The organism is Mycolicibacter sinensis, from assembly GCF_001667945.1.
Classification (GTDB): Bacteria; Actinomycetota; Actinomycetes; order Mycobacteriales; family Mycobacteriaceae; genus Mycobacterium; species Mycobacterium sinense_B.
The window spans coordinates 1-56,296 of the sequence record NZ_LZJK01000166.1 but is presented as its reverse complement, the minus strand read 5'-3'; the positions used below and the strand labels follow the sequence as shown (position 1 = coordinate 56,296).

The following is a 56,296-nucleotide window of genomic DNA, read 5'->3' as shown; positions in this document are numbered from 1 at the left end:
CCGCAGGCCAGCGGCGCCAGCGCGCAACCGCAGCTGTCCCGCGAATCGCTGGCCGCGATCACCGTCGCCCAGCAGCTGGCCACCGAAATGGACGACGAGTACGTCTCCACCGAGCACCTGATGGTCGGTCTGGCCACCGGCGACTCCGACGTCGCCAAGCTGCTCACCGGCCACGGCGCCTCGCCGCAGGCATTGCGCGAAGCGTTCACCAAGGTGCGCGGTAGCGCCCGGGTCACCAACCCCGACCCGGAGGCCAGTTACCAGGCGTTGGAGAAGTACTCCACCGACCTGACCGCGCGCGCCCGCGAAGGCAAGCTCGACCCGGTGATCGGGCGCGACACCGAGATCCGGCGCGTCGTACAGGTTTTGAGCCGGCGCACCAAGAACAACCCGGTGCTCATCGGTGAGCCCGGCGTCGGCAAGACCGCGATCGTGGAGGGCTTGGCCCAGCGCGTCGTCGCCGGCGACGTCCCGGACAGCCTGCGCGACAAGACCGTTGTCGCCCTGGATTTGGGTTCGATGGTGGCCGGTGCCAAGTACCGCGGCGAGTTCGAGGAACGCCTCAAGGCCGTCCTCGACGAGATCAAGAACTCTGCCGGGCAGATCATCACCTTCATCGACGAGCTGCACACCATCGTCGGCGCCGGCGCCACCGGCGAGGGCGCGATGGACGCCGGCAACATGATCAAGCCGATGCTGGCCCGCGGTGAACTGCGGCTGGTCGGCGCCACCACGCTCGAGGAGTACCGCAAGTACATCGAGAAGGACGCCGCGCTGGAGCGTCGTTTCCAGCAGGTCTACGTCGGCGAACCCTCAGCCGAGGACACCATCGGCATCCTGCGGGGCCTGAAGGACCGCTACGAGGTGCACCACGGGGTGCGGATCACCGACTCCGCGCTGGTCGCGGCGGCCACCTTGAGCGACCGCTACATCACCGCCCGGTTCCTGCCGGACAAGGCCATCGACCTGGTCGACGAGGCCGCCTCGCGCTTGAGGATGGAGATCGACTCCCGGCCCGTCGAGATCGACGAGGTGGAACGGCTGGTGCGCCGGCTGGAGATCGAAGAGATGGCGCTGAGCAAGGAAGAGGACCCGGCGTCGAAGGACCGGCTGGAGAAGCTGCGCGCCGAGCTGGCCGACCACAAGGAGAAGCTGGCGGAGCTGACGGCCCGGTGGCAGAACGAGAAGAACGCCATCGACATCGTGCGGGAACTCAAGGAACAGCTGGAAACCCTGCGTGGGGAATCCGACCGGGCCGAGCGTGACGGCGACCTGGCCAAGGCCGCCGAGCTGCGCTACGGGCGCATCCCCGAGGTGGAGAAGAAGCTCGAGGCGGCGCTGCCCAAGGCCGAGGCCCGCGAGCAGGTCATGCTCAAGGAAGAGGTCGGCCCCGACGACATCGCCGACGTGGTGAGCGCCTGGACCGGCATCCCCGCCGGGCGGCTGCTGGAAGGTGAGACCGCCAAGCTGCTGCGCATGGAGGACGAGCTCGGCAAGCGTGTGGTCGGGCAGCGCAAGCCGGTGCAGGCGGTCTCCGATGCAGTGCGCCGGTCGCGGGCCGGGGTCGCCGACCCCAACCGGCCGACCGGGTCGTTCCTGTTCCTCGGGCCCACCGGTGTGGGCAAGACCGAGCTGGCCAAGGCGCTGGCCGACTTCCTGTTCGACGACGAACGGGCAATGGTGCGCATCGACATGAGCGAGTACGGCGAGAAGCACTCGGTGGCCCGGCTGGTCGGGGCGCCCCCCGGCTACATCGGCTACGACCAGGGCGGTCAGCTGACCGAGGCGGTGCGCCGCCGGCCCTACACGGTGGTGCTCTTCGACGAGGTCGAAAAGGCGCACCCGGACGTGTTCGACGTGCTGCTGCAGGTGCTCGACGAAGGCCGGCTCACCGACGGCCAGGGCCGCACCGTCGACTTCCGCAACACCATCTTGATCCTGACCTCCAACCTGGGATCGGGGGGCAGCGACGAGCAGGTGATGGCCGCGGTGCGCGCGGCGTTCAAGCCGGAGTTCATCAACCGGCTCGACGACGTGCTGATCTTCGAAGGCCTCAACCCCGAGGAGCTGGTGCAGATCGTCGACATCCAGTTGGCGCAGCTGGGCAAGCGCCTGGCGCAGCGCCGGCTGCAGCTGGAAGTGTCGCTGCCGGCCAAGAAGTGGCTGGCGCATCGCGGGTTCGACCCGATTTACGGGGCGCGGCCGCTGCGCCGGCTGATCCAGCAGGCCATCGGTGACCAGTTGGCCAAGCTGCTGCTGGCCGGTGAGGTGCACGACGGTGACACCGTGCCGGTCAACGTCAGCCCGGACGGCGAGTCGCTGATCCTGGGCTGACCGGCCGAGCAACGCAAAGGTTCCCCCGCCCCGGGCGGGGGAACCTTTGCGTCTGCCGAGCTGTGCTTACGGATGCGGTCGCAAACAGGATGAGTTACCCTAACGGTCGCTGAGAAAGTCCGGTTATTTCGAAATCCGTCGCTAATTCGGAGGGGGCCTCATGTCGGGTCGTCGTCATCGCCTGGTCGGGGCCGTCAGTGCGGTAGGGGCATTCCTGGTGGTGGGGACGGCCCCGCTTGCCGCCGCGCCCACCGCGAATGCCGAGTGGGACGACCTGTTCGCGCCCTTCGTGGATGCGTTCAGCATGGTCGATCCCGGCATCGCGGCCGACACCGACCCGGGCGCGGCGCTGGCGTCCCTGGACACCCTGCTCAACGGCTGGTACCAGGACCTCGTCTACACCCCGCTGCACGGGATCGCGCCCTGGTTGTTCGGTCCGGACCTCGCGGGTAGCGCGGTCGCCTACGATGCAGATAGCACCAACCTCCCGGACAGCTTCACCGTCCCGATGGAGGTCAACCTCACTACTCAGCCGGTGGTCAGCGTCTCGGTGGGCGGCGGCGCGCAGACAGACGTTCTGGTCGACACCGGCGCGGCCGGGCTGGTGATCCCGATCTGGAACATCAACCCCTTCGGCATCACCGGCCTGCCGACCGGGTTCAACATCGGCCAGTTCGGTGGTGCACTGAACTACTTCTATATGGAACTGCCCACCACGGTCACCTTCACCGGTGCGAATGGCGACACCCTCACCGCGGACACCACCGTGGATGCGGTGCTCTTCGCGTTCCCGGCGGACCTCAATCCCTTTGGCGCGTGGTCCATTTACGACTACCTGGCCGGCTCCTCCACCGGGGTCTTGGGGATCGGGCCCAACGCGCTCGGGCCCACTCCCGACCACATTCCGACCGCCGACCTGCCGGGCACCCTGGGCCACGGCGTGCTGATCGACCAGGCGAACAAGCAGTTGATCTTCGGGGACAACCCGTTGGAGGGCGGCACCGTGATTCCCGGCGCGCCCTGGTCCGAGCTGAGGGTGCAGCTCAACGACGGGCCGCTCACCAAAGTCGACGCGGTGATCGATTCCGGCGGGGTGTACGGGACGATGCCGTCCTCGGTGCTCAACGCTGCCGGCGTTGCCCCGACCGCCAATGGAACCCTGCCCAACGGGACGGAAATCTCCGTCTATACCGCGGACGGTAAGACGCTGTTGTACCAGTACACGGTGGGTTCCCAGGCGGACGAGGTGCGCAGCCCGACAGTGATCAGTGGCAACAGCATGAACACCGGCAACTGGCTGTTCGGACAGCAGCCGGTCTACATCAACTACCTCGTGAACGGTGGACAGACCATCATCGGTGGCACCCCCATCGAACCGTAAGGGCCATAGCGGCCCAGCGATTTTTGGCCGTTTCTTGGGTAAATCCCCTGGTGCTCTACGCCCATGCGTGGGTTAGCGTGACGCGATCGGCCTGGCGTGGGGAAGGTTCCGGAGATGGCAGTTCGTCGTCGGCAGCTAGTAGGTGCGACTGCGGCGGTCGGGGCGTTCCTCGCGCTGGAAACGCCTGCGCCGGCGGCGCACGCCGACTTCGATGATCTGTTCCAGCCGCTCATCGACACGCTCAGCGCGGTCGATCCCGGCATCGCCGCCGACACCGACCCGGGTTCGGCGCTGGCGTCGCTGGACTCCCTGTTCGACGGCTGGTACCAGAACCTGGTCGCCACCCCGATCAACGACCTCGAGCAGTGGCTGTTCGGCGGGGCCGCCGATGCCGGCACGGTCGGCAGCGCCGTCGCGTCCAGCCCGGACGCCGTCACCCCGGACACCTTCACCGTCCCGCTGACGGTCAACGCCAGCACCGAACCGGTGGTGAACGTTTCGGTGGGCGGCGGGACGGCGGAACCCCTTCTCGTCGACACCGGCGCCGCCGGCCTGGTCATGCCGATCTGGGACATCCCGTGGACCGGCATCACCGGCCTGCCCACCGGCTTCAACATCGGCCAGTTCGGCGGTTCCCTGGACTACTTCTATGTCGAGCTGCCCACCACGGTCACCTTCACCGACGCCGCCGGGGACCATGTCACCGCCGACAGCACGGTCGACGCCGTGCTCTTCGCGTTCCCGGCGAACTTCAACCTCTTCGGCCCGTGGTCCATCCAGGACTACCTCGGGCCGGCCAACGTCGTCGGCGTGCTGGGGGTCGGACCCAACGCGCTCGGCCCGACCCCCGACAGCATCCCCACGGCGGCGCTACCGGGGGATCTGGGTAAGGGTCTGTTGATTGATCAGGCCAATGGTCAGTTGGTGTTCGGGGACAACCCCTTGACCGGTGGAACTGCAGTCCAGGGGTCGCCGTACACGGAGCTCGAGGTCAGCATCAACGGCGCACCCGCCCAGCACGTAACCGCAGTCGTCGACTCGGGTGGTGTGTACGGCACCATGCCGAAGTTAGTGCTTGATCAGGCGGGCGTCGTGCCGACGCTCCAAGGAGCCTTGCCCAACGGAACGACTGTGCAGGTTTATACCGATGACGGTCAGACGCTGCTGTACTCCTACACCGTCAATTCGTCGGATCCGTCGGCCCAGAGTCCGACTGTGGTCGGTGGCGCCGGCGCCTTCATGAACACCGGCAACTTCCCGTTCGCCCAGCAGCCGGTTTACATCTCCTACAGCCCGAGCGGCAACGGGACCACCATCTTCGGCGGTTCCAACGCCGTCGAACTGTGACGTTGACCTCTTGGAATCGTGCTGATGCACGGTTGTGACCAGCAAGGGTTCTCGCTTCCGGCCCGACAGCAGATACGCTAGGCACAATGGTCCCGCTCTGGTTCACGCTGTCCGCGCTGTGTTTCGTCGGCGCGGGCGTGTTGCTGTACGTGGACATCGACCAGCGCCGCCGCCGCAGCCGGCGCCGCAAGTCCTGGGCCCGGTCGCAGGGCTTCGACTTCGAACCGGAATCCACCGAGATCCTGCGGCGCTGGAAACGCGGCGTGATGTCGACGGTGGGCGACGCGCCCGTCCGCAACGTGGTGCTGGGCCAGATCCGCGGCGAGGCGGTCTACATCTTCGACCTGGACGAAGTCGCCACGGTGATCGCGCTGCACCGCAAGGTCAGCACCAACGTCGTCGTCGACGTGCGGCTCAAGGGCCTCAAAGAACCGCGGGAGAACGACATCTGGCTGCTCGGGGCGATCGGCCCGCGGATGGTCTACTCCACCAACCTCGACGCGGCGCGCCGCGCCTGCGACCGCCGGATGGTCACCTTCGCCCACACCGCCCCGGACTGCGCGGAGATCATGTGGAACGAGGCGAACTGGACCCTGGTGAGCATGCCCATCACCAGCACCCGCGCCCAGTGGGACGAGGGCCTGCGCAGCGTTCGGCAATTCAACGACCTGCTGCGGGTGTTGCCGCCGACGCCGCGGCGCCAACCGGCCGAAGCCGCCGCCCCCGCCAAGCCGGCGGCCCGGCGCAATGGGCAGCCCAGCCGCCCGCTGGGTTCGGGCAGTGTGGCGGAATCACCGGAGGACGGTGCAGCCGATCAGGTGCCGTCTCCGTCCCGGGCGGCCGCCCCGCCGATGGGCAACACCGCCGCCGAACCGCGGCGGCGCCGTACGGCCCGCGATGAGGGCATGCTGCACGCCCCGGCCCCGGGCCGCAACGGGCGGCAGACCGCGCACTATCAACGCTGACAACCGACTTCGCTACGCTGTCGGTCATGTCACGACCCACGGCCCTGGTCACCGGACCTAGCTCCGGGTTGGGCGCCGGCTATGCGCGTCGCTACGCCGCCGACGGCTATGACCTGGTCCTGGTGGCCCGCGACGCCGAACGACTCGAAGTGCTGGCCGCCGAACTGCGGGCCGGCCACGGTTGTGAGGTCGAGGTGCTGCCCGCCGACCTGGCCGACGCCGACGGCCGCGCCAAGGTCGCCGACCGGTTGAGCGCCGGCGTGCGGGTGCTGGTGAACAACGCCGGCTTCGGCACCTCCGGGGAATTCTGGACCGCCGACCCCGCCCTGCTGCAGGCCCAGCTGGATGTCAACGTCACCGCGGTGATGCAGCTGACCCGGGCTGCGCTGCCGGCGATGGTCGACGCCGGCACCGGCACCGTCATCAACGTGGCCAGTGTCGCCGGCCTGCTGTCGGGGCGCGGCTCGACGTACTCGGCGTCCAAAGCCTGGGTGGTGTCGTTCACCGAGGGGCTGGCCGGCGGACTCAACGGCACCGGCGTGGGCATCCACGTGGTCTGCCCGGGTTACGTGCACACCGAGTTCCACGAACGCGCCGGCATCGACATGGCCACCCTGCCGTCGTTTCTGTGGATGGAGGTCGACGACGTCGTCGCGGCCAGCCTGGCCGACATCGCCCGCGGCGAGGTCATCAGCGTTCCGGGCTTGCAGTACAAGGCGATCACCACGGTCAGCCGGCTGATTCCGCGTGGCCTGTCGCGGACGCTGACCAACACCTTCGGGCGGGGCCGTGGGCGCACTTGACAACGGCGAACGCGACGAGCTGGCCGCGTTGGTACGCGAGCTGTCGGTCGTGCACGGCCGCGTGACGCTGTCCTCGGGTGCCGAGGCCGACTACTACGTCGACCTGCGCCGCTCCACGTTGCACCATCGGGCCGGGGCCCTGATCGGCCGGCTGGTCCGCCAGCTCACCGACGACTGGGACTACGTCGCCGTCGGCGGCTTGACTCTGGGTGCAGACCCGGTGGCCACGGCCGTCATGCACGCCCCAGGCCGGCCGATCGACGCCTTCGTGGTGCGCAAATCGGTGAAAACCCATGGCATGCAACGCCTTATCGAAGGCGCTGAGGTGGCCGGCCGGCCGGTTCTGGTGGTGGAGGACACCAGCACCACCGGCGGCTCCGCGCTGACCGCGGTGCGGGCGGTGCGGGAAGCCGGCGGCCAGGTCGTCGGCGTGGCCACCGTGGTGGACCGGGCCACCGGAGCGGCCGAAGCCATCGAGGCCGAGGGCGTGCCGTACCGCAGCGTGCTCGGCCTGGCCGAGCTGGGACTGGGCTGAGCGCGGTTGTGCGGACACTGATCGCGGCGTTGCTGGCGCTGGCCGTCGCCGCTGCGACGGCCTGCTCGGGTCCCGGCACGCCCGGCCCCTACGGCGCCCAGGGCGCCCGGATCGGGGAGGCGCTTACCCTGCTGGGCTGGGAGATGACGCTGACCAACCTGCGCTGGGAAGTCGACCACGTGCTGATCGACGTCAAGGGTCGCCTCGCCGACGGTGACGCGCCGCACGCCGCAGCCACAGAGCTGCGGTTCGGGATCTACGGCACCCCGGCGCACCCCGTCGAAGCGACGGGACTGGGCAGCTGCGATGTGCTGGGGCAGCTGACGCCGGCACCGCTGTCGGACCGCGACCCCGAGCGGTTGGACGGAACGGTGTGCCTGGGCCCGTTGAAGGAACGCAGCGCGGTGCGCGGGATCTACGCCTACTCCCCAGCCGACCGGATCAAGGACACCACGGTGGCCTATGCTGCGGCGTTCCCGGTGGGACTGCCGCCGGTGAACCCCTACGACACCGGCCTGGCGCTCACCGTCCAGGGCGTGGCGGCCTATCGCACCGACGGTGTGCCGCTGGCTCCGGCCGCCCTCGGTGATCCGAAAGCGTTCTCCGGCAACGGATATATGGTGCTCAGTCTCACCGCCGACGCGCTCGCCGGGCAGTACCGGGACGACGCGGAGGCCCGCGGTGGGCCGTTGATGCTGATCGCCGGGCCGGCCACGCCGATGTCCGGGCTGGGCCCGGACTGCCTCGCCTACGGCTCGTCGGTGCTGATCCTGCCCGAGGCGTCGCTCAAGGCGGTGCACGTCCCGACGTCGCTGTGCACGCACGGGGAGATCAACGCTGCGCTGCTCTACGCCTCGGTGTCGGTGGTGGGCACCCACGCCGCGGTGTGGACCACCTCGTGACCGAACGTGATTCGTGCGGCGGTCCCAGCTTCGCCTCTCCTTCGTCGAGCCTCGCTGAACCGCCGGGCCCCACCGAGTGGTTCCCGCCGGCCAACGGCGTCGGGCCGTGGCCGGGTGAGCCGCCCGCCGACCCGCGCTACGACCCGGAGCTGCTGCGCGACGGCGACCACCGCAACGTCGTCGACGCCTACCGCTACTGGACCCGTGAGGCGATCATCGCCGACATCGACCGGCGCCGGCACGCGCTGCACGTGGCGATCGAGAACTTCGGGCATGACGCCAACATCGGCTCGGTAGTGCGCACCGCCAACGCGTTTGCGGTACAAACCGTGCACATCGTCGGCCGGCGGCGCTGGAATCGGCGCGGCGCCATGGTCACCGACCGCTACCAGCGGCTGCACCACCACGACGACGTGGCCGGACTGCTGGACTTCGCCGCGCAGCACGGCCTGACCGTCGTCGCGGTGGACAACGTCGCCGGGGCGGCGCGCCTGGAACAGACCGTATTGCCGGCCGACTGCCTACTGGTGTTCGGCCGGGAAGGCCCCGGCATCAGCGACGAGATGCGTGCCGGAGCCGATGTGCTGGTGTCGATCGCCCAGTTCGGTTCGACCCGCAGCATCAACGTCGGCGTCGCCGCCGGGATCGTGATGCACGCCTGGATCACCCAGCATGGGAACCTGGAAAACGCTTGGTAGCGGCGAGCATTGGAGATGTGGTGCATGACAACCAGCTGACCACCCGGCGCATCCGTTTCCGGTTTCAGGCGCCCAGCGGCCGCTATTTCGCCGACGACAACATGGTGCTCAGCCATTTCCTCGCCGAGCTGTCGGGCAGCTTCCCGCCCGGCGAAGAGTCGTTCATCCGGTCGGTGCGCCGGGTCACCGACCAGATCACCGACCCGCGGCTGCGGCGCCGGGCCGCGGGGTTCATCGGCCAGGAGTCCACCCACGGCCAGGAACATCGCCGGCTCAACGCCGAACTCATCAATCGCGGCTACCCGATCGCGTGGCGGGACTCGAAATCCATGCGGGAGCGGCAATGTCGGCGCGAGCAACGCATGTCACCGCGGGTGCACCTGGCCATGACCGCCGGCGCTGAGCACTACACCGCGGTATTGGCCGAACGGATCCTGTCCAGTGCGGAGATCCAGGCCATTCCGGGCACACCGGAGGTGTGGAACCTGCTGAATTGGCATGCGCTGGAGGAACTCGAGCACAAATCGGTGGCGTTCGACGTCTACCGCGCCGTCGGCGGCACCGAGCCCATTCGGATCGTGGTGATGGCATTCCTGATCGCCACCACGGTTCCGGCCACCCTGCTGGCAGTGGCGATCTCGATCGCCCGCGACCCGGTGGCCCGCCGCCATCCGGTTCGCCTGCTGGCCGAAAGCCGTGCGCTGCTGCGTGGCCCGTTCTTCAAGGGGCTGTTACGCGACCTGCTGCGCTACCTCAAGCCCGGCTTTCACCCCGACGACGTGGACACCACAGCGCTGCTGGAACACTGGCAGCGCAAGCTGTTCGGCGACGGCGGCAGCTTGGTCGACCACCTGCGCTGAGCTAGCCCGTAGGGCAGGATCTGGGGCTATGGATCTGCTCTGGGCGAATCGGGCCGCTAGCGCCGAGGCCGCTGTCACCGCCAGACACCTCAAACCGCTCTGGCATCTCCCCGGCACTCAGCTGGGAGTGGTGGCCTGGCCGCCGATCCGGCGCGCCCCGCACTGGCACTACTGGTGGCAGGCGCACCTGCTGGACTGCCTCGTCGACGCGCAACTGCGTGACCCGCAAACCCAACGGGTGACCCGAATCAAGCGCCAGATCCGCACCCACCGGCTGCGCAACATGTTCCGCTGGACCAACGCCTACTACGACGACATGGCGTGGCTGGCGCTGGCGATCCAGCGGGCCTGCGCAGTCACCGGCATCGACCGGCATCGCGCGTTGGGCACCTTGACCCGCGAGCTAACCGACTCCTGGATGCCCCAGGACGGCGGTGGCATCCCGTGGCGCAAGGACGAGCAGTTCACCGAGCCGTTCTTTAATGCCCCCGCCAACGGCCCGGCCGGGATCTTCCTGGCCCGCGAGCCCGGTTGGCTGCAGCGCGCGAGCGAGATGGGCGACTGGATCGACGCCACCTTGATCGACCCGGATACCGGGCTGGTGTTCGACGGCATCCGGTCCGGTTCGCTGGTGCGCGCGGAGTACACCTACTGCCAGGGCGTGGTGCTGGGCCTGGAGACCGAACTGGCGGTGCGTACCCGGGCTGAGCGGCATGCGCACCGGGTGCACCGGCTGGTGGCCGCGGTGCACAAGCAGATGGCGCCCGGCGGGGTGCTCAAGGGCGCCGGCGGCGGTGACGGCGGGCTGTTCGCCGGGATCACCGCGCGGTATCTGGCGTTGGTGGCCACCGAGCTACCGGGGGATTCCGCCGCCGACACCGAGGCGCGCGACACCGCCGCGGAGCTGGTGCTGGGGTCGGCGAAATCGGCGTGGGACTACCGGCAGTCGATCGACGGGCTGCCGCTGTTCGGGGCGTTCTGGGATCGCACCGCCGACCTGCCCCGGGCCGACGGCGCGGTGGCCACCTCGATTGCCGGTGCGGTGTACGAGTCCGAGGTGCCCGAACGCGACCTGTCGGTGCAGCTGTCGGGGTGGATGCTGATGGAGGCGGCGGCCCGTCTGCGGTGAGTCAGCGCCCGGGGTGCGGTCTACTCGGACTTTTGCGCCGTGAGCGCGGACTCAGCGTCACCCGCGGGCGTGCGCCGGCTGCGCCAGGCCTTCCCGGCGGCGATGAACGCGGGAATCATCGAGATGAACAGGATCGCCAGGATGATCTTCTCCAGGTTCTCGTGCACGAACGGCACGTTGCCCAGGAAGTAGCCCAGCGTCGTCACCCCGCCACCCCAGACGATGCCGCCGACGATGTCGAACGCCAGGTAAACCGGGTAGCGCATGTAGGACACGCCGGCGACCACCGGCACGAACGTCCGGACGAACGGCGCGAACCGGGCCAGGATGATCGCCCACGGCCCGTACTTCTCGAAGAAGGCGTGGGACTCGGTGACGTAGTGCTTCTTGAAGAAGCGGGAGTCTTCCTTCTTGAACAACGCCGGCCCGATCCGCCGGCCGATGAAGTACCCGCATTGGTCGCCGAGGATCGCCACGATCGCCACCGCCGGCGCCAGGATCCAGATCTCGGGCGCCAGCCCCTTGGCGGACAACAGACCACCGGTGAACAGCAGCGATTCGCCGGGCAGCAGCGGAAACAGCAGGCCGGTCTCGATGAAGACGACCACCAAGATGGCGGGCAGCACCGCGCCGTGGAAGAGACCGCCGGCGCCCAGCCAGTACATCGGGTCCAGCAGGCCGGGCATCGCGACCGCGGTGGTGCTCATGACGCACCAACATACCGGGGGCCGCGGGGGAAACCGTTCCTGAGATACTCGACGTCAGGTTCGGTCAGCCAGGAGGAGAGAGTTCCATGCCCATCGCCACCCCCGAGGTCTACGCCGAGATGCTGGGCCGCGCCAAGGAGAACTCCTACGCGTTCCCGGCGATCAACTGCACGTCGTCGGAGACGATCAACGCGGCGATCAAGGGCTTCGCCGACGCCGGCAGTGACGGCATCATCCAGTTCTCCACCGGTGGCGCGGAGTTCGGCTCCGGCCTCGGCGTCAAGGACATGGTGACCGGCGCGGTGGCACTGGCCGAGTTCGCCCACGTGATCGCCGCCAAGTACCCGATCAACGTGGCGCTGCACACCGACCACTGCCCCAAGGACAAGCTGGACGGGTTCGTGCGTCCGCTGCTGGCGATCTCGACCGAGCGGGTCAAGGCCGGCAAGAACCCGCTGTTCCAGTCGCACATGTGGGACGGCTCGGCGGTGCCGATCGACGAGAACCTGACCATCGCCAAGGAGCTGCTGGCCAAGGCGGCCGCCGCCAACATCATCCTGGAGATCGAGATCGGCGTCGTCGGCGGCGAAGAGGATGGGGTGGAAGCCGAGATCAACGAGAAGCTCTACACCACCCCGGAGGACTTCGAGAAGACCGTCGACGCGCTCGGCGTCGGCGACCACGGCGAGTACCTGCTGGCTGCCACCTTCGGCAACGTGCACGGCGTCTACAAGCCCGGCAACGTCAAGCTGCGCCCGGACATCCTGGGTGAGGGCCAGAAGGTGGCGGCGGCCAAGCTGGGGCTGGCGGCCGGCTCCAAGCCGTTCAACTTCGTCTTCCACGGCGGCTCCGGATCGCTGAAGTCCGAGATCGAGGAGGCGTTGCAGCACGGCGTGGTGAAGATGAACGTCGACACCGACACCCAGTACGCGTTCACCCGCCCGGTGGCCGCGCACATGTTCACCAACTACGACGGGGTTTTGAAGGTCGACGGCGAGGTCGGCAACAAGAAGACCTACGACCCGCGCAGCTACCTCAAGAAGGCCGAGGCCGCCATGACCGAGCGGGTCATCGAGGCCTGCAACGACCTGCACAGCGCCGGCAAGAGCCTGGCCTAAGTCGTTGACTCTGCGTCCACGGCGGGGAAGTTCGAGTAAGCCCCGCCGTAGGCGCAGAGTCAACGAACGTTTCTAGCCGCCGTGGGACTGGCAGATCTTCCACTGGTCGTCGCGGAACTGCAGGTCGAAACTGCGGGTCGAGCGGACCCGCGGCTCGTAGGCCATGAACGCGGTGACGTTGGCTTCGGCGTGCCCGTCGTTGACGACGACCTCGTCGATGCTGGCGACCACCGGATACTGCTTGGCTGCCGCGATCCGGCGGTAGGTGTCGTCCCAGGCCTTCTGGTCGTAATTGACGTAGCGGTCGCGGATGTCGCCACAGGTCAGGCTGCGCAGCGCCGCGAGGTCGCCGTTCTGCATGGCGATGTCGAAATTCGAGATGGTGCCGCGGACCTGCTCTTCCTGCGAGGCCGCCTGCCGGTCATCGCGGGTCAGCCACAACGTGCCCAGCACCGCGACGGCGGCCAGCGCCAGAATGATCAGGATCAGCGCCATCACCCAGCCCCAGCTGCGTGAGACGGTGCCGGGCAGCTTGCCGCCCAGCCGCGGCGGAATCTGTTGCGGTATGGCCTTTCCGGGCTCAACGCCCGGCCGAGCGATCAACTCGGTGCTGGCGTCACCCACCGACGGAATGACCTCGGTCTGACCGGCGTCGAATCCGGGCGCGGTGAACCGGCGCTCCGGCGAGCCGTCCGCGGCGGGGCCGGGTTCCTTGGGTGCAGCCTCGGTCGCGATCACCTCGGTGACGGCCTCGGCATTGGCTTTCTCGGCAGCCTCGGCTTCGGCGGAGGCGTCGGGAATGGCGGTGGTAGCGGTGTCGTCCTCGGCCGAGACGATGGGATGGACTTCGGTGACCTGTTCGTCGCCGTCGGTCTGCTCGGCGGCAGCGGCGGCGCTGTCTTCGGTCGGCTCGGTGCGGTCCGGCTCCGGTGGGTTCGGCATGAGTGGCTGTGTCCTCCAATGTCCGCCGGCTGATTCGGAACGGCTGACGCTAGTGGCAGCTTACTGACCGAACCTGGCCGGTTTTGGAGCACGTGCCGTGCGTGGCATCAGCATCCGATGGGGCAGTCGCCGCCCTGTCCCGGCGGCTCCACCTGGACGGTGGCGTGGGTCAGGCCGCGGGCGGCCAGCACGATGCGGGCCTGGCCGAGCACCCGGCCGGGGTCGGTGTCGGTGCGCAGGTGAGCGGTGGCCATGTCTTGGCCCGGCACCAGCGTCCAGACGTGCAGATCGTGCACATCGGTCACCCCGTCGACGGCGGCCAGAGCCGAGCACAATTCGTTGACGTCGATGTGGCTCGGGGATGCCTCCGACAGGATCCGCAGCGCCGCCCCGGCCAGGGCGAACGCCCGCGGCAGCACCCACAGCGCGACGAAGACGGCGACCACCACGTCGGCGTAGGGCCAGCCGGTGGTCACCGTGACGACACCGGCGATCAGCACACCCACGCTGCCGACGGTGTCGGCGACCACCTCCATGTAGGCGCCGCGCACCGCGAGGCTGCGGGTCGAATGCGAGCGCAGCAGCAGGGCCACCCCGATGTTGACGATCAGTCCGGCGGCCGCGACGACGATCATCGGCCCACCGGGCACATCCGGCGCGGTGCCGATGCGGCGGATCGCCTCGGTGAGGATGAACGTCGCCATCCCGATCAGCAGCACCGCGTTAGCGACCGCGGTGAACACCTCGGCCCGGTGCCAGCCATAGGTGCGCGACGGCGAGGTGCTGCGGCGCCGGGCCAACATCACCGCCGCCACCCCCATGAACAGGGCGGCCAGGTCGGTGAGCAGGTGCCCGGCGTCGGCGAGCAGGGCGATCGAGTTGATCACCACCGCCGTGGTCAGCTCGATCGCGAAGAACGCCGACAGGATCACCGCCCCGAGGACCATCCGGGACAACCGGGAGTCGGTGTGGGAGTGGTCGTGACCGCTGGCCATGGCTAGCAAATATATGTCGTCTCTCGTTGCCGAACGTGAAGTTAGGTTCACGTTGGACGGTCGAGCGTGAACCTGGCTTCACGCTGGGCGCGGTGGGGCTTGCGCGTTAGAACCAGCCGCTCCAGAACTGGGTCAGGCTCAACCCCCACGACACCAGCAGGCGCGGCACACCGGACAGGTCGAAGAACCACAGCACCAGCGAGAAGAACTTCTGGTTCAGCGCCGGCGACGAGATCAGCAGCACCAACAGCACCAGTAGGCCCCACTGCTGGAACGGCGCCAGCGCGCGGCGGGTCTGTGGGCTCAGATGCGGCTCCAACGCGCCGTAGCCGTCCAGTCCGGGCACCGGCAGCAGGTTCAGCACCACCGCGGTGACTTGCAGGAAACCCAGGAACGCCACCCCGGACCAGAACACCGGATGTGCCGGGTCGTAGAACGCCCGGGTGGCGCTCAGCAGCAACGCCGCCAGCACCAGGTTGGTCACCGGCCCGGCGAGACTGACCAGGGTGCGTCGCAGCGGCGTCATGAACGAGGTCTGCACGAACACCGCCCCGCCGGGCAGGCCGATGCCGCCCAGGGCGATGAACAGCATCGGCAGCACCAGCGACAGCCCCGGGTGGGTGTAGCGCAGGGGGTTGAGCGTCAGATAGCCGCGCATCTCGACGTCGCGGTCACCGAAGCGCCAGGCGGTGACGGCGTGGCCGAACTCGTGCAAGCACAGCGAGACCAGCCAGCCGGCGATGACGAACACGAACACCCCGGCGTAGGCCAGCGGCCGGATGTCGGCGGCGGCCCGCCAGGCCAGCACACCGCCGAGGGCGGTCACCGCCACCAGCGCCAGGAAGACCGGGCTAGGCCGTACGGCCTGGCCGCGCAGCGGGCTGACATTCACCCCGTGAACCTATCGGACCAACAACCAGTCCTCGATGTGCCGATAAAACGTGGACCGCTTCACCGTCCGGGTGCCGTAGACCCCGTCGCGCACCACCAGCGCACCGGTGGTGCCCAGCTGTGCCGCCCGGCCCGTCACCCAGCGGCGCACCCGCCCGCGCCGCGACGGAATCCCGGCCCGCAGCCCCGGTGCGGTGCCGATCGGCTCGATCAGCGCCCCGGCCACGTCACCGTCGAACAGGGCGGTGTCGTCGACGATGCCCTCGCCGCGCAGCACGACGGTGCCGTCCACCGGCACCCAGCGCCCGGCACCGGCCAGCGCCGTCCCGGCGTCGTCGCGGATCAGCGGCACCGGCCCAGCGGTGCCGCGCCGGGCCCGCCGCGCCGCCCTCCAGCCGGCCGGTAGCCGGTAAGCCCTGGTCGCTGGGGTACGCCGCGGCGGCGCGTACCCGACCTCGACGTCTAACCGGTCCGCGCGCAGCAACCGGGTCAGCACTCGTGCCAGGTCGGCGTCTCCGCCTACCACCACCAGCCGGCCGAATCGGTCGATCGCGGCGTCCACCGGGGCTGCGTCGTCGTCGACCGGCAGCGTCGGAAGCCCCCGCAGCGGGCGCGGCAGCGGCCGCCCGGCAAACTGCAGAACGGCGGTTTCAGGGGCGTTAGTGGCGTTCAACGCTCTCCTTGTGAATCGCTTCAGATAGGCTCAGACCCCGGCTGGACCACAGTAAGCCAAGACAGTTAGCGAGAATCCATGCCGGCAATCGTCGTCATCGGCGCCCAATGGGGTGACGAGGGCAAAGGGAAAGCCACCGACCTACTCGGCGAACGAGTGCAGTGGGTGGTGCGCTACCAGGGCGGCAACAACGCCGGCCACACCGTGGTGTTGCCCACCGGGGAGAACTTCGCGTTGCACCTGATCCCCTCCGGGGTGCTGACGCCGCACGTCACCAACATCATCGGCAACGGTGTGGTGGTCGATCCCGGGGTGCTGCTCGACGAGCTGGCCGGACTGGAACGGCGCGGCGTGGACACCTCGCGGCTGCTGATCTCCGCCGACGCGCACCTGCTGATGCCCTACCACGTCGCCATCGACAAGGTGACCGAGCGCTACATGGGCAGCAAGAAGATCGGCACCACCGGCCGCGGCATCGGGCCCTGCTACCAGGACAAGATCGCCCGCATCGGTATCCGGGTCGCCGATGTGCTCGACGAACAGACGCTCGCCCAGAAGATCGAGGCCGCCCTGGAGTTCAAGAACCAGGTGCTGGTCAAGATCTACAACCGCAAGGCGCTGGACCCGCAGCAGGTGCTCGAGGATCTGCTGGCGCAGGCCGAGGGGTTCAAGCACCGCATCGCCGACACCGCGCTGGTGCTGGGCGGCGCTTTGGACCGCGGCGAGACCGTGCTGCTGGAAGGTTCCCAAGGCACGCTGCTCGACGTTGACCACGGCACCTACCCCTACGTGACGTCGTCCAACCCGACCGCCGGTGGGGCGGCCGTCGGCTCCGGCGTCGGACCCACCCGCATCACCACGGTGCTGGGCATCCTCAAGGCCTACACCACCCGCGTCGGCTCGGGACCCTTCCCGACCGAATTGTTCGACGCGCATGGTGAATACCTGTCCAAGACCGGCGGCGAGTTCGGCGTGACCACCGGCCGCCGGCGGCGGTGCGGCTGGTTCGACGCGGTGATCGCCCGCTATGCCACCCGGGTCAACGGCATCACCGACTACTTCCTGACCAAGCTCGACGTGCTGTCCAGTCTGGAAACCGTGCCGGTCTGTGTCGGCTACACCGTCGACGGCAAGCGCACCGACGAACTGCCGATGACGCAGGACGAATTCGCCCGCGCCGTACCGATTTACGAAGAGCTGCCGGGCTGGTGGGAGGACATCTCCACGGCCCGGGAGTTCGAGGAGCTGCCCCCCAACGCCCGCGACTATGTCTCGCGTCTGGAAGAGATTGCCGGAGCGCAGGTTTCGTGCATCGGTGTCGGGCCGGGCCGGGAGCAGACCATCGTGCGCCGCGACGTCGTGCGGAACGGCGCATGAGCGAGCGAGGGCCCCTGGAAGGCGCAGACGGCACCGATCTCGACCCCGACTACGCCAGCCACGGCGGATTCCCGGACTTCGCAGTCGTGGAGCCGAGTCCGGGCTTCGCGCGGTTCGTCACCACGATGCGGCGCCTGCAGGATCTGGCGGTGTCCACCGCCCCTGACGGCGCCACCTGGGACGACGCCGCCGACCGCGTCGAGGCGCTGGTCGGGCTGCTGGAGAAGTTCCCGGCGTCGCAGGCGGTCGCCCCGGCCGGACGGGCGCCGTCGCTGGCCGGCATGGGCAGCCTGCTGCTGCCGCCGTGGCGGATCACCCGGTTCGAGCCCGATGGAGTCTCGATGAAGGGGCGGTTCAGCCGGTTCCATGTGGGCGGCAACTCCGCGGTGCACGGCGGCGTGCTGCCGCTGCTGTTCGACTGGATGTTCGGGATGGTGGTGCACGCCGCGAACCGGCCGATCAGCCGGACGGCGTTCCTGCACGTCGACTACCGCAAGGTCACCCCGATCGACACCAAGCTGCTGGTGCACGGCCGGATCGACAAGGCGGAGGGGCGCAAGGCGTTCATCAGCGCCGAGCTCACCGACACCGACGGGACCGTGCTGGCCGAAGCGCAGGGGTTGATGGTGCGGCTGTTGCCGGGGCAGCCTTAACGCGAGTCTGGACCCTTGAGGGTCATCGCCGCGAACACGGCCAGAAACGACGCGGCCGGCACGGTGTTGGCGACGCTGTCGCGGACCCGGAGGTGTGCGCCCACCGCGAGGACGAAATACAGCGTCAAGGCGGCGGTGGTGACCCGGGCCAGCACCGGGAACCGTTGCGCCGAGAGCAGGCCGAGCGCCGAAGCGACCTTGACGATCGGCAGGATCGGCCGGACCCGCTGCGGACACCCGACGGTGTCCAGGGCTTTGGCGATGTAGGGCACCGGGATGGCGCAGGCCACCGCGTCGGCAACTTGGAAGGCCGCCAGCCCCGCATAGGTCTTCGGCGATGTCAGCACAGTCATGGCACCCACTGTATTCAGTTGCGCCGGCGGGGGACTGTTCGCCGGGGCGGAAACTAATCCAGGTTCAGCGTCGCCTCTTCCAGATCCAACCGGTGCAGCAGGGTGCGCAGCACCTGGTCGTCGATGTGGCCCTGGTCGCGTTCGGCGATCAGCGCCGCACGCTCGGCGGCCAGCATCTCCAGCCGCAATCGGCGAAACGCCGCGGCGGCGGTCTCGTCGCTGTCGTCGTTGTCCGGATCCAACCGGCGCAGCCGCTCGCGGGCCGCGTTGCGGCGCCGGGTGTTCCAGGTGCGCAAGGCGTCGGCGGCGCGCTCGCTGGCCGGCGACGGCTCGCTGGAGGCGAGCACCTCATCCAGCCGGTCGGCGGCGGCACGGGCCGCTTTGTCCTGCGCGGCGGCCGCCGCGATCGCGTCGTTGCGGTCCTGGTCGGTGCGGACCCCCAGCCGCCGGATCAGCCAGGGCAGCGTCATCCCGTGCAGCAGCAAGGTGCCGACGACGACGACGAACGTGAGAAACACCAGCTGGGGGCGGCCCGGGAACCGCTGACCGGCCAGCGTCGCCGCCGGCACACCGAAGGCGGCCGCCAATGACACCACGCCGCGCATCCCGGCCCACGCCAGGATGAACACCTGTCCGGGTGTGGGGGCGGGCTCGCGTTGCCGGATCCGTGCGGACAGCATCCGCGGCAGGTAGGAGAACGTCACCACCCACACCACGCGGACCGCCAGCGCCGTCGCGAAGACGGCCAGCGAGGCGAGGGTCAGACTCGAAAAGCGGACCCCGCGCAGGTTCTGCACCACCGTCGGTAGTTGCAGGCCGATCAGCAGGAACGCCAAGGATTCCAGCACCAGTTGCACCGCTCGCCAGACCGCCTGGTCCTGCAGCCGGGTGGCGTAGTGGGCGCGGGTGAAACGCTGCCCGAGGATCAATGCGGCGACCACCACCGCGAGCACCCCGGAGCCGCGCACCTCCTCGGCCACCAGGTAGATGACGAACGGGGCGACCAACCCGACCGCGCTTTCCACCAGCGGATCGGTCAACCGGGCCCGGATGACCACGATGAGCGCCCCGAAGACCACCCCCACCACCACACCACCGACCGCAGACAGCACGAATATCGCCAGCCCGGTGCCCCAGCCGGTCGCGGCGCCGATCGCCGCGGCCAGCGCCATCTTGTAGACGGTCAGCGCGGTGGCGTCGTTGAGCAGGCTCTCCCCGCTCAGCAGCGTCATGATCCGGCGCGGCAGCCCGAGCCGGCGGCCGACCGCGGTCGCCGAGACCGCATCCGGCGGCGCCACGATCGCACCCAAGGTCAACGCGGCCGCCAAGCTGAACTCGGGCACGGTGTAGTAGGCGACCACACCGACCGCGACGGTGGTGGCCAGCGGCAGGCCGACCGCCAGCAGCATGATCGAACGGCGGTTGCGGCGCATGTTGATGAACGAACTCTCCAGTCCCGCCGACCACAACAACGGCGGCAGGATCACGAACAGCACCAGGTCGGGCCGCAGCGCGATGTCGGGCACCGCCGGAATCAGCCCGACCAGCAGACCGGCGATCACCAGGACCAGCGGCGCGGACAGTTTGTGATGCCGGGCGATGGCCGCGACCAGCACGGCGGCCACCAGCGAGCCCAATAGCGCAGGGTTCACCGTCGTTCGCACCTCCGTCCGTGTTCCCGCTTATCCTTGAGCACCATGCAACATTGCCTCGGGGCGGGAGGATAGGGCGGTTGGACGGCGAGGCCGAGAAGGAGCGGGCGTTCACGACCGAACGGTCGTCCGCAGACGGTCCCAGCCGGACCCGGGTGGCCCTGCTCGGCTCCGGTGAGCTCAGCCGTGAACTGGTGACGGCGCTGCAACGCCTGGGTGCCGAGGTGATCGCCGTCGACCGTTACGCCGATGCCGCGCTGCACGGGGTCGCTGACCGCTCCGTGGTGGTGGATCTGAGCGACAACGACGAACTGGCCGCGGCGATCAGGTGGCTGCAGCCGAAGGTCGTGGTGGTCGCCTCCGACGTGGTGGCCACCGACGCGCTGGCCGCCATTGCCGATACGGATCTCACCGCGGTGGTGCCGGGCATCCGCGGTGCTCAGCTGGCCGCCGACCCGGAGGGGTTGCGCCGGCTGGCCGCCGACGAGCTCGGGCTGCCGACCGCACCGTTCTGGTTCGCCGGTTCGGTCGAGGAGCTGCGGGCGGTGGCCAAGCACGGCGGATTCCCGATGGTGGTCAAACCGCTGGGAGGAGCCGTAGGCGAGGGCCGCTCGGTGATGGTGCGTGACAGCGACATCGAACCCGCCTGGGAACGTGCGGTTTCGGTCGCCGCTGCGGGCACACCGGCCCGGGTGCTGGCCGAGAGGGTGGTGGAGTTCGACAGCGAGGTCATGTTGCTGGCGGTGCACCGCGACGGCGCGGACGGGCCGGCACTGGATTTCTGCGCGCCCATCGGGCACCGCACCGAGGAGGACCCGAACGGGCAACTGACCGTGGAGCTTTGGCAGCCGTACCCGATGAGCGCGGTGGCGCTGGATGCGGCCAAGTCGGTCGCCGCACGGATCGCGCGGGCCCTCGGCGGACGCGGCCTGTTCGGGGTGGAGTTACTGGTTCACGGCGACGAGGTGTACTTCACCGGCGTCAATGTCCGCCCCTACGATGCCGCGCTGCTGACGTTGCGCACCCAGCGGCTCTCCGGTTTCGAACTGCAGGCACGCGCGATCCTCGGGCTGACCACCGACGCCATCCTGGTCTCGCCCGGCGCCGCCCGGCTGATCTACTCGCGGCGGCCGCCGGGCGGGGCCGCCACCGAGGCGACCGGAGACAGTGTGGCGGTGGTCGCCGATGCGCTCAGCGTGACCGAAAGTGATGTGGTGGTGTTCGGCCACCACGAGGGGCACCCCCGCCGGCGGCTGGGTTTGGCGCTGGCCACGGGTCCCGATGTGGCGGTCGCCCGCGACCGGGCCGAGCAGGTCGCGGCGGTTCTGGGCAAGCTCTGGCCCTGACCCCCGGCGTGGCGTGGAGCCGCCGCGGGTGCGACACTTCGGCAGGTGAGCTACGCCGGAGACATCACCCCCGAGCAAGCCTGGGCGATACTGCGCGACGACCCCACCGCGACGCTCGTCGACGTGCGCACCGACGCCGAATGGCGCTTCGTGGGACTGCCTGACTTGTCCGATCTGGGCCGCCAGGTGGTGTGCATCGAGTGGGTGCACTCCGACGGCAGCCCCAACCTGGACTTCGCGCGTGAGCTGGCCGCCCGGGTCCCGGCCGGGCCGGCGGTCTTCCTGTGCCGCTCGGGCAACCGCTCCATCCCGGCCGCCGAGACCGCGACCGCGGCCGGCATCGCCCCGTCCTACAACGTGCTGGACGGTTTCGAAGGCCAGCTCGACGCGCATGCTCACCGCGGGGGCACCGGTTGGCGCGCGGTCGGCCTGCCCTGGAAGCAGTCGTGAGCGAGCGCTCGGGTTCATGCGCCGGTCCCAGCGTCGGTTCTCCTTCGTCGAGCGTCGCTGAACCGTCGGTCCGCGTCCCCAAACCGCTGCCGGACGGCGTCAGCCCGGCCACCATCGGGGTGCGCGGCGGGCTGCTGCGCTCGCAGTTCGACGAGACCGCCGAGGCGCTGTTCCTCAGCTCCGGCTACGTCTACGACTCCGCAGCCGCCGCGGAGCAGGCGTTCACCGGCGAGGTCGACCGGTTCGTCTACTCGCGCTACGGCAACCCGACGGTGTCGATGTTCGAGGAGCGACTGCGGCTGATCGAGGGCGCCCCGGCGGCATTCGCCACCGCCAGCGGCATGGCGGCGGTCTTCGTCTCGCTCGGTGCGCTGCTGAGTGCCGGTGATCGACTGGTGGCTGCCCGCAGCCTGTTCGGCTCATGCTTCGTGGTCTGCAACGAGATCCTGCCCCGCTGGGGCGTGGAGACCGTCTTCGTCGACGGCGACGACCTGACGCAGTGGGAGCAGGCACTGTCGGTACCGACCACCGCAGTCTTCTTCGAGACACCGTCGAACCCGATGCAGTCGCTCGTCGACATCGCCGCGGTCACCGAGTTGGCTCATGCTGCCGGTGCGAAAGTGGTGCTGGACAACGTGTTCGCCACTCCGCTGCTGCAGCAGGGCTTTCCGCTCGGGGTCGACGTGGTGGTGTACTCCGGCACCAAGCACCTCGACGGGCAGGGCCGGGTGCTCGGCGGGGCGATCCTGGGCGACCAGGACTACATCGACGGTCCGGTGCAGACGCTGATGCGTCACACCGGCCCGGCGCTCAGCCCGTTCAACGCCTGGCTGCTGCTGAAAGGCCTTGAAACTCTTTCGATTCGGGTCGACTACGCCAACGCTGCGGCACTGCGGATCGCGCAGTTCCTCGAGCAGCATCGCGCGGTGCGCTGGGTGCGCTACCCGTTTCTGGCGTCGCATCCACAGCACGACCTGGCGCGCCGGCAGATGTCCGGTGGCGGTACCGTCGTCACCTTCGAACTCGATGCCCCGGCGGGCGCGGCCAAGCAGCGGGCGTTCGAGTTGCTCGACAAGCTGAGACTGATCGACATCTCCAACAACCTCGGCGACGCCAAGTCGCTGATCACCCATCCGGCGACCACCACCCACCGGGCGATGGGGCCGGAAGGACGTGCCGCGATCGGCCTCGGCGACGGGGTGGTGCGCATCTCGGTCGGGCTGGAGGGCACCGATGATCTGATCGCCGACCTGGACCAGGCGCTGGGTTAGTCGTTGTCGATAACCCCAGTGGCATGCCGGGCGCGGTCCTCGTAGGCCTGCCGGGCCGCGGTGTCCAGCTGCAGGAACACCGTGTCGTTGCCCGTCTTCTTGTTGAGCCAGCGGCGGGCCCGATCGGGTAGCAGGGTCGCCAGGATCGCGGTGCGACGCCCGAAACCGGGCACCGAGACCAGGGTCTTCGGCTTGTCGAGTACCTTGACCACCGCGGCCGCGATGTCTTCGGGTTCCACCGGCCGCTGGGCCGCCGACGGTGTTGTGCCCGAGATCAATTCGGTGTTGGTGAACGTCGGTAGCACTGCGGTGACCGCCACACCCTGCGGTGCGAATTCGTCAGACATCGCGGTGCTCAAGCCCACGACGGCGAATTTGGTTCCGGCGTAGAGCACTTGGCCCGGGACCGCCACGATCCCGGCCATCGAGGCGACGTTGATGATGTGGCCGCTGCGGCGTTTGACCATCTCGGGAAGCACCAGCTGGCACCCGTTGAGTACGCCGTAGAAGTTGACCTCGGTGGCCGAGCGAATGGTCTCTTGGGTCTGGTCGAGGAACGGTCCGACCGGCATCACGCCGGCATTGTTGATCAGCACGTCGATGCGGCCGTCACCGTCGGCACGAGCCTTGTCCAGAAACGTCGAGAACGACTCCCGGTCGGTGACGTCGAGCGGGTAGCCGGTGACGGGCTGCCCGGGGCCCAGCCCCTGCACCGCCGTGTCGAGCGCGCGGGTGTCGCGGTCGCCGATGACTACCCGGGCACCGCGCGCGAGCAGGGCCGCGGCGGTCGCCAGCCCGATCCCCCGGGCGGCACCTGTGATGGCAACGGTCTTGCCACGGATGTTGTCCACCCGAGAAACTTAACAGGTGTCAAGTTCCTGGGGAAGCCTCAGGACCAGCGGGCGAGAACCTCCCCGGCGTGCTTGCCCAGGGCGACCTGCAACAGCGGGCCGAAGCTGACCCGCCCGATCCCGAGCTTGCCGAACGAGGCCGGGTCGTCGGAGTCGGGCGCGGCGAGCGCGTTGACCGGCCTGGGCAGCCCGGAGGCCAGGGTGCGCAACGTCTCCGCGTCGTGGCGGCCGACCGGGTAGAGCACGTCCGCGCCGGCTTCGGCGCATGCGGTCAGCCGGGCGATGGCGCGGTCGATGCGGTCGGTGTCGTCACCGTCTTGGCGCAGGAACAGGTCGGTACGGGCGTTGATCACCAGGTGCGTGCCGGCGGCGTCGGCGGCTGCCCGCAGGGCGGCCACATACTCGGCGTGCTCGGCGGACGACCGCAGCCGCTTGCCTTCGCTGTGCACCGAGTCCTCGATGTTGCAGCCGACCGCACCGGCCTCCAGCAGGGCCTCGACCAGCCGCTCGGCGGATTCGGCGTAGCCGGACTCGACGTCGAGGGAGACCGGCACGTCGACGGCCTCGGTGATCTGACGGACTCGGCCCAGCACGTCGGTGAAGGCCATCCCTTCGCCGTCGCTGCGGCCCATCGACTCAGCCAACGGCTTGCTGCCGATCGTCAGCGCGGCGAATCCGGCGCCCACCGCCAGCTTCGCCGACCACACATCCCACACGGTCGGCGCGATCACCGGATTGCCCGGCTGGTGCATCGCCAAGAAGGCTGCCGCCCGCTGGCCAAGGACCTCGTGACTCGTCATTTCTACGACTCTTCCATGTGGTATTTGCTGCTTGATCGCCGGGGTTCGATTACCGGGCGGACGGTCTAAGAATCTGGACGGATGGTCTCGGTGCGCTGCCGCAGTTCGGCCGCGTGATCTAGGGAAGGGGCACAACGGTTGGGCGGAACTCCACGAGCATCGGTCGAATTCCGTTGGGAGACCGCATCACTACGGTGATGCCGCTGTCATATCCCGAGGTCCTTGGCGATGATCGTCTTCATGATCTCGTTGGTGCCGCCGTAGATGCTCTGAATGCGGGCGTCGACGAACGCCCGGGACACCGGGTACTCGCGCATGTAGCCGTATCCGCCGTAGAGCTGCAGGCAGCGGTGCGCGGTGCGGAACTGCACGTCGGTGGTCCACCATTTGAGCTTGGCAGCGCGCGCCGCGGTCAGTTTGCCGTCTAGGTGCTCCGCGATACAGGCGTCGAGATAGGTTCGGGCCACGTCCAATTCGGTGGCCACCTCGGCCAGCACGAACTGGGTGTTCTGGAAACCGGATATCGGGGCGCCGAAGGCCTGGCGTTGCTTTACGTAGTCCAGCGTTTCGGCCAGCACCCCTTCGGCGGCGGCGACGGCGCCCACCCCCAGCGAGAGCCGTTCCTGGGGCAGGTTGCGCATCAACTGGTAAAAGCCCTGCCCTTCCTCGCCGAGCAGGTTGGCAACCGGCACCCGCATATCGGTGAACGCCAGCTCGGAGGTGTCCTGGGCGTGCAGACCGATCTTGGCGAGGTTGCGGCCGCGGTGGAAGCCGGGTGTGTCGGGTTCGACGACCAGCAGGGACAGGCCCTGGTGCCGGTCGTCACCGGTGCGGACCGCCACCACGAATAGATCACCGCTTTGTCCGTTGGAGATGAAGGTCTTGGCGCCGTTGACCACGTAGTGATCGCCGTCCCGCTGCGCGGTGGTGGTGATGCCGGCCAGGTCGCTGCCGGTGCCCGGTTCGGTCATCGCGATGCCGAGCACCGTTTCGCCGGTCACCACCCCCGGCAGCCAACGCTTTTTCTGCTCGGTGTTCGTCAGGTCGGTCAGATAGGGCAGCACGACGTCGTTTTGCAGCGAGAACGCGATAGCTTCCGCTGCGGCACCGGCGCGCTGCAATTCGTCGACGACGATCGCGTGGTAGCGGAAGTCGTTGACACCGGGGCCGCCGAACTCCTCCGGGATCGGGAATCCGAGCAGGCCGAGCCGGCCGGCCTCGATGAATATCGAGCGATCCCAGGTGCCGTCGCGTTCGGCGTCCTCGTGGGCGGGAATGACCGTGCTGCGCACGAAATCCCGGACCAATTCCCGGAATTGTCGGTGCTCCGAGCCGTAGCCCAGCATCAGCGGAAGGCACCCAACCCGGTGAAGGCCTGACCCAGCACGAGTTGATGCATCTCGGGGGTCCCCTCGTAGGTCAGCACCGACTCCAGATTCACCATGTGCCGAATGACCGGGTACTCCAGCGATATCCCGTTGCCGCCCAGGATCGTTCGTGCGATGCGGCAGATCTCCAGCGCGCTGCGGGTGTTGTTGAGTTTGCCGAAGCTGACCTGCTCGGGACGCAGGCCGGCGCGATCCTTGAGCCGGCCCAGGTGCAGCGAGAGCAGCTGTCCCTTGTGCAGCTCGACGGCCATATCGACGAGTTTGGCCTGGGTGAGCTGGAAGCCGGCGATCGGCTTGCCGAACTGGGTGCGTGCCGTGGCGTAGTCGCGGGCCGACTGCCACGCCGACCGGGCCGCGCCCATCGCCCCCCAGATGATTCCGTAGCGTGCCTCGGACAGGCTGGCCAACGCGCCTTTGACGCCGCGGGCCTTGGGCAGCATCGCATCGGCCGGCAGCCGCACCTCGTCGAGCACCAGCTCGCTGGTGATGGAGGCGCGCAGCGACAGCTTGTGGTGGACGATGTTGGCGGAGAACCCGGGGGTGTCGGTGGGCACGATGAAGCCCCGGATGCCGTCGTCGGTGGCCGCCCACACCACCGCGACGTCGGCGATCGACCCGTTGGTGATCCACATCTTGCGGCCGTTGAGTATCCAGTCCGAGCCGTCGCGTTTGGCGCGGGTGGTCATGGCGGCCGGATCCGAGCCGACGTCGGGTTCGGTCAGCCCGAAGCAGCCGATGACCTCACCGGTGGCCATGCCCGGCAGCCACTGCTGCTTCTGCTCCTCGGAACCGTTGTTGTAGATCGAGAACATCGCCAACGAGCCTTGCACGCTCACCAGGGAACGTAGGCCGGAGTCGGCGGCCTCCAATTCCACGCAGGCCAGCCCATAATGCACCGCGGACGCCCCGCCGCAGCCGTAGCCGTGCAGGTGCATGCCGAGCAGCCCGAGTTTGCCGAATTCCCGCGCGAGTTCGCGCGCCGGTAGATCGCCGATCTCGAACCATTCGGCGATGTGCGGCATGACGTGTTCGGCGCAGAATTTCGCGACGGTATCGCGCAGCGCGATCTCGTCGTCGGAGAGCAGGGAGTCGAGGCTCAGCGGGTCGAGCGGGTCGAACGCCGGGGTGGTGTGGGTGCTCATGGGTTCAGCCTGCCATTGTCAGGCCGCCGTTGCCGCCGTTGCCGCCGCCGGATACGTAACTGGCGTCGCCGCCCGCGGCACCGCTTCCGCCAGTGCCTCCGGTGCCGCCGCCGACTCCGGTAGCCGATGTTGAGCTGCTTCACCGTTGTGCGGACGGCCGCTGCCGGTCTACCTGCGTCTCCGCGGGAACCTCAGGTCTCGAGGTGCTCCGAGATGGCCTCGCGCAGCTGGTACTTCACCACTTTTCCGGACTGCGTGCGGGGCAGCGTGTCGACGAACTCCAACCGGATCGGCAATTTGAACGCCGCCAGCTTGTCCCGGGCGAACTCGCGCAGCTCCTCCAGCGTCAACGTCGCACCCGGCTGCAGCGCCACCACCGCGGTTACCGCTTCACCCCACTTGTCGTGCGGGGTGCCCAGCACCGCGACTTCGGCGACGGCCGGGTGCCCGTAGAGCACATCTTCGACTTCGGCGGGGTAGACGTTCTCGCCGCCGGAGATCACCATGTCCTTGACCCGGTCGATCACCCAGATGTATCCCTCGTCGTCGGCCTGACCGATGTCGCCGGTGTGAAACCAACCCTCGGAGTCGATCACCGCGGCGGTGGCTTGCGGGTTACGCCAGTAGCCGGCCATCACCTGCGGTCCGCGCACGCAGATCTCGCCGCGCGCACCGGTGGGCACCGGGGCGTTGTTGGCGTCGACCAGTCGCACGTCCGACAGTGGCAGTACCTGGTTGCCGGCGGCGCCGATTTTCACCCCGACCTCGTCGGTGCGCAGTACCAATGCCAGCGGCGCCGTTTCGGTCAACCCGTAACCTTGCGCGAACGGGATACCCCGCTCGCCGTAGCGGCGGATCAGCGCCTCGGGTACCGGGGCGCCGCCGCAGACGAAGTTGCGCACACTGGACAGGTCGGATTCGGCGAACTCCGGGCGCTGGCTCATGAACAGGAACATCGCCGGCACCCCGAACATGGTGGTGACCCGGTGCTCGGCGATGAGCTTGAGGGCTTCGGCCGGATCGAAGGTGGGCATCAGCACGATCCGCCCGCCCTTCTGCAGCGTCAGCAGCGTGGTGACGTTCAGCCCGCCGATGTGAAACAGCGGCGCGCAGACCAGCGACACGTCCTGCTGGCTGGTGTCGAACGCCAACAGCGCATTGATGTTGTTCCAGAACAGGTTGGCGTGGGTGAGCATGGCCCCCTTCGGGCGCCCGGTGGTGCCTGAGGTGTACATGATCACCGCGACCTCGTCAGGCTCGGCGAACACCGGGTCGGCCAGCGGGGCGCGCCGCGCGAGCAGGTCGTCGGCCACCTCCCAGCCGGGAACCGGCGCCAGCGCGATCGTGCGCTGCAAGCCCGCTTCGGTGCGCACCGGGTCGACCACCATGGCGCGCTCGGTGTCGGCCAGCAGGGTGTGCACTCCCGCGTTGTCCAGGATGTAGCAGAGTTCGTCGGCGGTGAGCCGCCAGTTCAGCGGTACGAAGGCCGCGCCGATCCGGGCGGCGGCGAACAGCGTGACCAGAAAGTCGGGGTGATTGAGGCCGACATAGCCGACGCGGTCGCCGCGACGCATTCCACCGGCGAGCAGCTCGGCCGCCAGCCGGTCGATACGGTCCGCGAAATCCCGATATGTCCAGGTGTTGTCGCCGAACGTTATCGCCGGCAGCTTCGGTGTTGCCGCCGCCCGCCGGGCGATCCAGGAGCCGAGATCGATCGGAGCTGTGGTCACCGATGAACGCTAACGCGGCGGCTCCGCCTGGGGGCCCGATTCGCCGCGCTGCGACCGCCGCCGGCCGGTGGGGGCTTTTAACGATCGGCCTGATTTTTTTGTGTCGCCCGGCGCCGGTCTTCAATTCCGCATGTGCGCGGCGAGCGCTGTTATGTGGGAAAGAGAATTGTTCGCGGTGATTTTAACTGTTAACCATTGTGACGGCCGTCTCAATTGCCGCCTCCACCTGCGGAAATGCCGGTCGATGTGCTGACGGTGGCGTGCCGGGTGACGATAGGTGAACGGTCATTGAACATTGTTATTCGCGGCCCATTTCGACTCGCGTAATCGGAGTTGAAGCGGCTAGGTTCGTCCTCGCCGAGCCGACCATTGCCCGGCCCCGTAGCGGAAGGGTTTTGAGGAGATGAGCGGTCGCCGGCGTGGCGGTTCAGCCCGAGGGGTAGTTACGGCGTTTGTGGCGCTGGGCTGCTGGCTGCTGGCCGCACCGACCGCGCATGCCGACCTCGACGATCTGCTCGACACCGTCCTGGGCGCGGCCACCGCCGGCGCCGACGTGGACCCGGGCGGCATCCTCCCCACGGATCCGGGCGACCTGACCGATCTCGGCGTCCTTCAAGATCCGCTGGGGCAGCTCGACCAGCTCTTCCACAACACGCCGGCCGCCGCCGACGGTACTCCCGCGGACGGCACTCCCGCGGCGCCCACCGACAACGGCTCCGGGACACCCGCCGACACCGGTGCCGGTAGTGCCGAACACAGCTCGGGGAGCGGCAGTTCCAACAATCTGCCCAGCCTGCCCAAGTTCAGCATCCCCAGCACCGGAAGCGGCTCGGGTGGCTCAGGCGGCTCGGGTGGCTCGGGCGGCTCGGGCAATAGCCCAGCGCGGACCAAGTCGAACACCAGCGCCGCCAACAGCGCGCCGGCGCCCGAGCCGGCAGCGGCGCCGTAGCCAAGGTGGCAGTCTGAACCGGTGCCCGGTTCGATCTGTGACATCCTGCCGTCCGCGGCGGCAGCGCTCGGCGTGCCCGGCGCGCCCGATGTCCTCGGCCTGGAAGAGCGGATCGGCGATGTGCGGCGGCTGGCGGTGGTGCTCGTCGACGGGCTGGGCTTGCACCTGTTGCCGCAGCTGGTGGCCGACGCGCCGCTGCTGGCCTCGGTGCTGGCCGGTGCCGCTGGGCAGCTGACCGAGCTGGCCTGCACCTTCCCGTCAACCACACCCACCAGCCTGGTCTCGCTGGGCACCGGCGTATTGCCGGGGGAGCACGGTGTGCTGGGCTTCACCGTCAACGTGCCCGGAACCGATCGGGTGCTGACCCACATCTTCTGGGCGGACGACCCGCCGCCGGGGGCCTGGCAGCCGGTGCCGACCTGGTTCGAACGACTCCGCGACGCCGGCGTCAGCGCCCGGGCGGTGCTGCCGGAGATGTTCATCGGCAGCGGCCTGACCGAGGCCGCCTACCGCGGCGCGGAGTTCCGCCCGGTGGCCAAGGGTGAGCCCTACGCGCCGCGGCTCGCCGCGGAGCTGGCTTCGCCGGGTCTGGTCTACGGCTACACCGCAGCACTCGATCACGCCGCACACGTCTCGGGCGTCGGCTCCTCGCACTGGCATGCTGCCGCCGCCAAAGTCGACGCGCTGCTGCGTCATCTGCTCGAGCACCTCCCGGGCGACGCCGCGCTGGTGGTCACCGCCGACCACGGCGGGCTCAACGTGCCCGAGCAGGCGCGCATCGATCTCGACGCGGACCCGGCGTTGCGCGCCGGAATCCGGGTGGTCGCCGGCGAGCCGCGGGTGCGCTACCTGCACACCGAGCCCGGCGCGACGGCAGATGTGCTGGCCGCCTGGACCGAACGCCTGGCCGGTCGGGCCCTGGTGCAGACCCGCGAGCAGGCTGTGGCCGCCGGCCGGTTCGGACCGGTGCGCTCCGAGCACCTGGCCCGCATCGGCGACGTCGTCGTGACCTGTACCGGCGACACCGCGATCCTGGCAACCGACCACGAGCCGCCGCAGACCGCCCAGCTGGTGGGCTTGCACGGTGGGCTCACCCCCGCGGAGGTCGCGATCCCGCTCATCACCCTGCGTTGACTCTGCGCCCAGGGCGTGAAAGTGCGAGTGGAACCCGCCCTGGGCGCAGAGTCAACGCCGGATGGGTCACTCCGAGTCGCCGTACTCGTCGAACCAGTGGGCCAGTTTGCCGCGCCGACTGACCGCACGCAGCCGCCGTTCCGCTGACGCGCGGGTCTTGCTGGTGGTGACGATGAGCAGTTCATCGCCCACGGTGATCCGGGTGTCAGGCTGGGGGACGAAGGTGTCGCCCTTACGGATGATCAGGGTGATGACGCTCGGGTCGGGCAGCCGCAGCTCGAGCACCGAGACGTTGTGCAGCTTCGATTCCGGCTGCACCGTCATCGTCAACAGCTCGGCCTCCAAGACGTCCAGCGGTGCCGCCTCGACCTGGATCTCGCGCGTGGTGTCCCGCGGTATCAGCCCCAGCCAGTGGGCGAACAGACCCAGGCTGGGGCCCTGCACCACCGTGTAGACCACCACCAGGATGAACACGATGTTGAGCAGTCGATAGCTGTCCGGCACGCCCTCGACGATCGGAAAGGTGGCGAGCACAATCGGAACCGCGCCGCGCAGGCCGGCCCAGGACAAGAAGATCTGCTCGCGCCACGGCACTTTGAACCAGATCAGCGACGCCACCACCGATATCGGGCGGCTCAACAGCAGCAGCACCGCCCCGATCACCAGCGCCGGCACCAGCTCCCCGGACAGCTGGCTGGGGCTCACCAGCAGGCCCAACAGCACGAACAGTCCGATCTGGGCCAGCCAGCCCAGCCCCTCGGCGAACGAGCGGATGGCCGCCCGATGCGGCAACCCGGAGTTGGCCAGCACCACCCCGGACAGGTAAGCGGCGATGAACCCGCTGGCGTGCACCGAAGCGGCCGCGGCGAACGCCACCATGCCCAGCCCGAATGTCGCCAGCGGATACAGGCCCGACGCCGGCAGTGCGGCGCGACGCAGCATCATCGCCCCCAGCAACCCGGCGACCAGGCCGATCGCCGAGCCGACGACCAGCTCGAAGACCACGTCGCCGATGGCGTGGATCGGTGCGATGGTCAGCGGCGTGGTGCTCAGCATCAGCACCACGATCGCCGCGGGCGCGTCGTTGAAGCCGGACTCGGCCTCCAGCAGGCCGGCCACCCGCCGCGGCAGCGGCAGCACACGCAGAATGGAGAACACCGCGGCGGCGTCGGTGGGCGAGACGATCGCGCCGAGCAGGAAGGCCAGCTGCCAGCTGATCCCGAGCAGCAGGTGCGCGGCGACCGCGATCACCGCCATGCTGACCACGACGCCGACGGTGGCCAGCACCGTCGCCGGCGCCAGCAGCTTGCGGATGTTGGCGAAGCGCGTCGTCAAACCACCTTCGACCAGGATCACCGCCAGCGCGGTGGTGCCCAGGTCGCTGGCCAGTTGGACGTCGGAGAAGTCCAGACCCAGCCCATCGTTGCCGATCGCCACCCCGACCAGAAGGAACAGCAGCAGGCTGGGCAGACCAACCCGGTCCGCCGCCCGGGTGGCGATGATGCTCGCCAGCAGAACCAGGCCCCCGATAAGCAGGGCCAGGTAGAGCTGTTGCAGGCTCATCTGATCCCCATTCGGGCCGGCGGTGGTGGTCGAACCCACTCGTGTGATTCGCTCAAGGTCGGCGAGTTCGTGTTATCTGTCAGTAAATCAGTACGGCTGTCACGGCTGTGGTACACCCGGAGCAGCCGGGGTGCTTGCGGGGACGAGGGGAGCGATCATGCGCATCGGGATCGCCGGTGCCGGCGCGGTCGGGCGCTCTGTCGCACGAGAACTGATCGGCGACGGCCATCGGGTGCTGCTCATCGAGCGCAATCCGGCGCACTACCAGCCCCACTCCGTCCCCGAAGCCGAGTGGCTGCTGGCCGACGCCTGCGAACTGTCCGCGCTGCAGGAGTGCTGCATCGAGATCTGTGACGTGGTGATCGCTGCCACCGGTGATGACAAGGCCAACCTGGCCGTCGCGCTGCTGGCCAAGGGGGAGTTCGGGGTGTCCCGGGTGGTAGCCCGGGTCAACAACGCCCGCAACGAGCCCCTGTTCACCGAGGAGTGGGGTATCGATGTGGCGGTCTCCACACCGCGGGCGATGGTCGCCGCGGTGGAGGGCGCCATCGACGTGGGCCACCTGGTGCCGCTGATGGGCTTGCGCCGGGGTCAGGCAAGCCTGACGAAACTGACGCTGCCTGAGGATAATCCGCTGATCGGCCGGCAGGTCTGCGACATCGCGCTGCCCGAGGGTGCCGCCCTGGTCGCGGTGCTGCGCGGCGACGCGGTCATCCTGCCGCGGGCGGCCGATGCGCTGCAGGCCGGCGACGAGATGCTGTTCGCCGCCGCGAGCGGGATCGACGACCAGATCCGGGCGGTCGTGCACGGGGTGCCGGCCGGCAGAAGAATGCCCTGACCGTCGTGCCGCCACGGTGGACACCCATGAGCACGGCGCCCGCCTCCCGGGACGACCCCGGGAGCCTGGCCACCGGTGCCGGCGTCATCGCGACGGTGCTGGCCGCGGCGCGCGCAGCGGCGACGTCGCGGGGCCTGATCAATGACCCGTTCGCCGCGCCGTTGGTGCACAAGGTGGGTCTGGAGTTCTGCATCCGGGTGGCCGACGGCGATCTGGACATCAGTCGGCTCGGCAAGGACGGCGGGTTTCCGCGGCTGGCGGAGTTCTCCGCGGCCCGAACCACGTTCTTCGATGCGTTCTTCACCGACGCCGCGCGCGGCGGGATCCGCCAGGCGGTGATCCTGGGATCGGGGCTGGACACCCGCGCCTACCGGCTGTGGTGGCCGGCCGAGACCGTCGTCTACGAGGTGGACCATCCTCCGGTGGTCGACTTCAAAGCCACCACCATGCGGGCGTGGGGCAGCACGCCGAGCGTCAACCGTCGCGCGGTCGGTGTCGATCTGCGCGGCGACTGGCCGGCCGCGCTGCGGCGGGTGGGGTTCGACGCCGCCGCACCCACCGCGTGGGTGATCGAGGGTCTGCTGGTCTGGTACGTGCCGTCGGATGCGCAGAATCGCCTGCTCGACGGCGTCAGTGCGCTCAGCGCCCCGGGCAGCCGGCTCGCCGCCGACCACGCAGTGCCGCCGAGCCGGCCGCAGGCGGTCCATCACGAGTCCCTCGTCGAGCGCTGGCGCCGGCGCGGCCTGAGCCTGACCGGGCCCGGACCGTTCTACTCCGGAGAGCACACCGACGTGGTGCGGCACCTGAAAGAGAGCGGCTGGATGACCGTCGACTCCAGCATCGCTGACCTGTTCGCCGCCGCTCGGCTGCCCCGGTTGACCGACCGTGAGCTTGACGGCGCCCCGGCCGCGATCCGCTACGTCGCCGCTACCCGGAGCTAGCCCCCGGCGTCGAGAAGCGTTGCACGCGAATTTATCTCGCATAACGTGATACCGAGTGCGAGACTCGTCACTGCGCCGGGGCTATTGCCTCGTGTTACGTGGAATTGGCAGAGCGTGTGGCCGTAGAAGCGAATTCCCGGCAAATGCGTTGTGGTGCAATGGGTTACAGCATACGAGTCGGCGTGCGTGTATGTCGAATGCGGGCACGGCATGGCGTGACCTGCAACACGCCGTTTGTCCAAGTGGGGTTTTCGATAATTACCTTCCAGTTCATACACAGCAAATCCCCGGAAACAAGTCCTAGTTTGAAGGCTCGTCAATCGGCGGATAGCGCGACGATGGCGTGAATAGCTCGTATTTCCAGGAGGTTACGTCATGATCACACCTCTCGATTCACGCGTTCTGCCGGTCGCCGCTGCTCACGATTCGGCACGGCGATGACGGGCGCCTTGTCGATCGGCGCCTGGGCGCATGCCGTCGAGGGGTACCTGCAGCGCCGAATACACCGGCCGTGGCGCAAGCGCGGCTCCTAGCCGCCGTCTTGTCGCTGACCAACGCCGGAAACCGGTCCGCCGTGGCCCGGTCCTGGTGTCCAAAGCATTCATGCGAATGGCCTCACCGCTCGGCATCGCCGCTGACGTGGGCTGATTCGCACTCCTTCGAAGCGTTGTAAGAGGTTGGGAAACATGGATTTCGGGGCACTACCGCCGGAGGTGAACTCCGGCCGGATGTATACAGGGGCCGGCCCGGGACCACTGCTGTCCGCGGCATCCGCCTGGAGTGAGCTGGCTGCCGTGTTGCACTCGGCGGCAGCGGAATACGGCACCGCCGTGTCGGATCTGTCCGCCGATTGGCATGGGTCCTCCGCGGACGCCATGGCGGTGGCGGCGGCGCCGTACGTAGAGTGGATGAGCGGGCTCGCCGGTCAGGCTGAACAGGCGGGCGCGCAGGCGGCCGCGGCCGCCGCTGCCTACGAGGCGGCGTTCGCCGCAACCGTTCCACCGGCGGTGATCGCGGCGAATCGCAGCCTGCTGATGACGCTGATCGCGACGAACATTCTGGGCCTCAACACGCCGGCGATCGCGGCCACCGAGGCGCATTACGCCGAGATGTGGGCCCAGGATGCCGCAACCATGTACAGCTATGCCGGTGCGTCGGCGGCCGCCACCCAACTGACACCGTTCGCCGAGCCGCCACCGACCACGAACCAGGCCGGAGCCGCGGATCAAGGCGTTGCGACAGCGCAGGCCGTCAGCCGCTCCGGCGCCTCTGTCGGACAACAGGTTTCGCAGGCGATGAAAGCGCTGCCGAAGGCACTGCAGTCGCTGTCGGCGAACCCCGCCGCGGCTGGATCGGCGTTGCCGGGTGGCCTCGGCACCGATTTGGCCAACTGGAACACCATCATGTCGACGCTGACCGGCGCGTACAGCCCGCTGTTGGGATGGTCAAGTATCCCGGGCGGCCCGCTGCTGTCGTTCGGACAGATCTGGAGCTGGCCGATCAATGCGATGGGAGCCAGCTCCTACCTGGCCGGGCCGAAAGCCATCACGGGCGCGTTGACGCCCTTGTCGTCCTTGGCGAACCAGGCCCTTCCGGCGGCCGGACTCGGCGGCGGGCCCGTGACGGGCTCCCTCGGCCGCGCGGCGCTGGTCGGAAAGCTGTCGGTGCCGACGGCGTGGGCCACGTCTGCACCGGCAGTTCAACCGGTCGTCTTGACGATGCCGGCGAGCGCGGCGGCCCCGGCGGCCGCGTTCGCCGGTGAGGACGTCATGTTCTCTGAGATGGCCTTGTCCAGCCTGGCGGGACGTGCCGTGGGAGCCACGGCGAGCCGGACCGTCGGCGCGACGATGACCCGCGCTGCCGGTTGCGGAGTGAGCGCCGATGTCCTCGGTGCCATTGCCGGTGAGGCGGACCCCACGGCGGCCACGATCGTGGTGATCCCGGCGCTCGACGATGAATGACGTTGCGGACCCGGCCTGTAGCCCAGCTCGCGCGATGCGGGCGCGCATTAGATGAGGGATAGGCGAATGTACTTTTCTTTATTACCGCCGGAGGTCAACTCGGGAAACATGTACGCCGGCCCGGGATCCGGACCGCTGCGGGCAGCGGCGGCGGCATGGGACCGTCTGGCCAGTGAATTGCAATCGGCGGCAGCAGATTACAACGCCGTGGTGGCGGAGTTAACCGCCCAGTCATGGAGCGGGCCGTCGGCGGAGTCGATGGCGGCCGCGGCGGCGCCTTATGCGGCGTGGATGTCGGCTACCGCGGCGCAGGCCGCGCAAGCGGCCGCGCAGGCGCAGGCCGCCGCAACCGCCTATGAAACCGCGTACGCGGCCGTCGTCCCACCAGAACTGGTGGCGGACAACCGTGCTCGGTTGACGTCGCTACTCGCGACGAACCTCGCCGGGCAGAACACGGCGGCGATCGCCGCGACGGAGGCTCAATACCTGGAGATGTGGGCTCAGGACGCCGCCGCCATGCACAGTTATGCCGTCGCGTCGGCGGCCGCGACGAAGGTCAGCGCTTTCACCGAACCGCCGCAGACCACCACCGCGTCCTCGGCTGGTAACCCCCTGCTGCAGGCCGGTGCCGACCTGGCGACCGGCTACACCTCGTTCTTCAACAACATGCTCAACAGCCTCACCGGCTCATCCGATGCCGGCTCGACGTTTGCGGCGATGTACTCGGCGCTCAAGGTACCGCTCGGCTTCACCACCCAATTCAACGACGTCTCGATGCTCGCCAACTTCCCCATACAGAACTTTCTGAAGTTCGCTCCGCCACTCGGGCGTGCTCTCGTTGACATCCCGAAGACGCGACTGGGCGCCGGGCTGGCGCTGCGGTCGCCACTGGTCTCGGCGGTGTCAGCCGGAATGGGCGAAGCCAATGTGGTGGGATCACTGTCGGTACCGCCCGCGTGGGCCGGCCAGAGCCCGGCGATCAGGTTGGCGCTCAGCGCGATGCCGAATGCCGGCGCAGCCGCTGCGCCCGCGGCCGTCTCGGGCAACCTGCTCAATCAGATGGCTCTCGGTGCCATGACCGGTGGTGCAGTCGGCAGTGCGGCGCCCAGGGGCGCCGCCGCAACGGCAGGCCGGACGCGGGTCACCATGGGCGCCAAGACGCCCGCCCGGCTCGACCGGGTGATTGCCAAGCTGCGGCATCAACCCGAGACGGTGCAGCACTGGAACACCGACCAAGCCGGATTGGACAGCCTGCTCGACGAGCTGTCGCGGAAGCCCGGAATCCATGCCGTGCATCTCAAGGGCAGCAAAACGAAGGCACCCACGAAATCCGGGTGACGTGATCTCGCCCGCCGTCTTGCACCCGAATCGGAGAGAGCAATGCACATGCTTTGGGAGTTCTGGCAGAACTTCACCCACAACCTGTTCAAGCCATTACTGCTGTTCTTCTATCTTGGCTTTGCCCTGCCGATCTTGAAGGTGCCGTTCGAATTTCCGACCGCCATCTATCACGGCCTCACCATGTACCTGCTGTTGGCCATAGGCTGGCATGGCGGCGAAGAGCTGGCCGGCATCGACATGGCCAGTATCGCAGGGATTGTCGGCTTCATGGCGACCGGGTTCGCCGTGAACTTCGTCATCGGTGCACTGGCGTACTTCATCTTGAAGCACACCACGAAGTTGCGAGAAGTAGACCGGGCGACGGTCGCCGGCTATTACGGCTCGGACTCGGCGGGAACGTTTGCCACCTGCGTAGGCGTACTGGCCACCGCCGGCATTGCTTTCGACTCGTTCATGCCGGTTATGTTGGCAATCATGGAGATTCCCGGCTGCCTGGTCGCGCTGCTGCTGGTGGCCCGGCTGCGGCGCCGGGGCATGGACTCTACCGGTCTGCTTCCGGGTGAGACCGGCTACACCGGGTCGGCCAGGGCCGTGGCGCACACCGCGCAACGCAGCGGTGACGACACCGTCTATTCCGTTGCGCTCGAGGACCTCCCGGAGTACCTGGGGGCTGACGCCGCCAAGCCGGCAACGCCCGCCGCGCAGGCGTCGTTCCTTTCCGGCACGATGCTTCGCGAGGTGCTTCTCAACCCGGGACTGTGCCTGCTCATGGGTGGCATTGTGATCGGCTTCATCAGCGGGCTGCAGGGCCAGAAGGTCACCGCTGTCGACGACCCGGTCTTCCTGACGGCCTTCCAGGGGGCTCTGTGCCTGTTCCTGCTGGAGATGGGGATGACCGCCTCGCGGAAGCTGAAGGATCTCAAGGCGGCGGGGCGAGGATTCATCGTGTTCGGGGTGCTCGCGCCGAACTTTTTCGCGACGATCGGTATCGCGGTGGCCCACGTGTACTCTCAGGTCACCGGCGTCCATTTGGCGACCGGGTCCTACGTGCTCTTCGCGGTGCTCTGCGGCGCGGCATCGTATATCGCCGTTCCGGCGATCCAGCGGTTGGCCATTCCCGAAGCCAGCCCGAGTCTGCCCTTGGCCGCCTCGCTGGGCCTCACCTTCTCCTACAACGTGACGATCGGCATACCGCTCTACATCGAAGTGGCTCACGTGCTGGCGCGGGTGTGAGTGGCGGATGCTGGTGTTGACGGTGAACAAGATCTTCGTAGCAGCGGGGCTGGCCTTCGCGATCGCCGCCGCCGGTCCCGCTCACGCAGGTCCCGACGGTGCCAACAGCGACCAGGCTTTCATTGCGTCCCTTCGGCAGTCGGGTATCACGTTCGCCAGCGAAGGGCAGGCGATTGCCGCCGCCCGGGCGGTCTGTGGGCTGATCAACAACGGAGAATCCGGATTGCAGGTCGTCAGTGAACTGCAGAGCGACAACACCGCGCTGACGTTGGATGGCGCGGCTCAGTTCGCGGCGATCGCCGCAAACGCCTATTGCCCTGCGCAACTGCAGAGCGCCAAGTCGTGACCGGCCCGACGGGGGACGCCTGCGTCGTTTGGGCCGCCGGACACCGGATCGAAATCCGGCGCGGCCGTGTACTGGTCGACGGGACGGTTCGTCCGCTGACCTCCGGCGAGATGACGACGCTGCATGCCTTGGCGCGAGTCCCCGGAGCGGTCGTTTCACACAGCACCCTGTCGCGTGCGCTTACCGGCGACGGCGGAACTGCACACGCGGTGGAGACCGCGGTATGGCGACTACGAACAGCGCTGGGCGACAAAAACATCGTGTCGACCGTCGTCAAGCGCGGCTATCGGCTGGCGATCGACCACGACCCCACTCCTACTGCCCGCAGCAGTGGGCGAAGAGATCAGTGCGGGCAGTAGGAGCTGTCATCGGGGGCCCGGATCAGAGTCGATCCGATGGCGGGTCGGCGTTACCCCGCCATGAATTCCGAGTAGGCGGAAGCCAATTCGGGTGGAAGCACCGCCGTCTGGCACTGCCGTTGCTTCTCACCGATCGGTGCCAGAATGCCGCGCAACTCGTAGTACTCCTGCGGGTGAGCGGTGAAATAGCTGCGCACCTCTGCTGCGGCCTGCGGGCGCGGTGAGGTGATGGCCTGGTTCACCACCGCATTTGCGCCGGGATGAGTGCTCAGGTACTGGCGGGCCGACCCGGTGACCGAGTCGACGGTGCTGGTCACGGACGCCTGACTGCAGTCCGGTGCCGCCGATGCCGTCGGAGCGGCGATCAGGGCCGCAGCAGTAGCACCCAGCAGCCCGGCGCCGAGACTGAACCGCTGAATCATGCTGACGCCGAGGGGTTTCGACATGGAGTTTCCTTCCGGGTTGGTGAATGCAATTCCCGTCCGGGGCCCAAGGTACGCGCGACCGCGGTGGGCGCAGTGTGTCCTGGCGCACAGCCGAATGCGCTCTGCCGCAACCGTTTCAGCACCTGCCGGTGTTTACTCGGCAGTACTTCCGCAAATGCGGGCGCCCTCGGTAAGGCCGCTCTTAAACTCCGAGATCAGCGCTTAACGGATCGTGACCTTAAGGTTTGCCCGCACGGTTGATCGCCGCCTCCGCGGCCTCCCGGATCGGGCCGCGCCAGACGTCACCGTGGCCCGGTGCGAGCACCTCGGTCTCCAGTAGCGACAGCGCAGCCAGGCTGCGGATGCAATCGTCCTGGCTGTGGCTGAACAGTGCCGGCAGCAGCTGCGGTCCGGTGCGCGCCAGCACCGGATGGCCGGTGATCAGGGCGTCGCCGCTGGCCAGGACGCCGTCAACCAGATACGAGCAGTGGCCGCGGGTGTGGCCCGGCGTGGGGATTGCCACCGGCTGGCCGGGCAGACCGGCGGCGATATCCCCGTTCAGCGGCTGGGCTGTCGGGATGCCCTCACGGTTCAGGCCGCCGTTGCGCAGGACGTGCACGCTCCAGCGGGCCCAACCCGGCCGCCACAGGTGCGGAGCCACCGCCAGCGGCGAGGCCTGCTCCAGATACTCGCGTTTGGCGTGTCCCACCTCGTCGGCATGGCAGTAGACCGGGGTGCCATAGGTTTTGGCGAGCCAGATCGCCGCACCGAAATGGTCGACGTGAGCGTGGGTGAGCAGGACCGCGCGCACATCGCCGGCGTGGTATCCCAGGGCGCCCAGCGACGCCAGCACGTCGGTGCGATCGCCGGGGTAGCCGGCGTCGATCAGCAGCACCCCGGTGTCATCGGTGACCAGCAACCAGTTGACCGCTTCACCTCGGGCCAGGTGGACCCGATCGGTCACCGGAACGACCTCGACCACCCTGTCACCCATGCCCGTGAGTCTAGGAAGAGCGCGGGAGAGTAGAAAAGGTGGAATGGCGGAACTCAAACTCGGATACAAGGCGTCGGCGGAGCAGTTCGGGCCGCGAGAACTGGTGGAGCTCGGTGTCGCCGCGGAGGCACACGGCATGGACAGCGCCACCGTCAGCGATCACTTCCAGCCCTGGCGCCACGATGGCGGGCACGCCCCGTTTTCGCTGGCCTGGATGACCGCGGTCGGGGAGCGCACGAAGAAGATCCAGTTAGGCACCTCGGTGCTGACACCGACGTTCCGGTATAATCCGGCCGTCGTCGCGCAGGCGTTCGCCACCATGAGCTGCCTGTATCCGCAGCGGGTCTTCCTGGGGGTGGGCACCGGCGAAGCGCTCAACGAGATCGCCACCGGTTTCACCGGCCAGTGGCCCGAGTTCAAGGAGCGGTTCGCCCGGCTGCGCGAGTCGGTGCGGCTGATGCGCGAGTTGTGGCGCGGCGATCGGGTGGATTTCGACGGCGACTACTACCAGCTCAAGGGTGCCTCGATCTACGACGTGCCCGACGGCGGCGTGCCGGTCTACATCGCGGCCGGCGGACCGGCGGTGGCCAAGTACGCCGGGCGGGCCGGCGACGGCTTCATCTGCACCTCCGGCAAGGGTGAAGAGCTCTACACCGAGAAGCTGATGCCGGCCGTATTGGAAGGCGCCAAGGCCGCCGAGCGGGACGCCGACGGCATCGACAAGATGATCGAGATCAAGATCTCCTACGACCCGGACCCCGAGCTGGCGCTGAACAACACCCGGTTCTGGGCGCCGCTGTCGCTGAGCGCCGAGCAGAAGCACTCCATCGATGACCCGATCGAGATGGAGAAGGCGGCCGACGCGCTGCCGATCGAGCAGATCGCCAAGCGCTGGATCGTCGCCTCAGATCCCGACGAGGCGGTGGAAAAGGTCGGCCAGTACGTGACGTGGGGGCTGAACCACCTGGTGTTCCACGCCCCCGGCCACGACCAGCGGCGCTTCCTTGAGCTGTTCAAGACCGACCTGGAGCCGCGGCTGCGCCGGCTGGGCTGATCGCCGAGCGCTCTCGATCGCCGAGTGTGCGGATTCGTACGCGACACGCCGAGACCGGCGTACCAAACCGCACACTCGACGGGCGCCCAGACGTATTCGCCCACCGAGTACCGGTACTCGTCGGTGAGCGCCGAGACCAATAGTGCAGTGCCAGACGCTGGTCGGACGACAGCTCATCGTCCCCAAGGCGGCTGTTCGCCACATGCGCCGGTCTCGCGGCGCATGCTGGCGATGAGTGCGCCGAGGGCGACGATCACGGGCACGCTGAACCAAACGAGGAGCAGCAGTGCGGGTCCCCACATCACGATCGCAACGAAGTACAGCCGGATGTAATCGCCTGTCTGGGTGGGGATTGGATCGTCGCTGGATACGAGGAGGGCACCGACAAACAACGCACTGCCCGCTATGAACCAAGCTGCGAGCGCAGCCGCTGCGGTGGACCACAGGAGGCGCCGAAACGACGGCTTGACGAGCTGAAGACGGGTCATCGTCGCGTAGGGCCGCGTTCGGCGCTCTCGCCCGTCTTACTGCGGCGGACGCTTGCGATCAGCAAGCCGATGGTGATGATGAGGGGGAGGGTGAGATACCAAAACGTGAGCAGGAGTATTGGGCTCCAGAACGTCAGGAACATCACCGCAAGCTGGACGTATTCGCCGGGCGTAGTTGGGTCTGAGTCATTACGGCCGGTGACGATGGCGCCGACAACGTAGGCGCTGCTCACGACTACAACGCAAGCGACCGCAACTGCGACCATCGACCAGATCGCCCGCCGCAGCGATGGTTTCGCGAAGTGAAGGCGCGTCATTGCCCGGTAGAAGTCTGTTCGGCGCTCGCGCCGGTCTCGCCGCGGCGGACGCTTGCGATGAGCATCCCGAGCGCGACCCCGACGGGAATCGTGATAAACCATGGGATCAGCAAGTACGCCTGACCCCATAGCAAGAGGGACCAGAGGTAGACCCGGATGTATTCGCCCCCCGAGTACTGGTACTCGTCGGTGAGCGCCGAGCACAATAGTGCGGTGCCTGATGCCGCACTGGCTACGGCGTAGACAGCAGCGACCGAAAGAACCACCCGCCCCAGCGATGGTCTAGCGATGCGATAGGCCATCCTCACGAAGGCGTCTTTTCGTTGCTCTCGCGGCGACGAAAGAAGGAGAAGAACCCTCCGAGAACTACTACCAGGGGGACGCTGATAAACCAGAACATTAGCGCGTATATCGGCGCAGCAAAAAATGCGTCCCAGGCCAGAAATGCGTCATGATCATTTGATGAAGATAGCGGGCTATCGTCCGTAATCGCGGCTAGCGCAAAAATTACGACGATCCACATCACGTAAACGACGAACGTTGCCAAAACGAGGCACCAAAAGGATCGCCACGGAGACGGCTTAACGAACTGAAGTCGGGTCATCGTCCTATTCCTACGGTGGGGATACCGCCCTTAAATGGGTCGGTCAATTGTGTCGTGTGGCTTATGAAGGGGTCGTGGGCGAACGGTAATGCGTTTTCGAGCTCCCACTTCCAGTCTGGCATGTCGGGGCGTACGGCCGGGATCGTAGCGTCGCCAATCCAATGATGACGAGAAAGGCTAGTGCCTGGACCGTACTTACTTCCCGAGTTGGCCGGCGTCCACTGCAGCTCTGCGGGAGCAGCACCGTTGTGATATTGGTAGGTCTCCATGCTTGGATATATCGTCGTGTTGCCGCCGAGTCCAACTGTGCCGTCCGGATGTGGTTCAAAGGTGATTCGTCCGTTAACCGATATCCCCATAGCTGTGCCGACCAGATTCTCGTATGCATCGTGCGCGTCGTAATCGATAGTTAGACGCCCGTCGGCCGCTTGAGCGACGTGGACGCTTGGTACCGCCGCTGCTGCGCCACCGCGTTGTCCGTCAGCGTTGACAGTCGGATTTTGGCGAACCACGACTGTGCCGTGATCGTAGTCAACGAATACCGATACGCGCGAGTCTTCAGGGTCCGCCGTGGCACTCGGACCCCTGTTGTCGCCCAAATTCATAGGGAAATACCTGCCCTGTGCTACATCGGTGGGGTCTTTCGCGACGTTTTGCACCTGGTCAGTCGGGATGAACATATTCGACCGAACAACCCCCTTGCCCGGTTGCGGTGTGATCCTGCCCGCCACAATCTCAGGCGGGACCCCGTGGTACTTCGGGTCGTAGCTGTGCGGGTCCAGGGCTGCCGCCATGCGCCAATCGTTGTCGCTGACCGGGTCGCGTCCGTAGACCTTGTTGAACGCTTCCCGTTGGTTGGCAGCACGGTCGGAGCCGGACTTCCAGCGGTCATCCAGCGGCACCGCGTGGGGCCGCCCATCAGCAGCGCCCGCGCCGCCGTCGGCCCCCTCGGCGGGGAAGCTGAAGCCGTGTAGTCCCGCGGTGGCGGTGGCGATGTTGCGGCCGATCTCCGCTTCGTGGACGACCAGGTTGACGGCTCGAGATTTGATGAAGCTGGCGGGAGCCTGGGCGGCCTGCTCGCGGGCCTCCTGCTCCGCGGCGGACGTGTAATACGTCCAGGTGTCGGCGACGGAGTAGTCGTCGCCCACCCGGAAGTCATCGCGCTCAGCGGCGTCCACGGCTGATAGCACCAGTCCCTTGTTTGCCACTTGTGCGTCGTAGCCGCGCTCGGCGATATCGGCGGCGTTGACCAGGATGTCGGCGGGGCTGTGCACCGTCACCACATCGACGCCGGTGCGGTGCCGGAACGCTTCGGCGCCGGCGCCGGTCCACGGGGTGCCGCCGGGACGCGCTGCGGCATCGCGGATCTGGGTGAACGCGGCTTCCCAGGAGTGGGCGAGGCTTCTCCAGGCGGCGGCGCTGGTTTTGAGGTAGTCCCAGTTTGCGTTTTCGATCTCTCTCAGCGTCGGAAGGGCCATCGTCGGCTACCTCGGTGTCCCGATCCCGCTGGCTGCGCCACCGTCGGCGCCGGAGCCGCGCGGGACAAGTGGGGTGAAGCCGGCTCCGCCCGGAGGGACTCCGGCCAGGGCGGTTGCGCTGTCGTGATCCATCGCCTCGTAATCGTGGGCGGCCGTGTAGAGCGCGCTCGCGCTCGACATCATCCGCGCCCGCATCGCGGCGGCGGCCTTACCCCCACCGGCGTTGGCGGTACTGACCGCCGCCGCGCTGGCCTGCCAGCCCGGTGCGGACACCGCCGGCAGGATGGGCGCGACCTGAGCCGCCAGGTCCTCGCAGCGCTGCGCCAACTCGCGCAAGCCGGCCGGGGTGACCTGCAGGGGCGCGGGGGAGGTCATGGAAAGAGCGTAAGTGGGATTTTCGACTGTGTGAATTCACGGCCGACCTGACGTGCGCCCCGCCGACCACCGGATCACCGACGCCCCTCAGGACACCGCCAAGCCCAACCCACGGATACGGTCGGCGTAGCCGGCCTCGATGCGGTCGACCGCGCCGTGCATGCGCTGCAGGCGCTGCTGGTAGATGCCGGCCTGTTCGGCGCGGGTAATCTGCTCGGCGGCCAGCACAACCCGTGCGTCCGCATCCATCGCATCGAGCATCGACCAGTCCCGGCCGTCGGCGACGGTGGTGCCGGTCTCAGTGTCCACGACGTAGCCCTCGGACTCGACCCGCCTCATGAACGCGATCACCGGCTGACGCCGCTCGTAGATGCTCTCTTCGCCCTCGGTGAGCAGATCGGCCAGCTTCTTCATCACGTCGGCACACAGCCTCAGCAGCGCCAGGTCCTTCATCCATATCGTTCTCGCTGAAGCTCAACGTCATCGCCGTCCCTGCTGGGAACCGGTCGGTGAACACTGTCACCCGGTCGATCAGCCGGTCCAGGATCGCACAGGCCGCCACCCCGGTGCGCCGATGCCCCAGATCACGGCCGAACGTACGGCGCTGCTTCTGCAGCGCCTGTCGCATCGCGTGAAGGCTTTCCATCGCAGCAACTTTCAGAAGGTGCTCATCGGCCGCACCGCATTGGCCATGTCGACCAGCGCGTAGCGGTGCGCCTGAGTCGGCGCGAGCCGGGCCAGCGCCCGCAACGCCATCTCCACGCCCAGTCGCAGCCCGTGGTCGGTGAACGGGAACCCGAGGATGTGGTTGGTGCTGGCCTCGTGCTCGGCCAGCCAGTCCATCGCCGCGCCCAACACCAGCGCCCGGATCTGCAGCACCCGCGGTTCAGTGTCCGGCAGCGCCTCCACCCGGCGGGCGGCGTCGCGGATCTGGGCCTCGGTGATCTCGTGCGTCGACCGTCCGGACAGCAGCGTCACCGCGCTGGTCAGCCGAGCGGTGGTGAAATGCCTTGAGGTGGCAGGAACTTCATCAAGAGTTCGCACCGCTGCGGTGCGGTCTCCCTCCACCGAAAGAGCCCGCGCCAAGCCGAAAGCCGCCGAGATCACGCTGTCATCGGTGCGCCACACCGTCTCGTAGAACGCGCGTTCGTCTTCGGTGCCGGCCAGCTCGGCGGTGGCGGCCAGCGCCATCTTCGGCGCCAGCTCACCCGGGAACATGTCGAGCACCTCGGTGAAATCCTTACGCGCCGCTTCGTAGTCGCCGGTGAGCAGCTCGGCCACGCCCCGGAACCAGACCAGTCGCCAGCGCCACCCCACCTGCTCGGCCAGCTCGTCGAGCTTGCTCATCGCCTTGCTGACGTTGCCGAGATCCAGCAGGGCGCGCACCTCCATCAACGGCAATCCGATGGACTCCGATAAGTCGATGCCCTCGGACTCCAGTGAGCTGTTGCGCACGGCGCGCAGTGAATCCAACGTCTGCACCGGTTCGCTCAGCTCCATCGACGTCAATAGCGGAGCAGCGACATCGCCCGGGTCGATCAGCGGCACCTGCAAGGCGGTGACGATCTCACGCGCCGTCAGGTTCTGGGAGTGCACATGCCCGTCCAGGTAGACGTCGGTGTGGGCGACCAGCAGGTGCTCGCCGAACGTGGACCGCGACCGGGTGAACACCGTCGACAGCCCGGGCCGTGGGGTCCCGGTGTCCTGGGCGACCACTTCGCGCAGCACGGCCATCAGCTGCGCGGACATCTCCTCGGCGGAGGTGAACCGGCGACGCGGGTCCGGGTCGATGGCCCGGCGCAGCAGCCGGCGGTAGGAGTCGTACTTCTTGAGCACCGGGTCGTCATCGGGCAGGCCGTCGACGTAGCGGCCCTCGCGGGTGCGCAGCTTCAGCGTCAACGCCGCCAGGGTGCGGCCCACCGTGTAGATGTCGGTGGCCACGGTCGGTCCGGTCCGCACGATGTCCGGTGCCTGGTAGCCGGGGGTGCCGTAGAGGTAGCCGAACGAGTTGATGCGCGACACCGCGCCGAGGTCGATCAGCTTCAGCTGCTCCTCGGTCAGCACGATGTTCTCCGGCTTCAAGTCGTTGTAGACCAAGCCGAGGGAGTGCAGGTATCCCAGCGCCGGCAGGATCTCGAGCATGTAGGCGATGGCCTGGGCCACCGGCAGCCGTGTGCCGCGGCGCTGCTTGAGCGACTGCCCGCCGACATACTCCATCACGATGTAGCCGACCGGATCCCCGTGCGAATCCGGATGCTGGACGAAGTTGAAGATCTTCACGATCGACGGATGCGTCACCTCGGCGAGGAACTGGCGCTCGGCCATCGCGATCGCCTGCGCCTCGGCGTCACCGGAATGCACCAGGCCTTTGAGCACCACCGGGCGCTCGTTGACGTTGTGGTCGACCGCCAGGTAGACCCAGCCCAGGCCACCATGTGCCACACAGCCTTTGATCTCGTACTGGCCGGCCACCATGTCGCCGGGTTTGAGTTGCGGCAGGAAGGAATACGGGCTGCCGCAGTGCGGGCACCAGCCTTCTGAGGCGCCCTTGGCATCCCCGGTGGAACGGCCCACCGGCCGGCCGCAGTTCCAGCAGAAGCGCTTGTTCTCGGCGACGACCGGATCGGCCATCAGCGCCTCGAGGGGGTTGATCTCGGGAACCCGGGGGATCTCCACCAGCCCGCCGCCCAGACGCCGCCGCGGCGCGACGGTGCGCACCACCGAGACGTCGTGGGTTTCGTCGTGGCCTAATGCCGCGGAACTCGAACCTTCGCGGGGGCGGAAGATCGCCTGGGTCGACATCGGACGTCGCACCGACGACGATTCGGCCAGCACGTCTGCCCGCTGGGTGGCCGGGCCATTATCGTCGAAGTCGTCGAACTCGGCGGGCGACTCCCGCTGCTCGTCCGCGCCGCTGAGGTCTGAATCGTCGCTGGCCATCAGTCCGAATACCTCGGTGTAGGCGGCGCCGGTGCCGGACCGAGCACCGTCAACCACTTGCGGTACAAGGTGTTCCAGGTGCCGTCGCGGCGGATGCGCTCCAAGGTGGCGTTGACGAACCGGACCAGCCCGGTGTTGTCCAGGTTGATCCCGATGCCGTAGGGCTCCTCGTCCATGCTCGGCCCGACGATGTGCAGATACGGGTCTTGGGCCATCAGCCCGGCCAGGATCGAGTCGTCGGTGCTCACGGCGTCGACCTGGCGCTGTTGCATCGCCACCAGGCAGTCGGCCCAGTTCACCACCGAGACGATGATCGGCGCTGGGGAGATGTCGCGGATGCGGCGCAGCGAGGTGGTGCCCTGCGCGACGCAGACCCGCTTGCCCGACAGATCGCCGGCCCGGCGGATCGAGGAGTCACGCGGCACCAGCAGGCGCTGATTGGCGACGAGGTACACCGTCGAGAAGTTCACCAGCTTTCGTCGACCGCAGGTGATGCTCATGGTCTTGACCACGATATCGACTTCGGACTTCTGCAGCGCCGCAATGCGTTCGGCCGACGCCAGAATCCGGTACTCGACCTGCGACGGGGTCCCGAAGATGTCCCGGGCCACCTCACCGGCGATGTCGACGTCGAAACCGGTGATCTCGCCGGTGATCGGATCGCGGAAGCTGAACAGGTTGCTGCCGATATCCAGCCCGACGATCAGCCGGCCACGCTGGCGGATCTGGGCTACCGCCGCGTCGGCCTCGGCCTTGCTGCGGAACGGGCGCAGGCTGGCAGTGGCATCACAGTTCTCGGCGCCCGCGTCCGGCGGTCGCGGCGCCTCGGGTGTCAGCTCCTGCATCCCGGCCGGTGTGGGCGGCGGCAGCGTCGGCACCGCGGTGGGCGTCACGAACTCGGAGTGGCTGCACCCGGTCAATCCGGACAGCACCAGCACCGCGCTGAGTGCGCCCACGAGCAGACGGGGCCGGTGGCGGGTCATCATTTGTACTCGTTCAGTCGGGGCCACAAACCGAGCGCGACCGCGATCGCGGCGCCCATGCTGAGCACCGCACCACCGACGGGCGCCACCGACAGCACCCGCCGGGCGTTGAGGACGTCGCTGCGCAATTGATTGCGGCTGTGCTGCAGCGCCTTGTCCAAGGCGGCGTCGAGCTGGTCGAACGCGGGTGTGGAGTCATCCCCGCTGCCGCCGAGGGCCACCTGGGTGGCGGCCCGGTAATTGCCGACGGCGATGTAGGAGTTCATCCGGTCGTTGGCCTGCCGCCACCGGGCCAGCAGCTGCCCGGCGTTGGCCAGATCGGCCTTGTCGACGGCGTCGCCGCGCTCCAGGTAGCCCTGCAGCTGCTCCTGCATGGTGTCGATGCGCTGGTAGAAGGTCTGCTTGCGGGTCTCCTCGTCGCCGCGCCGAATCAGCGACAGGGTCTCGTCGGCGCGCGCCTGCTGGGCGGTGATCGCCAGGTTGGTGATCGCCTTCAGCGATTCGGCGGCGGTGTCCTTGGCGGTGCGGCTGCCCGCGGTGGAGATCACCATGACGGTGCCGACCCAGATCACCATCAGCAGAATCGCCAAACCACCGGTGACCAGCCCGGGGTTGATCCGGCGCCGGGTGTGCCGGGCCAGCCAGCGGTGCGCGAATGCACCGAACAGGACGGTGGTCGCCACCACCAGGATCACCGGGGCCGGCACCCGGGTCGAGGCCGTGGTCTGAACATCCACCGTCGCCGAAGTGGCCTGGTAGAGCCGCTGGGCGTCCGGCAGGATCGTGTGCTGCATCAGCTCGGAGGCTTCCGACAGGTACGACGACCCCACCGGGTCACCCGATCGGTTGTTGGTCCGGGCGGTCTCGATCAGGCCGGTGTAGACGGCCAATTCGGCGTTGATCCGTCCCAGCAGCGCCAGCAGCGGCTCGTCATTCAGTCCGCCGGAGGCCCGGGTCACCGCCACTGCGGCGGCGGTGATGGCCTGCTCGTAGCGTTCCCGCACCGCTCGTGGCTCGCCTTGGGCGATGAAGGCGGTGGCCGCCGCGGCGTCGGCGACCGACAAGGTGGTGTAGAGCTGGCCGGCGGCATACGCCAGCGGCTCGGTGTGGTCGAGCACGGTGGTCAGGGTGTTCTGCCGGTTGTTGATCGTGGTGGCGGTGGCGAACGCGCTGATGCCGCCGAGAGCGGCCAGGATGACGCCGATGGCCAGAATGCGACCGGGGGTGGTGGTGAAGAACCACCAGCGAGGTCGGGCCGATTCGGTCGGCGACCGTAACCCCGCCGGCTCGGTTGACGGATGCGCCAACTCAACGGTCACGTCTGTTCAGACTCCATCCCTACTCGCGTCACCAACGATCATAAAGGGATTCTAAGAGTGCAGGTGTCGTCCGCGTCGACCTGCGCGGCGGTTGTTGCCGAAATAGTCGCGTGATCTCACCACAACCGAGACCTTGCGCGCCGGATACGCTTCCAGGCGTGCGTGGTGACGGCGATGGGTGGGCGTTTTCCGACACCGGCGCCCGCTTCTGGGGCCGGCACGGCGCGGCGGGCCTGCTGCTGCGGGCGCCCCGGCCCGACGGCACCCGCACCGTGCTGCTGCAGCACCGCGCCTGGTGGAGCCATCAGGGCGGCACTTGGGCGCTGCCCGGCGGTGCCCGCGACAGTCACGAGACCGCCGAGGAGGCCGCGATCCGCGAGGCGCAGGAGGAGGCCGGCCTGCCCGCCGACCGCATTGTCGTGCGCGCGGCGGTAGTCACCGCGTCGGCCAGCGGGACCAGCTGGACCTACACCACCGTGGTCGCCGACGCCGACGAGCTGCTCCCGGTGGTGCCCAACCGGGAGAGCACCGAACTGCGCTGGGTGCCCGAGCTCGACGTGTCCGCCCTGCCGCTGCACCCGGGCTTCGCCGCCAGCTGGGACGCGCTGCGCGGGTTGCAGCTGCCGGGCTAACTACCGGTCAGCGCCGTGCGCAGGGCCGCCGCCGCCGCACGCGGATCTTCGGCGGCCGTGATCGCCCGCACCACCACCACCCGCTCGGCGCCGGCGGCCAGCACCTGTGGCAGCCGCTCGGCGTCGATTCCGCCGATGGCGAACCACGGTTTGCCGGCGCGCTGCTCCGCGGCGAACCGCAGTAGCGCCAGGCCCGGGGCTTCGCGGCCCGGCTTGGTCGGGGTGGGCCAGCACGGGCCCGCGCAGAAGTAGTCGACCGGCTCGGTCAGCGCCGTCTCGACCTGATCGCGGTCGTGGGTGGACCGCCCGATCAGTACGTCGGGCCCGACGATGTCGCGGGCGACCGGCAGCGGCAGATCGTCCTGGCCCAGGTGCAGCACGTCGGCGCCGGCCGCACGGGCGATGTCGGCGCGGTCGTTGACCGCCAACAGCGCCTGATGCCGGCGAGCGGCGTCGGCCAGGACCTCCAGCGCCGCCAATTCGTCGCGGGCCTCCAGCGGACCGAACCGCTGCTCGCCGGGCGAGCCCTTATCGCGCAGCTGGATGATGTCCACCCCGCCGGCCAGTGCGGCCTCGGCGAACGCGGCCAGGTCGCCGCGTTCTCGGCGGGCGTCGGTACACAGGTACAGCCGGGCACGCGCGAGGCGGGACAGACGGTCGGAGCGTTTATGCACACCGCGACGCTAGCGGCTAGCTTGGTGAGTTGACACCGAGGTCGAAGGGAGCAGCACATGCCTGGACCCTCGCTCGGTTCGCTGGCCGTGATCGGCGGCGGTGTGATCGGTCTGTCGGTGGCCATGCGGGCCGCCCGGGCCGGATGGACGGTGCGGGTCCACCGCACCGGCGACCACGGTGCCTCCTGGGTGGCCGGCGGAATGTTGGCCCCGCACAGCGAGGGCTGGCCGGGTGAGGACCGGCAGCTACGGCTGGGCCTGCGCTCCCTGGAGTTGTGGCACGAGTTCCTTGGCCAGCTGCCGGCCGCCGTCGTCACCGCGCGCGAATCGCTGGTGGTGGCCGCCGACCGGGCTGACGTCGCCGACCTGCGCACGGTCGCCGACTGGCTGTCCGGCCAGGGCCACCCGGTGATCTGGGAATCAGCGGCCCGCGAGGTCGAACCGCTGTTGGCCGCCGGCATCCGGCACGGCTTCCGCGCCCCAACTGAGCTGGCGGTGGACAACCGCGCGGTGCTGTGCGCCCTGGTAACCGCCTGCGAGGAACTCGGGGTGGCGTGGGCGGGACCCGTGCACGAACTGGCCGCGGTGGCCGCCGATGCGGTGGTGCTCGCCAACGGCATGGACGCTCCGGCGCTCTGGCCCGGCCTTCCTATCCGGCCGGTCAAGGGGGAGGTGCTGCGGTTGCGCTGGCGCAAGGGCTGCCTGCCGGTACCGCAGCGGGTGATCCGGGCCCGCGTGCACGGCCGGGCGGTCTACCTGGTGCCGCGCCCCGACGGAGTGGTGGTGGGGGCCACCCAGTACGAGCACGGCCGCGACACCACCCCGGTGGTCTCCGGCGTCCGCGACCTGCTCGATGACGCCTGCACCGTGGTACCGGCGCTGGGGGAGTACGAGCTGGCCGAGTGCAGTGCGGGGCTGCGACCGATGACCCCGGACAATCTCCCGTTGGTGCACCGGCTCGACGAACGGACATACGTCGCCGCCGGCCACGGCCGCAACGGTTTCCTGCTGGCCCCATGGACCGCCGAACAGGTTGTGTCCGAACTACTTCCGGTTGGAGTGCAGTAATGATCAGCCGCGGCGTGACGATGCAGTGGGGGCACTCCCCGTTTGCTGGGGACGGAGCGATGAGGAGGAGCGGCGCATGATCATCAACGTCAACGAGAAGCAGGTCGAGGTGGCCGAAGCGACAACGGTTGCGGCGCTGCTGGCATCGATGGGTTACCCGGACCGCGGTATCGCGGTGGCGGTCGACCAGGCGGTACTACCGAGATCACGTTGGGCCACTACGCTTTCCGATGGTGCCCGGCTCGAGGTGGTGACGGCGGTGCAAGGTGGTTGACGACGCGAAGCTGACCATCGCCGGGCGGGAGTTCAGCTCCCGGCTCATCATGGGGACCGGTGGGGCGCATAGCCTGGCGGTGCTCGAAGAGGCGCTGGTGGCCTCCGGCACCGAGCTGACCACGGTCGCGATGCGCCGGGTCGACGCCGAGGGCGGGACCGGCATGCTCGATCTGCTGAGCCGGCTGGGCATCGCCCCGCTGCCCAACACCGCCGGTTGCCGCAGCGCCGCCGAGGCGGTGCTGACCGCGCAGTTGGCGCGGGAGGCGTTGGGTACCGAGTGGGTCAAGCTGGAGGTGATCGGCGACGAGCGCACCCTGCTGCCCGACGCCGTCGAATTAGTCCGCGCGGCAGAGCAATTGGTCGACGACGGGTTCGTGGTGCTGCCGTACACCAATGACGACCCGGTGTTGGCTCGCCGGCTCGAGGACGTCGGGTGCGCGGCCGTGATGCCGCTGGGTTCACCGATCGGCACCGGCCTGGGTATCGCCAACCCGCACAGCATCGAGATGATCGTGGAGGCAGCCGGGGTGCCGGTGGTGCTCGACGCCGGTATCGGCACCGCCAGCGATGCCGCGCTGGCGATGGAGCTGGGCTGCGACGCGGTACTGCTGGCCACCGCAGTCACCCGCGCGGCCGACCCGCCCGCAATGGCGGCGGCGATGGCCGGGGCCGTCACCGCCGGCTACCTGGCGCGCCGAGCCGGGCGCATCCCGAAGCGCTTCTGGGCGCAGGCATCGTCGCCGGCCCTGTGATGGCGGCGTCTTCTGCCGTGAGCGTGCGTGTCGGCCCGCGACACGCCGCGAGGAACCGTACCACTGTGCACGTTCACGGCCGATCATGAATCGCTATGTGGCCCTGGGGAGTTCGATGGCGGCCGGTCCCGGAATTCGGCCCGCTGTCGCCGGTGCGCCATGGGTGGCGGGACGCTCCACCCGCAACTATCCCCACCTGGTCGCGCGCGCCCTCGGCCTCGAGCTCGTCGACGTCACGTTCTCCGGTGCGACGACATCCCACCTGCTGACCGAACCCCAGCACGGTGCACCGCCGCAGGTCGAGTCGCTCGACGGCTCGGAAACCCTGGTGACCATCACCATCGGTGGCAACGACGTCGGCTACGTGCCGCTGCTGATGGCTGCGACGTTGATGCCCTGGGCTGCCCGCCTCGTGCCGCCGATCGGTGCCCTCTTCGACGGCCACAAGCGTCAGCAGGCGGTGGACCGGGTCGAAGCCGCGCTGCGGGCGGTCGGTACCGCGGTGCGAGAGCGGGCGCCGCGGGCCCGGGTGCTGTTCGTGGACTATCTGACCCTGTTGCCGCCGGCCGGATCGCGGGCGGGGCGACTACCCGGACACGTCGTCGAGCTGGCCCGCCACATCGCCGACGAACTGGAGCGGCACACCGCCACCGCCGCGGCCGCCACCGGCTGTGAGATCGTGCGCGCCGGGCAGGCCAGCCGCGAACACCACCCGTGGTCGGCGCAGCCATGGACGGTGGGCGCGGGCCTGCCGCTGCCGTGGCGGCCCTGGCCGTTTCACCCCAATGCCGCCGGAATGGCCGCGGTAGCCGAGCTGGTGACGGCGCAATTGGCCGGGCCGGGGATCCAGCCCGCCGACTAAGCGGTGTCGCCGGGTGCGCCGGGCTTCCCGGGGCTGCCTGTACTGCCGTGAACGGTGCCTGGTCCGGCCTTGCCGGCCGGGCCGCCGAGCCCGCCGGTCGCCCCGTCGCTGCCGGCGCCGCCGTTGCCGCCGTTGCCGCCGTTGCCGCCGTCACCGCCGAAGCCCACGCCGTTGCCGCCGTTGCCGCCGTGGCCGCCGGTCCCCCCAACGCCGCCGACGCCGCTGGCCGCGCCGCCAACACCGCCGGCGCCGCCGTCGCCACCGTTGCCGCCCAGGATGCCCAGGACGATGGGCGTTCCGCCGCCGCCGTTGCCTCCGTCACCACCGGCTCCACCGGTGCTTCCGGCCCCGGTCGCCGCGCCGCCGTCACCCCCGGCGCCGCCGTGGCCGCCGCCGGCGGGGTCGCCGCTGCCGCCGACCCGGCCGCCGTTACCGCCGTTGCCGCCCGCGCCGCCGGTGCTCCCGGGCCCGGTGGCCGTACCGCCGGTGCCGCCGTGTCCGCCTGCCCCGCCGGCGCCGAACTGCTGACCGCCGTCCCCGCCGATCCCGCCGTGACCACCGGCGCCGGCGGTGCCCGATTCGGTTGCGGCGCCGTGGCCGCCGTCGCCGCCGTGACCGCCGTTGCCGAACATCGTCCCGCCGGCACCCCCGTTGCCGCCGTTGCCGCCGGCGCCACCGTCGATACCGGCCGCGCCGTTGCCGCCGTCGCCGCCATTGCCGAACAGGCCGGCGTGCCCGCCGTTGCCGCCGGCCATGCCGGCAACGGTGGAGGTCCAGCCATCGCCGCCATCGCCGAACCACACGCCGCCGTTGCCGCCGTCGGGGTCGGTCTCGGTCCCGTCGGCGCCGTTGCAGATCACCCCGCACGCGTCCGGGTAGAGCGGTGCGAAGAGCTGGTTGATCGGCGCGGTGAGCTGCTCACCGAGCGGCGAGTCGAGCCAGTCCTGCAACGCCGCGTGTAACGGTGTGTAGAAGTCGAACACGGCACCGCCGGCGGCCGACCCGGCCAGCGCATCGCCGGACAGGTCCCAGCCGGGTGCGGTGAACAGGCTGTTGAAGTCATCGGCCAGGTTGCCCCAGGAGCTCGGGTCGAACAG

Annotated in this window: 56 protein-coding genes and 1 pseudogene (1 of these 57 cut by a window edge); 31 read left to right on the top strand and 26 right to left on the bottom strand. The window is 68.7% G+C overall.

Annotated elements, in window-relative coordinates; translation table 11 throughout:
* From clpB to A5694_RS21940, 10 genes are all read left to right on the top strand, one after another.
* A protein-coding gene (gene clpB / locus A5694_RS21985) for an ATP-dependent chaperone ClpB (protein WP_064924411.1) crosses the window boundary here: on the top strand, positions 1-2,334 show its 3' portion. The gene continues 213 nt to the left of window position 1, outside the view; only the last 2,334 of its 2,547 coding nucleotides appear in the window; the start codon falls outside the window, past its left edge; its stop codon occupies positions 2,332-2,334.
* Between the two features lie 160 nt (positions 2,335-2,494).
* Positions 2,495-3,715 carry a PecA family PE domain-processing aspartic protease gene (locus A5694_RS21980; protein WP_064924410.1) on the top strand — a complete coding sequence of 407 codons (1,221 nt, stop codon included), beginning with the start codon at positions 2,495-2,497 and terminating at the stop codon, positions 3,713-3,715.
* Positions 3,716-3,829: 114 nt separating this feature from the next.
* The gene (locus tag A5694_RS21975) at positions 3,830-5,062 is read left to right on the top strand and encodes a PecA family PE domain-processing aspartic protease (protein WP_064924409.1); all 1,233 of its coding nucleotides are present in this window, start codon (positions 3,830-3,832) and stop codon (positions 5,060-5,062) included.
* Between the two features lie 86 nt (positions 5,063-5,148).
* Positions 5,149-6,027: a trehalose monomycolate transport factor TtfA gene (gene ttfA / locus A5694_RS21970; protein ID WP_064924408.1), complete on the top strand. Its 879-nt coding sequence runs from the start codon at positions 5,149-5,151 to the stop codon at positions 6,025-6,027.
* A 26-nt stretch (positions 6,028-6,053) separates the two neighbouring features.
* Positions 6,054-6,830: an SDR family NAD(P)-dependent oxidoreductase gene (locus tag A5694_RS21965; RefSeq protein WP_064924407.1), complete on the top strand. Its 777-nt coding sequence runs from the start codon at positions 6,054-6,056 to the stop codon at positions 6,828-6,830.
* Positions 6,817-7,365, top strand: a complete 549-nt coding sequence (pyrE, locus tag A5694_RS21960; protein WP_064924406.1) for an orotate phosphoribosyltransferase — start codon at positions 6,817-6,819, stop codon at positions 7,363-7,365. Before A5694_RS21965 ends, pyrE begins: the two co-directional genes overlap by 14 nt.
* Before the next feature lie 8 nt (positions 7,366-7,373).
* Entirely contained in the window at positions 7,374-8,267 is an 894-nt protein-coding gene (locus tag A5694_RS21955) for a hypothetical protein (protein ID WP_064924405.1), read from the top strand.
* Positions 8,264-8,965 (top strand): TrmH family RNA methyltransferase, encoded by a 702-nt coding sequence (locus A5694_RS21950; protein ID WP_064924426.1) that lies wholly within the window; start codon positions 8,264-8,266, stop codon positions 8,963-8,965. The genes A5694_RS21955 and A5694_RS21950 overlap by 4 nt, the downstream gene beginning before the upstream one ends.
* A 17-nt stretch (positions 8,966-8,982) precedes the next feature.
* A complete protein-coding gene (locus tag A5694_RS21945; protein WP_082952803.1) occupies positions 8,983-9,825 on the top strand; it encodes a metal-dependent hydrolase in 843 nt (280 codons plus the stop codon).
* 28 nt (positions 9,826-9,853) lie between these two features.
* The gene (locus A5694_RS21940; protein WP_064924403.1) at positions 9,854-10,954 is read left to right on the top strand and encodes a glycoside hydrolase family 76 protein; all 1,101 of its coding nucleotides are present in this window, start codon (positions 9,854-9,856) and stop codon (positions 10,952-10,954) included.
* A gap of 20 nt (positions 10,955-10,974) precedes the next feature.
* Here A5694_RS21940 and A5694_RS21935 read toward each other — a convergent pair whose 3' ends face one another.
* Positions 10,975-11,661: a DedA family protein gene (locus A5694_RS21935; protein ID WP_064924402.1), complete on the bottom strand. Its 687-nt coding sequence runs from the start codon at positions 11,659-11,661 to the stop codon at positions 10,975-10,977.
* Between the two features lie 86 nt (positions 11,662-11,747).
* On the opposite strand from A5694_RS21935, the gene fbaA reads away from it, so the two are divergent.
* The gene (gene fbaA / locus A5694_RS21930; protein WP_064924401.1) at positions 11,748-12,779 is read left to right on the top strand and encodes a class II fructose-bisphosphate aldolase; all 1,032 of its coding nucleotides are present in this window, start codon (positions 11,748-11,750) and stop codon (positions 12,777-12,779) included.
* Between the two features lie 72 nt (positions 12,780-12,851).
* Here the strand turns inward: fbaA and A5694_RS21925 are convergent, their stop codons facing one another.
* The 4 genes from A5694_RS21925 to A5694_RS21910 all read right to left on the bottom strand — a co-directional run bounded on the left by A5694_RS21925 (position 12,852) and on the right by A5694_RS21910 (position 16,280).
* A complete protein-coding gene (locus A5694_RS21925; RefSeq protein ID WP_064924400.1) occupies positions 12,852-13,721 on the bottom strand; it encodes a hypothetical protein in 870 nt (289 codons plus the stop codon).
* A gap of 107 nt (positions 13,722-13,828) precedes the next feature.
* Positions 13,829-14,716, bottom strand: coding sequence for a cation diffusion facilitator family transporter (locus A5694_RS21920; protein ID WP_064924399.1), 888 nt, complete (start codon positions 14,714-14,716; stop codon positions 13,829-13,831).
* Between the two features lie 106 nt (positions 14,717-14,822).
* The gene (locus tag A5694_RS21915) at positions 14,823-15,608 is read right to left on the bottom strand and encodes a site-2 protease family protein (protein WP_064924398.1); all 786 of its coding nucleotides are present in this window, start codon (positions 15,606-15,608) and stop codon (positions 14,823-14,825) included.
* Positions 15,609-15,617: 9 nt separating this feature from the next.
* Positions 15,618-16,280: a peptidase M50 gene (locus A5694_RS21910; protein ID WP_428844292.1), complete on the bottom strand. Its 663-nt coding sequence runs from the start codon at positions 16,278-16,280 to the stop codon at positions 15,618-15,620.
* A 78-nt stretch (positions 16,281-16,358) separates the two neighbouring features.
* Here A5694_RS21910 and A5694_RS21905 point away from each other — a divergent pair, with 78 nt between their 5' ends.
* Positions 16,359-17,657 (top strand): adenylosuccinate synthase, encoded by a 1,299-nt coding sequence (locus A5694_RS21905; RefSeq protein WP_064924397.1) that lies wholly within the window; start codon positions 16,359-16,361, stop codon positions 17,655-17,657.
* Entirely contained in the window at positions 17,654-18,310 is a 657-nt protein-coding gene (locus A5694_RS21900) for a PaaI family thioesterase (protein WP_064924396.1), read from the top strand. The genes A5694_RS21905 and A5694_RS21900 overlap by 4 nt, the downstream gene beginning before the upstream one ends.
* Here A5694_RS21900 and A5694_RS21895 read toward each other — a convergent pair.
* Together A5694_RS21895 and A5694_RS21890 are read right to left on the bottom strand one after the other, a co-directional pair.
* A complete protein-coding gene (locus A5694_RS21895) occupies positions 18,307-18,663 on the bottom strand; it encodes a DoxX family protein (RefSeq protein WP_064924395.1) in 357 nt (118 codons plus the stop codon). The two genes, A5694_RS21900 and A5694_RS21895, sit on opposite strands and share 4 nt — an antisense overlap.
* A gap of 53 nt (positions 18,664-18,716) precedes the next feature.
* A complete protein-coding gene (locus tag A5694_RS21890; RefSeq protein ID WP_064924394.1) occupies positions 18,717-20,315 on the bottom strand; it encodes a Na+/H+ antiporter in 1,599 nt (532 codons plus the stop codon).
* A gap of 80 nt (positions 20,316-20,395) precedes the next feature.
* On the opposite strand from A5694_RS21890, the gene purT reads away from it, so the two are divergent.
* From purT to A5694_RS21875, 3 genes are read left to right on the top strand one after another with little or no spacing between them, the layout of a single operon-like run.
* Positions 20,396-21,661, top strand: a complete 1,266-nt coding sequence (purT, locus tag A5694_RS21885) for a formate-dependent phosphoribosylglycinamide formyltransferase (protein ID WP_064924393.1) — start codon at positions 20,396-20,398, stop codon at positions 21,659-21,661.
* 45 nt (positions 21,662-21,706) lie between these two features.
* Positions 21,707-22,111, top strand: a complete 405-nt coding sequence (locus A5694_RS21880; RefSeq protein ID WP_064924392.1) for a rhodanese-like domain-containing protein — start codon at positions 21,707-21,709, stop codon at positions 22,109-22,111.
* A complete protein-coding gene (locus A5694_RS21875) occupies positions 22,108-23,382 on the top strand; it encodes an O-succinylhomoserine sulfhydrylase (RefSeq protein WP_082952802.1) in 1,275 nt (424 codons plus the stop codon). Before A5694_RS21880 ends, A5694_RS21875 begins: the two co-directional genes overlap by 4 nt.
* Here the strand turns inward: A5694_RS21875 and A5694_RS21870 are convergent.
* The 5 genes from A5694_RS21870 to A5694_RS21850 form a co-directional block, all read right to left on the bottom strand.
* Positions 23,379-24,233 (bottom strand): SDR family oxidoreductase, encoded by an 855-nt coding sequence (locus A5694_RS21870; RefSeq protein ID WP_064924391.1) that lies wholly within the window; start codon positions 24,231-24,233, stop codon positions 23,379-23,381. The genes A5694_RS21875 and A5694_RS21870 overlap by 4 nt on opposite strands.
* A 38-nt stretch (positions 24,234-24,271) precedes the next feature.
* A complete protein-coding gene (locus tag A5694_RS21865) occupies positions 24,272-25,033 on the bottom strand; it encodes an isocitrate lyase/PEP mutase family protein (RefSeq protein WP_064924390.1) in 762 nt (253 codons plus the stop codon).
* A gap of 206 nt (positions 25,034-25,239) precedes the next feature.
* Positions 25,240-26,379, bottom strand: coding sequence for an acyl-CoA dehydrogenase family protein (locus A5694_RS21860; RefSeq protein ID WP_064924389.1), 1,140 nt, complete (start codon positions 26,377-26,379; stop codon positions 25,240-25,242).
* Positions 26,379-27,563 carry an acyl-CoA dehydrogenase family protein gene (locus tag A5694_RS21855; protein WP_064924388.1) on the bottom strand — a complete coding sequence of 395 codons (1,185 nt, stop codon included), beginning with the start codon at positions 27,561-27,563 and terminating at the stop codon, positions 26,379-26,381. Before A5694_RS21855 ends, A5694_RS21860 begins: the two co-directional genes overlap by 1 nt.
* A gap of 191 nt (positions 27,564-27,754) precedes the next feature.
* The gene (locus tag A5694_RS21850) at positions 27,755-29,293 is read right to left on the bottom strand and encodes an acyl-CoA synthetase (RefSeq protein ID WP_064924387.1); all 1,539 of its coding nucleotides are present in this window, start codon (positions 29,291-29,293) and stop codon (positions 27,755-27,757) included.
* 403 nt (positions 29,294-29,696) lie between these two features.
* On the opposite strand from A5694_RS21850, the gene A5694_RS21845 reads away from it, so the two are divergent.
* Together A5694_RS21845 and A5694_RS21840 are read left to right on the top strand one after the other, a co-directional pair.
* A complete protein-coding gene (locus A5694_RS21845) occupies positions 29,697-30,242 on the top strand; it encodes a hypothetical protein (RefSeq protein ID WP_234786382.1) in 546 nt (181 codons plus the stop codon).
* 21 nt (positions 30,243-30,263) lie between these two features.
* Positions 30,264-31,376 (top strand): alkaline phosphatase family protein, encoded by a 1,113-nt coding sequence (locus tag A5694_RS21840; RefSeq protein WP_064924385.1) that lies wholly within the window; start codon positions 30,264-30,266, stop codon positions 31,374-31,376.
* 66 nt (positions 31,377-31,442) lie between these two features.
* Here A5694_RS21840 and A5694_RS21835 read toward each other — a convergent pair whose 3' ends face one another.
* Positions 31,443-32,939 carry a potassium/proton antiporter gene (locus A5694_RS21835; protein WP_064924423.1) on the bottom strand — a complete coding sequence of 499 codons (1,497 nt, stop codon included), beginning with the start codon at positions 32,937-32,939 and terminating at the stop codon, positions 31,443-31,445.
* A 157-nt stretch (positions 32,940-33,096) separates the two neighbouring features.
* Here A5694_RS21835 and A5694_RS21830 point away from each other — a divergent pair, with 157 nt between their 5' ends.
* From A5694_RS21830 to A5694_RS22935, 7 genes and pseudogenes are all read left to right on the top strand, one after another.
* Positions 33,097-33,777: a potassium channel family protein gene (locus tag A5694_RS21830; RefSeq protein ID WP_064924384.1), complete on the top strand. Its 681-nt coding sequence runs from the start codon at positions 33,097-33,099 to the stop codon at positions 33,775-33,777.
* A gap of 26 nt (positions 33,778-33,803) precedes the next feature.
* Positions 33,804-34,718: an SAM-dependent methyltransferase gene (locus tag A5694_RS21825; RefSeq protein ID WP_082952801.1), complete on the top strand. Its 915-nt coding sequence runs from the start codon at positions 33,804-33,806 to the stop codon at positions 34,716-34,718.
* A 686-nt stretch (positions 34,719-35,404) separates the two neighbouring features.
* Positions 35,405-36,679: a PPE family protein gene (locus A5694_RS21820; RefSeq protein ID WP_064924383.1), complete on the top strand. Its 1,275-nt coding sequence runs from the start codon at positions 35,405-35,407 to the stop codon at positions 36,677-36,679.
* A 66-nt stretch (positions 36,680-36,745) separates the two neighbouring features.
* Entirely contained in the window at positions 36,746-38,017 is a 1,272-nt protein-coding gene (locus tag A5694_RS21815) for a PPE family protein (RefSeq protein WP_064924382.1), read from the top strand.
* 48 nt (positions 38,018-38,065) lie between these two features.
* Complete coding sequence (locus A5694_RS21810; RefSeq protein WP_064924421.1) at positions 38,066-39,253, top strand: sodium-dependent bicarbonate transport family permease; 1,188 nt, start codon at positions 38,066-38,068, stop codon at positions 39,251-39,253.
* A 7-nt stretch (positions 39,254-39,260) separates the two neighbouring features.
* Positions 39,261-39,599: a DUF732 domain-containing protein gene (locus A5694_RS21805; RefSeq protein WP_064924381.1), complete on the top strand. Its 339-nt coding sequence runs from the start codon at positions 39,261-39,263 to the stop codon at positions 39,597-39,599.
* Between the two features lie 5 nt (positions 39,600-39,604).
* Positions 39,605-39,958: pseudogene (locus A5694_RS22935) on the top strand (winged helix-turn-helix domain-containing protein); the annotation flags it as partial.
* 50 nt (positions 39,959-40,008) lie between these two features.
* Here A5694_RS22935 and A5694_RS21800 read toward each other — a convergent pair.
* Both A5694_RS21800 and A5694_RS21795 read right to left on the bottom strand, forming a co-directional pair.
* Positions 40,009-40,404, bottom strand: a complete 396-nt coding sequence (locus A5694_RS21800; protein WP_064924380.1) for a heme-binding protein — start codon at positions 40,402-40,404, stop codon at positions 40,009-40,011.
* A 217-nt stretch (positions 40,405-40,621) separates the two neighbouring features.
* A complete protein-coding gene (locus A5694_RS21795) occupies positions 40,622-41,365 on the bottom strand; it encodes an MBL fold metallo-hydrolase (protein ID WP_207516073.1) in 744 nt (247 codons plus the stop codon).
* Positions 41,366-41,420: 55 nt separating this feature from the next.
* Between A5694_RS21795 and fgd the strand changes: the two genes are divergently transcribed.
* The gene (gene fgd / locus A5694_RS21790) at positions 41,421-42,431 is read left to right on the top strand and encodes a glucose-6-phosphate dehydrogenase (coenzyme-F420) (protein ID WP_064924378.1); all 1,011 of its coding nucleotides are present in this window, start codon (positions 41,421-41,423) and stop codon (positions 42,429-42,431) included.
* Between the two features lie 173 nt (positions 42,432-42,604).
* On the opposite strand, the gene A5694_RS21785 is transcribed toward fgd, so the two are convergent.
* From A5694_RS21785 to glnX, 9 genes are all read right to left on the bottom strand, one after another.
* Positions 42,605-42,919, bottom strand: coding sequence for a hypothetical protein (locus A5694_RS21785; protein WP_064924377.1), 315 nt, complete (start codon positions 42,917-42,919; stop codon positions 42,605-42,607).
* A complete protein-coding gene (locus A5694_RS21780) occupies positions 42,916-43,152 on the bottom strand; it encodes a hypothetical protein (RefSeq protein WP_131809634.1) in 237 nt (78 codons plus the stop codon). The genes A5694_RS21785 and A5694_RS21780 overlap by 4 nt, the downstream gene beginning before the upstream one ends.
* 80 nt (positions 43,153-43,232) lie before the next feature.
* A complete protein-coding gene (locus tag A5694_RS21775; RefSeq protein ID WP_131809633.1) occupies positions 43,233-43,538 on the bottom strand; it encodes a hypothetical protein in 306 nt (101 codons plus the stop codon).
* 298 nt (positions 43,539-43,836) lie between these two features.
* Complete coding sequence (locus A5694_RS21770; protein ID WP_064924374.1) at positions 43,837-45,318, bottom strand: hypothetical protein; 1,482 nt, start codon at positions 45,316-45,318, stop codon at positions 43,837-43,839.
* Positions 45,319-45,324: 6 nt separating this feature from the next.
* Positions 45,325-45,693, bottom strand: coding sequence for a type VII secretion target (locus A5694_RS21765; RefSeq protein ID WP_064924373.1), 369 nt, complete (start codon positions 45,691-45,693; stop codon positions 45,325-45,327).
* Positions 45,694-45,780: 87 nt separating this feature from the next.
* Positions 45,781-46,146, bottom strand: a complete 366-nt coding sequence (locus A5694_RS21760) for a hypothetical protein (RefSeq protein WP_082952799.1) — start codon at positions 46,144-46,146, stop codon at positions 45,781-45,783.
* Positions 46,147-46,350: 204 nt separating this feature from the next.
* The gene (locus A5694_RS21755; protein WP_064924420.1) at positions 46,351-48,633 is read right to left on the bottom strand and encodes a serine/threonine-protein kinase PknG; all 2,283 of its coding nucleotides are present in this window, start codon (positions 48,631-48,633) and stop codon (positions 46,351-46,353) included.
* Positions 48,633-49,616, bottom strand: coding sequence for a glutamate ABC transporter substrate-binding protein (locus A5694_RS21750; protein ID WP_064924372.1), 984 nt, complete (start codon positions 49,614-49,616; stop codon positions 48,633-48,635). Before A5694_RS21750 ends, A5694_RS21755 begins: the two co-directional genes overlap by 1 nt.
* A complete protein-coding gene (gene glnX, locus A5694_RS21745; RefSeq protein ID WP_064924371.1) occupies positions 49,616-50,935 on the bottom strand; it encodes a protein kinase G-activating protein GlnX in 1,320 nt (439 codons plus the stop codon). Before glnX ends, A5694_RS21750 begins: the two co-directional genes overlap by 1 nt.
* 158 nt (positions 50,936-51,093) lie before the next feature.
* On the opposite strand from glnX, the gene A5694_RS21740 reads away from it, so the two are divergent.
* Positions 51,094-51,567 (top strand): NUDIX hydrolase, encoded by a 474-nt coding sequence (locus tag A5694_RS21740; RefSeq protein WP_064924370.1) that lies wholly within the window; start codon positions 51,094-51,096, stop codon positions 51,565-51,567.
* Here A5694_RS21740 and thiE read toward each other — a convergent pair.
* Positions 51,564-52,241 (bottom strand): thiamine phosphate synthase, encoded by a 678-nt coding sequence (gene thiE, locus A5694_RS21735; RefSeq protein ID WP_064924369.1) that lies wholly within the window; start codon positions 52,239-52,241, stop codon positions 51,564-51,566. The two genes, A5694_RS21740 and thiE, sit on opposite strands and share 4 nt — an antisense overlap.
* 57 nt (positions 52,242-52,298) lie before the next feature.
* Here thiE and thiO point away from each other — a divergent pair, with 57 nt between their 5' ends.
* The 4 genes from thiO (at position 52,299) to A5694_RS21715 (ending at position 55,199) form a co-directional block, all read left to right on the top strand.
* The gene (gene thiO / locus A5694_RS21730; protein ID WP_064924368.1) at positions 52,299-53,309 is read left to right on the top strand and encodes a glycine oxidase ThiO; all 1,011 of its coding nucleotides are present in this window, start codon (positions 52,299-52,301) and stop codon (positions 53,307-53,309) included.
* A 76-nt stretch (positions 53,310-53,385) separates the two neighbouring features.
* On the top strand, positions 53,386-53,583 hold the full coding sequence (gene thiS, locus A5694_RS21725; RefSeq protein ID WP_013827329.1) for a sulfur carrier protein ThiS: 198 nt from the start codon (positions 53,386-53,388) through the stop codon (positions 53,581-53,583).
* On the top strand, positions 53,576-54,337 hold the full coding sequence (locus tag A5694_RS21720; protein ID WP_082952798.1) for a thiazole synthase: 762 nt from the start codon (positions 53,576-53,578) through the stop codon (positions 54,335-54,337). Before thiS ends, A5694_RS21720 begins: the two co-directional genes overlap by 8 nt.
* 85 nt (positions 54,338-54,422) lie before the next feature.
* On the top strand, positions 54,423-55,199 hold the full coding sequence (locus tag A5694_RS21715) for an SGNH/GDSL hydrolase family protein (protein WP_064924367.1): 777 nt from the start codon (positions 54,423-54,425) through the stop codon (positions 55,197-55,199).
* Here A5694_RS21715 and A5694_RS24235 read toward each other — a convergent pair.
* A partial coding sequence (locus A5694_RS24235) for a PGRS repeat-containing protein (protein WP_064924366.1) occupies positions 55,196-56,296 on the bottom strand: 1,101 nt, incomplete at its 5' end. The two genes, A5694_RS21715 and A5694_RS24235, sit on opposite strands and share 4 nt — an antisense overlap.

What these genes read in the sequence shown, in the direction of transcription:
- A5694_RS21980 (WP_064924410.1), top strand. Translation starts at nt 2,495, where the DNA reads ATGTCGGGTCGTCGTCATCGCCTGGTCGGGGCCGTCAGTGCGGTAGGG.
- A5694_RS21975 (WP_064924409.1), top strand. Translation starts at nt 3,830, where the DNA reads ATGGCAGTTCGTCGTCGGCAGCTAGTAGGTGCGACTGCGGCGGTCGGG.
- ttfA (WP_064924408.1), top strand. Translation starts at nt 5,149, where the DNA reads ATGGTCCCGCTCTGGTTCACGCTGTCCGCGCTGTGTTTCGTCGGCGCG.
- A5694_RS21965 (WP_064924407.1), top strand. Translation starts at nt 6,054, where the DNA reads ATGTCACGACCCACGGCCCTGGTCACCGGACCTAGCTCCGGGTTGGGC.
- A5694_RS21940 (WP_064924403.1), top strand. Translation starts at nt 9,854, where the DNA reads ATGGATCTGCTCTGGGCGAATCGGGCCGCTAGCGCCGAGGCCGCTGTC.
- A5694_RS21935 (WP_064924402.1), bottom strand. Translation starts at nt 11,661, where the DNA reads ATGAGCACCACCGCGGTCGCGATGCCCGGCCTGCTGGACCCGATGTAC.
- fbaA (WP_064924401.1), top strand. Translation starts at nt 11,748, where the DNA reads ATGCCCATCGCCACCCCCGAGGTCTACGCCGAGATGCTGGGCCGCGCC.
- A5694_RS21925 (WP_064924400.1), bottom strand. Translation starts at nt 13,721, where the DNA reads ATGCCGAACCCACCGGAGCCGGACCGCACCGAGCCGACCGAAGACAGC.
- A5694_RS21920 (WP_064924399.1), bottom strand. Translation starts at nt 14,716, where the DNA reads ATGGCCAGCGGTCACGACCACTCCCACACCGACTCCCGGTTGTCCCGG.
- A5694_RS21905 (WP_064924397.1), top strand. Translation starts at nt 16,359, where the DNA reads ATGCCGGCAATCGTCGTCATCGGCGCCCAATGGGGTGACGAGGGCAAA.
- A5694_RS21900 (WP_064924396.1), top strand. Translation starts at nt 17,654, where the DNA reads ATGAGCGAGCGAGGGCCCCTGGAAGGCGCAGACGGCACCGATCTCGAC.
- A5694_RS21895 (WP_064924395.1), bottom strand. Translation starts at nt 18,663, where the DNA reads ATGACTGTGCTGACATCGCCGAAGACCTATGCGGGGCTGGCGGCCTTC.
- A5694_RS21865 (WP_064924390.1), bottom strand. Translation starts at nt 25,033, where the DNA reads ATGACGAGTCACGAGGTCCTTGGCCAGCGGGCGGCAGCCTTCTTGGCG.
- A5694_RS21860 (WP_064924389.1), bottom strand. Translation starts at nt 26,379, where the DNA reads ATGCTGGGCTACGGCTCGGAGCACCGACAATTCCGGGAATTGGTCCGG.
- A5694_RS21855 (WP_064924388.1), bottom strand. Translation starts at nt 27,563, where the DNA reads ATGAGCACCCACACCACCCCGGCGTTCGACCCGCTCGACCCGCTGAGC.
- A5694_RS21845 (WP_234786382.1), top strand. Translation starts at nt 29,697, where the DNA reads ATGAGCGGTCGCCGGCGTGGCGGTTCAGCCCGAGGGGTAGTTACGGCG.
- A5694_RS21835 (WP_064924423.1), bottom strand. Translation starts at nt 32,939, where the DNA reads ATGAGCCTGCAACAGCTCTACCTGGCCCTGCTTATCGGGGGCCTGGTT.
- A5694_RS21830 (WP_064924384.1), top strand. Translation starts at nt 33,097, where the DNA reads ATGCGCATCGGGATCGCCGGTGCCGGCGCGGTCGGGCGCTCTGTCGCA.
- A5694_RS21825 (WP_082952801.1), top strand. Translation starts at nt 33,804, where the DNA reads ATGAGCACGGCGCCCGCCTCCCGGGACGACCCCGGGAGCCTGGCCACC.
- A5694_RS21820 (WP_064924383.1), top strand. Translation starts at nt 35,405, where the DNA reads ATGGATTTCGGGGCACTACCGCCGGAGGTGAACTCCGGCCGGATGTAT.
- A5694_RS21815 (WP_064924382.1), top strand. Translation starts at nt 36,746, where the DNA reads ATGTACTTTTCTTTATTACCGCCGGAGGTCAACTCGGGAAACATGTAC.
- A5694_RS21810 (WP_064924421.1), top strand. Translation starts at nt 38,066, where the DNA reads ATGCTTTGGGAGTTCTGGCAGAACTTCACCCACAACCTGTTCAAGCCA.
- A5694_RS21805 (WP_064924381.1), top strand. Translation starts at nt 39,261, where the DNA reads ATGCTGGTGTTGACGGTGAACAAGATCTTCGTAGCAGCGGGGCTGGCC.
- A5694_RS21800 (WP_064924380.1), bottom strand. Translation starts at nt 40,404, where the DNA reads ATGTCGAAACCCCTCGGCGTCAGCATGATTCAGCGGTTCAGTCTCGGC.
- fgd (WP_064924378.1), top strand. Translation starts at nt 41,421, where the DNA reads ATGGCGGAACTCAAACTCGGATACAAGGCGTCGGCGGAGCAGTTCGGG.
- A5694_RS21785 (WP_064924377.1), bottom strand. Translation starts at nt 42,919, where the DNA reads ATGACCCGTCTTCAGCTCGTCAAGCCGTCGTTTCGGCGCCTCCTGTGG.
- A5694_RS21775 (WP_131809633.1), bottom strand. Translation starts at nt 43,538, where the DNA reads ATGGCCTATCGCATCGCTAGACCATCGCTGGGGCGGGTGGTTCTTTCG.
- A5694_RS21770 (WP_064924374.1), bottom strand. Translation starts at nt 45,318, where the DNA reads ATGGCCCTTCCGACGCTGAGAGAGATCGAAAACGCAAACTGGGACTAC.
- A5694_RS21765 (WP_064924373.1), bottom strand. Translation starts at nt 45,693, where the DNA reads ATGACCTCCCCCGCGCCCCTGCAGGTCACCCCGGCCGGCTTGCGCGAG.
- A5694_RS21760 (WP_082952799.1), bottom strand. Translation starts at nt 46,146, where the DNA reads ATGAAGGACCTGGCGCTGCTGAGGCTGTGTGCCGACGTGATGAAGAAG.
- A5694_RS21755 (WP_064924420.1), bottom strand. Translation starts at nt 48,633, where the DNA reads ATGGCCAGCGACGATTCAGACCTCAGCGGCGCGGACGAGCAGCGGGAG.
- A5694_RS21750 (WP_064924372.1), bottom strand. Translation starts at nt 49,616, where the DNA reads ATGACCCGCCACCGGCCCCGTCTGCTCGTGGGCGCACTCAGCGCGGTG.
- thiO (WP_064924368.1), top strand. Translation starts at nt 52,299, where the DNA reads ATGCCTGGACCCTCGCTCGGTTCGCTGGCCGTGATCGGCGGCGGTGTG.
- thiS (WP_013827329.1), top strand. Translation starts at nt 53,386, where the DNA reads ATGATCATCAACGTCAACGAGAAGCAGGTCGAGGTGGCCGAAGCGACA.
- A5694_RS21715 (WP_064924367.1), top strand. Translation starts at nt 54,423, where the DNA reads ATGAATCGCTATGTGGCCCTGGGGAGTTCGATGGCGGCCGGTCCCGGA.